Raw genomic sequence first — 50,774 nt, forward strand, 5'->3', positions numbered from 1 at the left:
CCGCGGCCTGCCTGCCGTCCGGCAGCAGCACCGCCACGCCGCGTCCGGGCGTCAGATCGGCCAGTCCGCACACCGGGACCCACTCGTCCCCTGCCATCTGCACTTCCACCTTCATCGCGGGCTGCTCCCCTCAAGCGTGCGGACGGGCAGCTCCGGCCCGGCCAGGATCGTCAGGTCGGGCTTCACCTGGTCGCGTTCGGGCACGAACTTGACCGTCGGGTCCGGCGCCCCGGGCGCGTTGACGAAGGACACGAAGCGCCGCAGCTTCTCCGGGTCGTTGATCGTCTCGGCCCATTCGTCGCGGTAGTTGGCGACGTGCGCCGCCATCAGCGCCTCCAGCTCGTCGCAGATGCCGAGCGAGTCGTGCACGACCACGTCCTTGACGTGGTCCAGGCCGCCCGGGATCCGCTCCAGCCACGTCGAGGTGCGCTCCAGCCGGTCGGCGGTGCGGATGTAGAACATCAGGAACCGGTCGATCAGCCTGACCAGTTCGGCGTCCGACAGGTCCTGCGCGAGCAGGTCCGCGTGGCGCGGCGTGGCGCCGCCGTTCCCGCCGACGTACAGGTTCCAGCCGTTGGCCGTGGCGATGACGCCGAAGTCCTTGCCCATCGCCTCCGCGCACTCGCGGGCGCAGCCGGACACCGCCGACTTCAGCTTGTGCGGCGACCGCAGGCCCCGGTAGCGCAGCTCCAGGTCGATCGCCATCCGCACGCTGTCCTGCACGCCGTACCGGCACCACGTGGAGCCCACGCAGGACTTCACCGTGCGCAGCGCCTTGCCGTACGCGTGGCCCGACTCGAAGCCCGCCTCCACCAGCCGGGCCCAGATCATCGGGAGCTGGTCGACCCGGGCGCCGAACAGGTCGATGCGCTGGCCGCCCGTGATCTTGGTGTAGAGACCGAAGTCCCGGGCCACCTCGCCGATCACGATCAGCTTCTCCGGGGTGATCTCACCGCCGGGGATGCGGGGAACGACCGAGTACGAGCCGTTCTTCTGCATGTTGGCGAGGAAGTGGTCGTTGGTGTCCTGCAACGCCGCCTGCTCGCCGTCCAGTACGTAGACGTCCGCGCCGATCGTCGGGGCGAGCGAGGCGAAGATCGAGCCCACCGCGGGCTTGCAGATCTCGCAGCCCTCGCCGCCGCGCGCCTCCGGGCGGCCGTGGTTGTCCAGCAGCTCCTGGTAGGAGTTGAGGCGCAGCGCCAGCACGATCTCGTACAGCTCCTGGCGGGTCTGCGAGAAGCAGCCGCACAGGCCGGTGTCGACGGTCACGCCGTTGGCGGTCAGCTCGTCGTTGACCAGCAGGCCCAGCGTCTTCACGCAACTGCCGCAGCCCGTACCGGCCTTGGTGCACTTCTTGACCTCGGGCACGGTGGTGCACTGATGGTCGGTGACCGCCGCGCGGATGCTGCCCTTGCTCACGTTGTGGCAGCTGCAGATGATCGCGTCGTCCGGCAGCGCGGACGGGCCGATCGCGGTGGCGGGCGCCAGCCCGGCCGGGAGTACCAACTGCTCGGGCGCGACCGGGGGAACGCTGCCGGTCAGCGGGCGCAGCAGCCCGTACGACTCGGCGTCACCGACCAGTACGCCGCCCAGCAGCGTGCCGTCCTTGCCGATGACCAGCTTCTTGTAGACGCCGGAGCGGGAGTCGGAGTACACGACGTCGAGGCAGCCCTCGGCCCGGCCGTGCGGGTCGCCGAACGACGCCACGTCCACGCCGAGCAGCTTCAGCTTGGTGGAGGTGTCCGCGCCGGTGAACGTCCTGGTGTCGGCCCGCGGTTCCCCGCCCTGTGCGATCACCCCGGCGGCGGCCACGGCCATGTCGTAGCCCGGCGCGACCAGCCCGTACACCACGCCGTCCGCGGCCCGCGCGCACTCCCCGATCGCGAAGACCGCCGGGTCGGAGGCCGACCGGCAGAACTCGTCCACGACGACGCCGCCGCGCTCCCCGGTCTCCAGGCCCGCGGCCCGGGCCAGCTCGTCCCTGGGCCGCACGCCGGCCGAGAAGATCACCAGGTCGGTGGCGACGGTCGAGCCGTCGGACAGGGCCATGCCGGTCACCGCGCCGTCCTCGCCCGCAGTGATCTCCTGGCCGCCGACGCCGGTGTGGACGATCAGCCCCATGTCCTCGACCGTGCGGCGCAGCGCGGCGCCGCCGCCCTCGTCCACCTGGATCGCCATCAGGCGCGGGTTGAACTCGACGATGTGCGTCTCCAGGCCGAGGCCCTTCAGCGCGCCGGCCGCCTCCAGCCCGAGGAGCCCGCCGCCGACGACCAGGCCGGAGCGGCAGTTCTTCGCGTACTCCTCGATGGCGAGCAGGTCCTCGATCGTCCGGTAGACGAAGCAGCCCGTGCTGTCCTTGCCGGGCACCGGCGGGACGAACGGGTAGGAGCCGGTGGCCAGGACGAGCGTGTCGTAGGTGAACGTCCGGCCGCTGCGCGCGGTCACCGTCCGGGTCGCGCGGTCGACGGCCGTCGCCGGGTCGCCGGTGTACAGCTCGATGCCGTGCTGCTCCATGAACCCCTCGGGGACCATGGACAGTTCGTCGGGCGAGCTGCCGGAGAAGTAGGAGGTGAGCTGCACTCGGTCGTAGGCCGGGCGCGGCTCCTCGCACAGCACGACGACGCGGGCCCGCTGGGTCACGCCCCGGTCCGCGAGCTCTTCGAGGAAGCGCTGGCCGACCATCCCGTGCCCGATCAGGACGATCGTCTCGGGTGCGGCCTCGGTGGCGGTGGACATGGGTCAGTACCCTCCGTCGTGGGTGAGCAGGTGGAGCAGGGGAGTGGCGGGAAGCGGCTCGTCGCCTTCCCAGGTGCGGGCGAGCGTCCCGACGCTGCCCAGGTCGCCGACGAGGATGCCGCCCAGCAACCGGTCGCCGCGGACGACGATCTTGCGGTAGGCGCCGCGCGTGGCGTCCGCCAGCTGCACGACGTCGTCGCCCGGCGCGGGTGTCGTCTCCCCGAACGCGGCCAGGTCCAGTGGCCCGTCGGACAGCGTCAGCCGGACGAGCGAGCGCGTTCCGGCGTAACCGGCCGCGTCGTCCTGGCCGTTGAGCATCCCGTTGATCATTCCGGCCAGTGCGTCGGCCTGTTCCTGGGCGGCGCCGGCGAGTCCGTACAGCACGCCGTCGTGCTCCGCGCAGTCCCCGATCGCGTACACGTCGGGGTCGGACGTCCGCAGCCGGTCGTCGACGGCGATGCCGCCGCGCTTGCCGAGTGCGAGCCCGGCTTCCCGGGCCAGACCGGTGCGGGGCCGGACGCCGCAGGCCAGGACGACCAGATCGGCGGCCAGCTCGTAGCCGTCCGCGAGTTCGACGCCGCGCACCCGGCCGTCCTCGGTCCGCAGACCGCGCACCCGGCACTCGGTGTGCACCTCCACGCCGGAGGCGGCCAGGTGCGAGTGGAGCAACTGCCCGGCACCCGCGTCGAGATGACGATCCATCAGGTACTCGCCCTGCTGGGTCACGACGACTCCGGCGCCGCGCGAGGCCAGCGCCCGCGCCGCCGAGACGCCCAGCAGGCCGCCCCCGATCACCACCGCCCGCGTTCCCTCGCCGACCGCCTCGCCCAGGGCCAGGCAGTCGTCCAGGGTGCGGAACGCGTGCACGCCGTCGGGCAGGCCCCCGATCAGCGCGCGCAGCGGCGGCAGCACCGGGCTCGACCCGGTGGCCAGCACCAGCACGTCGTACGGCGTCACCGAGCCGTCCTCGCACTCCACCTGCCGCGCGGCGCGGTCGATCCGCGCCACGCGCACCCCGCCGCGCCAGGTGACGCCGGCGGCCGGGCGCGGCAGCGCGATGACGTCGGCTGGATACCGGCCCGCCAGCACATCGGCCAGCAGCACCCGGTTGTAGGGTGCGTGCGGCTCCTCCGCCAGCACGGTGATCACGGTGTTCCCCGCCGTGCCGAGCTGCTGCGCGAGCCGGGCGCCGGCCATCCCGCCGCCGACGATCACGACACGCGTTATCGAACTCATGCACCTGAGAGTGCGGGGAACCTGTTACCCGTCCGCATCACATCCGTTTCTCATAGGCAACGCTGCGCTCAGCTCGCCCGTCCCCGGAGTGTGAGCCCGCTACGCTGCGGCCGTGCGGCACCTGACTTTCATCGTCGGTACGGGGCGGAGCGGCTCGACACTGCTGTCCCGCATCCTCAACCTCCACCCCGGCGTGCTCAGCCTCAACGAGCTGTTCGCCTCGCTCCAGCAACCCGAGCGGGCCCTGCCCGACGAGCCGGTGACCGGGGAGGCGTTCTGGCGGATCCTCTCCGACGTCAACCCCGTCTTCGACGCCATGATCCGCGCCGGGGTGCCGCTGCCGGAGTTCCTCCGCCCGCGCCCGGACAGCCCGGCCCTGTGCCTGATGGTGCTGCCGCACCTGACCGACGATCCGGACGCCGCACTGGACGACCTGGGCCGGGAGATTACCCGATGGCCGCGCCGTCCGGCGCCCGCGCACTACCGCGCCTTCTTCGGCCTGCTGTCCGCGCGGTTCGGCCGCGGCGAGGCGGTGATCGAGCGCTCCGGCTACTCGCTGCGCTGGATACCCCGGCTGCGCGCGGCGTTCCCCACCGCCCGCTTCGTCCACCTGCACCGGAACGGCCCCGACTGCGCGCTGTCGATGAGCCGCCACGTCGGGTACCGCGTCATCTCGCTGCTGCGCGACGCGCCGCCCGGCCCGGACGTGCCGTTCGACCCGGCGGCGGCCGTCGCGCGCGAGGTCCCGGTCACGCGCTTCGGGGACCTGTGGTCCGAGCTGATCACCGAGGGCGTCGGGTACCTCGACGCCGTGCCGCCCGCGGCGCGGATGTCGATGGCGTACGAGGACCTGCTCGCCGCCCCCGACCGCGAACTGGCCCGGCTCGCCGCCTTCGCGGGGGTGACCCCGAACGAGAGCTGGCTGGCCGCGGCCCGCCCGCTCCTCGACCCCGCCCGGCAGGGCGCGGCCCTGCGCCTGCCGCCGGACACCCTCGCACGGCTGCGGGCGAGCTGCGCCGCAGGCACCCGTGCCCTCGCGCACGCCCGTTGACCCGCAAGGATGGCAGGTATGACACCCATGACCGAGGTGCGTGTGGCCCACACCGCAGACCTGGACACCCCGGCGCTCACCGCCGCGCGGGCCCTGCTGGACGAGGCGTTCGAGGGTGACTTCTCCGATCACGACTGGGAACACGCGCTGGGCGGCATGCACGCGCTGATCTGGGACGGCGACGAGCTGATCGGCCACGCCTCGGTGGTGCAGCGCCGCCTGCTGCACGCGGGCCGCGCGCTGCGCGCCGGGTACATCGAGGGGGTGGCCGTCCGGGAGGACCGGCGGCGGCGCGGGCACGGCGCCTCGCTGATGACGGCGCTGGAGCGGGTGATACGCGGCGGCTACGACCTGGGCGCGCTGTCGTCGTCGGACGACGCCCTGCCGTTCTACGCGGCACGCGGCTGGCGCCTGTGGCAGGGCCCGACGTTCGCCCTGACCCCGCTGGGCATAGCGCGCACGGAGGAGGACGACGGCGCCGTGTACGTCCTCCCGGTGGCCGGGCGGCTGGACGTCACGGGCGAACTGGTCTGCGACTGGCGCGACGGCGACGTGTGGTGACCCCCGGCCCGGCGCCGGCCGAGCCCGGCGGCGACGCCCAGCGCCACGCCGCCCGCGGACAGGCCCGCGAGGGCCGGGTGCACCTGGCAGGTGAGCCGGAGGGGGAGACAGTCGCCGCGGTAGGAGTCGACCAGCGGCGCCGCTGTCCGCCACCGGCGTCCGCGCACTCCTCGAAGAGGTTCTCCTCCTCCAGGACCACCACATCGAGCGCACCCCGGAGGTGGACGGCGACGGCCGCGCAGCAGCAGGGGGCGGCGAGGTCCCGGCAGCGTTCCCGGGCTGTCTTCACCAGGGCGCCGCCGTGCGACGGACGAGACCACGTAGCCGATGAGGCCGATGACGGTCACGAGGCCGATCGGCACGAAAAACAGCAGGACCACGGGGTCTGCGTGAGGGCGTCAGGGGTCATCGCACATCGTGGCGCACGGGGGCGGTGCCCGGCCCCCTGAGCAGCGTTCGGGACGAGGCTGTGACGAATCCGGGGCGGACGCGGGTGCATGGTGCAGTTAGTTTGGGGCGGTCTTGATCGTTCGTCGTGGAGGGGGTGTCGGCGATGGCGCGGCCGTCCGACTGGAGTCCGGTGGACATGGACCGGGACCCGACGCCGGGGAACCCGGACGAGGTGCGTGAACTCGCCGAGAGTCTGCAGGACTTCGCGGACAACGTCGGTGAGGCGCTGGGCAGGATCCGGGCCATGGCCGGGGAACGCGCCGTGCTGGACTGGGCGGGTCTGTCGGCGGACGCGTTCCGCGCGGAGTTCGACGGGGTGCCGGACAACCTGACGAAGCTCCAGACGTCGTACGACATGGCGGCGGACGCGCTGGCGGCGTACTGGCCGCAGTTGCAGAACGCGCAGGGCATGGCCGACCGGGCGCTGGAGCGGGCGATCGCCGCGCAGGCCGATCTGCGGGCCGCCCAGGCGTCGTTGGCCGACGCGGAGGACTGGGTCGGCCGGGCCACCCGCGAGGCGGAACGGCTGGCGGACGACGAGGACGCGCCCGAGCCGCCGGACGAGGGCGAGGTGCGGCAGGCGGTCCGGGACCGGCAGGCGGCCGACGCGGCGGCGGGCACCGCGCGGTCGCGGGTGGACGACGCCGAGCAGCGCCTGTCCGCCGCCCGCGACCTGGCCGAGCAGGCCCGGGAGATGCGGGAGGAGGCGGCGCGGGTCTGTGCGGCGGGCATCGACGACGCCTCGGACGCGGGGATCCAGAACCGGAAGTGGTGGGAGAAGGCGTTCAAGTGGGTCCAGGACAACTGGGACACCATCGTGGAGGTCTGCAAGGTCATCGTCGCCGTCCTCGGCGTGGTGGTGATGATCATCGGCGGGCCGCTGGCCTGGGTGGTCCTCGCGGCGGCCCTGGTGGTGCTGGCGGACACCCTGGTCAAGTACGCCAGGGGCCGGGCGACACTGCTCGATGTCGCCTTCGCCGCGCTGGACTGCATCCCGGGCATGAAGGGCCTCACCACCGCCGGTGGACTCCTCGCCATGGGCCGGAACGTCGTCACCGGCGCCCGGCGCGGCCTGGGCGGCATGGCGGGCGGGGTCCGGGGCATGGCGGGCGCGATCCGCGGGTCGGCGCGCATGCCGGGCGGGATGGTCCCCTACCGGGCGCTGTCGCCGAAGGCGAGGAACCTGGTGCGCCGGCTGAACTCCGAGGGGCACATCCCCATCCGCCGGGGCGAGGTCAACGTCTCGCACATGGCCGAACTGCAGCGGTTCAGCGGCGTGGAGCACGCGATCATCCAGAACCCGGCCGGCGAACTGCGGCTGTTCCGGGGCACGGAGCGCACCTCCTCCATCCCCGGGGATCTGCGCGGGCAGGGCTACGACTTCATCGCCCACACGCACCCCGAGGACCGCATGCCGGGCCCCGCGCTCAACGACGTGGAGCGCGCCCTCAATCAGCCCAACAGCATGTCGCGCGACCTGGAGTACAAGGTCTCCGACCACACCGAGGTCGTGATCAGCCGCGACGGCCAGCTTCGTTTCTTCGACGGCAACGGCATTATGGAACTGCCGCCCGGTGTCCATCCGCCCAACGGGCCGGTGAACGACCTGGGTTTCATCGTGCCCGTTCCGCGTGTCGGCTGACTGGTAACCTGAGACAATTGACAGGAAAGGGTGCGGGGTCATGGGCGACAACAGCGCGTCATGCCGGATCTGCGGACAGTTCGTCCTTCAGGTTCCCGGCTGGACGAGCGTCATCCCGAGCTATTGGTCGATGCGCGCCACATGGCGTCCCGGGCACGAATTCTTCCACGGGCCCCTGCATTTCTCCTGCCTGACCGGCTGGGAGCACCGGGAACCGTTCCGGGAGGAGCTCACACAGATCCTGACCGGCCGCGGCCGGGAGGTCACCGTCGAGGCCGGGGGCGCCGAGCACACCGTGACCCAGCCCGGCCTGTATTTCAGCGAGTTGCTCTACGCGAACGACGACTGCTCGATCCACCGGAACACCTCGTACGACGAATGGCTGGTCCTGACCGCCCGCGGCCCCTGGTTCACCCTCGGCCCCAAGCACCTGAAGGCGCTGGGCGAGGGCCGGCCGGCGCGGGACGGCGGCGGTGGCGAGCGGGTGGTGCTGCCGGCCGACCCGGACCCCGGGATCGAGACCGCCGCGCTGCCGGATCTGCTGGACTCGCTGGGCGTCCGCTCCCGCTATCCGGGCGCCGTCGAACTGGGCGAGGCCGTCTTCGAATTCTGGGGCTACTACCCGAAGAAGCGGGTCCTCGAATACGGCGTGATCGCCGATCTCCCGCTTCCCGACACGGCGGTGGATTTCCTCGCCGAATACGCGCGCCACTACGAGCCGACCTCTTTCGAGGAACTGGAGGACGACCTCCAGCAATAGAGTCGGCGCCGCGCGGCGGGCGTCCGACGATTCCCGCCCGATCTCCGGTCAGGTCCGCGGTTCCGGCGGCCCCGGCGGGTCCAGGTCCAGCTGCAACAGGAGGGTGTCCAGCCAGCGCCCGTGCTTGTGGCCGACGGCGGTGAGGCGGCCCGCGTCCGTGAAGCCGAACTTCCGGTGCAGCGCGGGCGACGCGTCGTTGTCCCCGGCGTCCGCGATCACCGCGATCACCCGGCGGATCCCGGCCTCGGCGCAGCCCGCCAGCAGCGCTTCGAGCAGCGCGCGGCCGAGCCCCCGGCCGGTGTGGCCGGGGGCGAGGTAGATGCTGTCCTCGGCGGTGTACCGGTAGGCGGGCTGCGTCCGCCACGGGCTCGCGTACGCGAACCCCGCGACGCGGCCGTCGACGTCGGCGACGAGGAACGGCAGGCCCCGGCCGGTCAGGTCGGCGCGCTTGTGGCGCCACTCCCCGGGGGTGGGCGGGGTCTCCATGAAGGTGATCACCGTATGGCGCACGTAGTGCGCGAAGATCTCCGCGACGGCGCCGAGATCGGCGTCCGTCGCCCGGCGGACGCGGAACATCCGCACATCCTAGGCACCCGCCCGCCCCCCGGCCCGGCTCCGGACAGCGCGCCCTCGTTCGCGGCTCTCCCGCGCGCGCCTGCGTCTACGCTGAGCGGCATGGACGCACTGACCAGCCTCCTGGACGGCCCGCGCGCCCGGGGGGCGTTCCTCATGCGCACCGTTCTCACCCCGCCGTGGGCCGTCGAGGTGCGGGACGAGGCGCCGCTGACGCTGGTGTGCGCGGCGCGGGGCGGCGCGGTCATCCTCCGCGGGGGCGGTGAGACCTGGCTCGCGCCCGGCGACGTCGCGGTCGTCGGCGGGCCCGAGCCGTACGTCGTCGCGGACGACCCGGCCACCGAGCCGCAGGCCGTGGTCAGGCCGGGCGGGTGCAGCGTCGGGCGCGACGGCACCGACCTGTGCGAGGCGTTCGACCTCGGCGTGCGGACCTGGGGCACCGACCCCGACGGGCCGACCGAACTGCTCATCGGCACCTATCAGGTCCACCGCGAGGTCAGCGGGCGGCTGCTGCGGGCGCTGCCGCCCGTGCTCGTGCTGCGCGCGGACGACTGGGAGTGCCCGCTGGTGGCGCTGCTCCGCGCCGAGATGGTGCGCGACGAGCCGGGGCAGGAGGTCGTCCTCGACCGGGTGCTGGACCTGGTGCTGATATCCGTGCTGCGCGCCTGGTTCGCCCGGCCGGAGGCCGCCCCGCCCGCCTGGTACCGGGCGCACGGCGACCCGGTGGTGGGCCGGGCGCTGCGGCTGGTCCACGACCACCCGGCGCACCCGTGGACCGTGTCGTCGCTGGCCGCCAAGTGCGGGGTGTCCCGGGCCGCGCTGGGCCGGCGGTTCACCGCGCTGGTCGGGGAGCCGCCGATGACGTATCTGACCGGGTTGCGGCTGGAGATGGCGGCGGAGCTGCTGCGCGAGCCGTGCGCCACGGTCGAGGCGGTGGCGCGCCGGGTGGGGTACGGCAGCCCGTTCGCGCTGAGCACCGCGTTCAAACGGGAACGCGGCGTCAGCCCCAGCGAGTACCGCGACCGGGCCGGCGCGGGCGACCTGCCTCAGAGCAGCGCCGGACCCGGGTCCGGGCGGTAGACCGCGAGGGTGTCCCGCCGCTTGTCCAGCACCAGCGACGCGGGCGCGGGCGCGGCCTCGCCGTCGTACGCCAGCGTGCTGCCCTCGCCCAGCCCGGACAGCCGCAGCCGGGGCAGGCGGGCCGCCGTGTACACGCGGGAGCGGGCCAGGGTGCCGGTCAGCGCGGCGGCCACCACCCGGGTGCGGGCGAACCGCTTGTCGCCCGACACGGTGCGCACGTCCAGCAGCCCGTCGTCCAGGTGGGTGCGGTGGGAGGGCGCGAAACCCTCCGGCGAGTACAGGCCGTTGCCCGCGAACAGCAGCCACAGCCGGTGCGGGCGGCCGTTCAGCTCCACCTCCACCGGCCGGGCGGACCGCAGCACCCGCGCCAGCGACAGCGCCGCCAGCGGCCACTTGCCGATGCGCCGCTCCAGCGCCTCCCAGGACTCGCGCAGCCGCACCACCTCGGGGTAGATGCCGAGGCTGAAGGTGTTCAGGAAGTGCCGGGTGGGGCCGGTGGTGCCGCCCGCCGGGCGGATGCGGCCCAGGTCGACGGCGATCGCGTCGCCCGCCCGGACCGCCGCCGCCGTGTCCTCGAAGGTCTGGATGCCGGTGTCCAGCGCGAAGTGGTTGAGCGTGCCGCCGGGGAAGACCGCGAGCGGCACCCCGCGGTCGGCGGCCCGGGCCGCCGCCGCGTTGACCGAGCCGTCGCCGCCGCAGACGCCCAGCGCGCCGTCCCGCGCCGCGGCCCGCCCCGCGGCCTCGTCCAGCAGCGCGCCGAGGGTGTCCGCGCCGTTCGCGCCGGCCGGGCAGCTGACGATCTCGGCCTTCGGCAGCACCGCGCGCAGCCGGTCCGCCGACGCGTCGCCCGTGCCCGCGCTGTCGTTGACCACCACGAACAGCCCCTCGCCCTCCGGCAGCGCCGGCACCGGCACCCGGTGGTGCACCAGCTGCGCCGGCTGCGGACGGCGCGGCCACACCCGGCCGGTGGCCAGCGCCGCGCCGGTGCCCAGCAGGCAGCCGACGAGGACGTCCCCCGGGTAGTGGACACCGACGTAGATCCGGGAGAACGCGACGGCCGCGGCGACCGGCACGACCGCCGCGCCCAGCGTGCCGGACTCCATGGCGACGCCGGTGGCGAAGGCCGCCGCCGACGCCGAGTGCCCGGAGGGGAACGAGCTGGTCAGCGGCTGGCGGGCCAGGCGCCGGGCCAGCGGCACCGCGTCCAGCAGCGGGCGCTGCCTGCTCGCGGCGTACTTGATGACGGTGTTCGTGGTGAACGAGGCCAGCGCGAGCGCCGCGATGCCCCGCCCGGCCGCGCGCCGCCCGCTCCGGCCGCCGAGCACGGCCAGCGCCCCGGCCGTGCCCATCCACAGCCGCCCGTGGTCGGCGGCCCGGGTCAGCCGCGGCAGCACGAACTGGACGCCCGGCGGGTGCGCGGCGGCGACGCGTTCGAAAATCCGGCGGTCCAGGCGGCTGAGCCGTCCCATGGTGTCGTCCCCTCCCTCGGCGGCGGGTCCTTCGCGCCTGGCCGCCTACCCCGGAGCGCGGGCGGCACGCGCGCCGGGGGGCGCCGCCGGGGGACTACGCAGGGTTTCCGACGCGCCGGGTGTCGTATACGACGACCGGCTCGGGGGTCGCCGTGACCGAGGTGAGCACCACCACGGAGTCCAGCAGGGCGGCCAGCGAGTGCCGCGCCTGCGGCACCCGCATCACCTGCCCGGCCTCCAGCTCGACGGCCCCGGCGTCCGTGCGCAGCCGCACCCGGCCGCGCAGCACCTGGAGACTGGCGGCCGGGGGCGCGTTGTGCTCCTCCAGCTCGGCGCCCTCGGTCAGTGCGATGACGCTCTGCCGCAACGGCCCGTCGTGCAGGAAGAGATGGGCGCTGCGGCCGTGCTCGCCGCGGCGCGCCAGGGCCAGGTGCTCGTCCGCCAGGGCCGTCAGATTGTCCGTGAGATCCAGATCCATGCCTCCATGCTGCCGGGTCCCCGCCGCCCCGCAACTCGGCCGCCTCCCGGGCTACCCGGCGCCGCCCGTGGCCTCGTCCGCGCTCTCCGCCGCCGCGTCCGCCAGCTCGACGCGCACCGCGCACACCTTGAACTCCGGCATGCGGGACGTCGGGTCGAGCGCGGGGTTGGTCAGCGTGTTGGCCCGCCCCTCGCCCGGCCAGTGGAACGGCATGAACACCGTGTCCGGCCGGATGTCCCGGGTGATCCGGGCCGGCGCGACCGCCCGGCCGCGCCGCGAGACCACCGCCAGCCGGTCGCCCTCGGCGGCGCCGAGCCGCTCCGCGAGCCGCGGGTGGAGCTGCACGAACGGGCCCGGCTCGGCCGCGTTGAGCCGCGCGACGCGGCGCGTCTGCGCGCCCGACTGGTACTGGGCCAGCACCCGGCCCGTCGTCAGCAGCACCGGGTACTCCGGGGTCGGCTCCTCCGCCGAGGGCCGGTGCGTGACCGGGGCGAACCGCGCGCGGCCGTCGGGGGTGGCGAAGCGGTCCAGGAACATCCGGGGGGTGCCGGGGTGCGGCGGCGTGGAGTGGTCGTTGGACGGGTCGTCGTTCGCCGACTCCGAGCCCGGCGCCGGGCGGTCCGGGCACGGCCAGAACACGCCGTCCTCCTCCGCGATCCGGCGGTAGGTGATGCCGGAGTAGTCCGCCTTGCCGCCCGCCGAGGCGCGGCGCAGCTCGTCGAAGACCTCCTCCGGGTCGGTGGGGAAGCCCTTCTCCCAGCCGAGCCGGGCGGCCAGCGCGTTCAGCACCTCCAGGTCGCTGCGGCACCCGGCCGGCGGGTCGATCGCCTTGCGGCGCAGCAGCACCCGGCCCTCCAGGTTGGTGAGGGTGCCGCTTTCCTCCGCCCACTGCGTCACCGGCAGCACCACGTCGGCCAGGCGCGCGCTCTCGGAGAGCACGACGTCGCACACCGCCAGGAAGTCCAGCGACCGCATCCGCTCCTCGACGTGCCCGGCGCGCGGCGCCGAGACCACCGGGTTGGACGCCATCAGCAGCAGGGCCCGCACCCCGTCCGGGGTGTCGCGGCCGAGCGCGTCGAGCAGTTCGTACGCGCTGCGGCCGGGCGCGGGCAGCACGTCCGGGTCCACGCCCCACACCCGCGCCACGTGCTCGCGGGCGGCGGGGTCGGCCAGCATCCGGTAGCCCGGCAACTGGTCGGCCTTCAGGCCGTGTTCGCGCCCGCCCTGCCCGTTGCCCTGCCCGGTCAGGCAGCCGTAGCCGGACAGCGGGCGGCCCGCGCGGCCGGTGGCCAGGCACAGGTTGATCCAGGCGCCGACCGTGTCGGTGCCCTTGGCCTGCTGCTCGGGGCCGCGGGCGGTGAGCACCATCGCCGTGTCCGGCTCGCAGAACATCCGCACGGTCTCGCGCAGCTGCGGGACGGGCACCCCGGTGATCCGTTCCACCAGCTCCGGCCAGTGCGCCATCGCCGCCGCCCTGGCGTCCTCCCAGCCAGTGGTCCGGGCCGCGATGAACGCCTCGTCCGTGCGCCCCTCGGCCACCACCAGGTGCAGCAGGCCGAGGGCGAGGGCCAGGTCGGTGCCGGGCCGGGGCGCGAGGTGCAGGTCGGCCTGCTCGGCGGTCTTGGTCCGGCGCGGGTCGACGACGATGAGCGTGCCGCCGTTCTCCTTCAGCTCCGTGAAGTACCGCAGCGCGGGCGGCATGGTGTCGCCCAGGTTGGAGCCGACCAGGATGACGCAGCCGGTGCGCGGGATGTCCTCCATCGGGAACGGCAGGCCCCGGTCCACGCCGAACGCCTTCGTCCCGGCCGCCGCGGCCGACGACATGCAGAACCGGCCGTTGTAGTCGATCTGCGAGCTGCCCAGCACCAGGCGGGTGAACTTGCCCAGCGCGTACGCCTTCTCGTTGGTCAGCCCGCCGCCGCCGAAGACGCCGACCGCGTCCGGGCCGTAGCGGGCGCGGGTGCGGCCCAGCCCGGCCGCGATCCGGTCCAGGGCCTCCTCCCAGCCCGCCGGCTCAAGGTCGCCGCCGCGCACCCGGCGCACCAGCGGCTCGGTCAGGCGCACCGCGGAGGACAGCACCTCGTTGGCGGTCTGGCCCTTGCCGCACAGCGCGCCCCGGTTCACCGGGAACGCGGTGCGGGGCACCACCTCGAGGCCGCCGGCCGCGTCCCCGTTCGGGCGCAGCCGCATCCCGCACTGCAGGGCGCAGTACGGACAGTGGGTGTCCGTGCTCGTGCCGTCGCTCATGACCTCGCTCATGCTTCCGCATCATGCTTCGTCCGTGTTACACGGGAACGCTCGCCGCGTTACCCGGCCGGTGCGGCCGTCTCAGCACGTCACGGCACCGGCCGTGAGGAACGGTGCCGCCATTGGTGACACTTCGGCAACACGGGCGCAACGCGGCGGGCGCAGGCTGACGCCATGAGCGCAGCCAGCATCACGCCGACCGCACCGACCCTGGTCGCCGTCGCCCACGGATCGCCGGACCCCAGGGCCCGGCAGTCCGTCCTCGCGCTGATCCGGCTCCTGCGCGCCCTGCGCCCGGGGCTGCGCGTCGAGCTGGGCCACCTGGAGACCGACGAGCCGCTGCTGACGGACACCCTGGCCCGGCTGCGCGGCGACGCCGTGCTGGTGCCGCTCCTCTTCAGCCGCGGCTTCCACGTCAAGCACGACATCCCCTCGGTCCTGGCCGGCGCCCGGCACCTCGACGCCGTCACCGCCGGCTGCCTCGGCCCGCACCCGCTCCTGGCCGAGGCGCTGCACAGCCGGCTGGCCGAGGCCGGGTACCGGCGCGGCCAGGCCGTCGTGCTGGCCGCCGCCGGCTCGCTCGACCCGGAGTCGGCCGCCGGCACCGCGTACACCGCGAGCATGCTCTCCGCCCGGCTCGGCGGCGTGCCGGTGCTGCCCGCCTACGCCTCCGCCGCCCGCCCGACCGTGCCCGAGGCGATCGCGGCGCTGCGCGACCGGGGCCACGCGCCCGGCGACATAGCCGTCGCCTCCTGCTTCACCGCGCCCGGCCTGTTCGCCACCCGCTGCGCCGAGGCCGCGCCCGGCGTGGTGGCCGCCCCGCTCGGCAGCCACCCGGCGCTGGCGCGCCTGCTGCTGCACCGCTACGACCAGGCCCGGGGCGCCCGCGAGACGTCGGCCCCGCGCCCCGCGCTGGCCGCCACCGCCTGACCCGCGCCCGCGGGGGCTACGGTCGGGGGTATGCACGCCGCCGCCGGCTACGACGAAGCCGCCGCAGAACGTTTCGACCCCGAGCCCGACAAGCGGCCCGGCCGGACCGCGTTCCAGCGCGACCGGGCCCGGGTGCAGCACTCCGCCGCCCTGCGCAGGCTGGCCGGCAAGACCCAGGTCGTCACCCCCGACGCGACCCGTGTGGACGCCGCGCCCCGCACCCGCCTGACCCACTCCCTGGAGTGCGCCCAGGTCGGCCGCGACCTCGGCGCCGCCTTCGGCTGCGACCCGGACATCGTGGAGGCCGCCTGCCTCGCGCACGACCTCGGCCACCCGCCGTTCGGCCACAACGGCGAACGCGCCCTGGACCGCATCGCCGCCCCCTGCGGCGGCTTCGAGGCCAACGCCCAGTCCCTGCGGCTGCTCACCCGCCTGGAGCCCAAGCGGTTCGCGGCGGACGGCCGTTCCGTCGGGCTCAACCTCACCCGCGCCACCCTCGACGCCGCCACCAAGTACCCCTGGCCGCGCGGCGCGCACCCCACCGACCCGGCCTCCCCGAAGTTCGGCGTGTACGAGGACGACGGGCCCGTCTTCGCGTGGCTGCGCCGGGACGCCCCGGGCACCGGCCGCTGCTTCGAGGCACAGGTCATGGACTGGTCCGACGACGTGGCGTACTCCGTGCACGACCTGGAGGACGGCCTGCACGCCGGGCACCTCGACCCCCGGATGCTGCGCTCCGGGCCCGAGCGGCACGAGATCTTCGCCGTCGCCGTCAAGCGCTACGCCCCGCCCGGCACCGACCCCGGCGAGCCGGCCGAGGCCCTCGACCGGCTGCTGGGCCAGGAGTGGTGGCCGCACCGCTACGACGGCGGCGCCCTGGCCCAGGCCCGGCTGAAGGACGCCACCAGCCAGCTCATCGGCCGCTTCTGCCTGGCCGCCGAGCGCGCCACCCGGGAACGGTTCGGCCCCGGACCGCTGCGCCGGTACGCCGCCGCGCTGGTCGTGCCGCGCGCCACCCGCCTGGAGTGCGACGTGCTCAAGGCCGTCGCCGACGTCCATGTCATGCAGCGCCCCGAACAGGAGCGGCTGCGCGCCCGGCAGCGGGCCCTCCTCGCCGAGCTGGGCGAGGCGCTGCTGGACCGCGCCCCGGACGGCCTCGACCCGCAGTACCGCGCCCTGTTCGCCGCCGCGACGGGCGACGCCGGACGGCTGCGCGTCGTGGTCGACCAGATCGCCGCGCTCACCGACGCCTCCGCGCGTTCCCTGCACGCCCGGCTCGTCGGCGCCTGATCCGGGCGCGCCCCGGGTGACCTGCCCTCTTCCGGCCAAGCCCGGCGTCAGGCAGGCTCGTTGGAGCGTCGGACAGCGACGGCACCGATTCGGCCGAGCGACCGGAGGGTCACCAGTGGGCGAAACACACGACACGTTCGTCATCATCGGGGCGGGACTTGCGGGGGCCAAGGCCGCGCAGACGCTGCGCGAGGAGGGCTTCGCCGGCCGGGTCATCCTCATCGGGGACGAACACGAACAGCCCTACGAGCGACCGCCGTTGTCCAAGGGCTATCTCACCGGCACGTCCGGGCGCGACAGCCTCTTCGTGCACGAGCCCGCCTGGTACACCACGCACGGCGTCGAACTCCACCTCGGCCAGCCCGCCGTCGCCATCGACCGCGAGGCGCGCGAGGTCTCGCTCGGCGACGGCGCCCGCGTCCCCTACGACGCGCTGCTGCTGGCCACCGGCGCCGAGCCGCGGCGCCTCGGCGTGCCCGGCACCGACCTCGCCGGGGTGCACCACCTGCGGCGTCTGGCCCACTCGGACCACCTGCGCGGCGTGCTGACCAGCCGCGCGGACGGCGACGAGCCGCTGGTGATCGCGGGCGCCGGGTGGATCGGCCTCGAAGTGGCCGCCGCCGCGCGCACCCTGGGCAGCCGGGTGGTGGTGATCGAGCCCGGGCCGACGCCGCTGCACTCCGTGCTCGGGCCCGAGCTGGGCGGCGTCCTCGCCGACCTGCACCGCGAGCACGGCGTCGAGTTCCACTTCGGCACCCGGCCGACCGCCATCACCGGGCGGGACGGCATGGTCGCGGGCGTGGCCACCGAGGACGGCCGGGAGCTGCCGGCCCGCGCCGTGCTGGCCGCCATCGGCGCCGGGCCGCGCACCGCGCTGGCCAGGGCGGCCGGGCTCGCCCTGGCCGAGGGCGGCGGCATCGCCGTCGACTCCTCGCTGCGGACCAGCGACCCGCGGATCTTCGCCGCCGGGGACGTGGCCGCCCTGGCCGGCCGCCGTGTGGAGCACTGGGCCAACGCGCTCAACTCCGGACCGGCCGCCGCCCGCGCCATGCTGGGCCAGGAGGTGACGTACGACCGGGTGCCGTACTTCTTCTCCGACCAGTACGACGCGGGCATGGAGTACTCCGGGTGGGCGCCGGCCGGCTCGTACGACCGCGTGGTCTTCCGGGGCGACGTCGCCAAGCGGACGTTCATCGCGTTCTGGCTCCGGGAGAACCGGGTGCTCGCCGGGCTGAACATGAACGTCTGGGACGTCACCGACGCCATTCAGCGGCTGATCAGGGACGGCCGCCCGGTCGACCCCGACGCGCTGGCCGACACCGAGGTGCCGCTGGCGTCGCTGCTGGACGGGTGACCCGGCCGCCTCGCGCGCCGCCGGATCATCCGGCATGGTGAGAGAAAGGGCGGCGGGGGTGTGCGCGCGGAAGGAAGCCAGGTGCGGGTCGAGACTCCCGGTACGCGGAACGTGACCGCCCTCGCCGAGGCCGCCTCGGCGGCGCCCTCGCTGCACAACGCGCAGCCGTGGCGGTTCCACTACCTGCGCGGCACCGCCACGTTCCAGGTACGGGCCTCCCTGGACCGCACCCTGCCGCACTCCGACCCGCACGGCCGCGCCCTGCACATGGGCTGCGGCGCCGCGCTGTTCAACCTGCGCGTCGCCGCGGCCCACGAGGGGTGGCGGCCGGTCACCACCCTGCTGCCCGACCCGTACGACCCGCGGCTGCTGGCCACCGTCGAGCTGGCGCCGCCCGGTGGCGACCCCGGCGGCGGCCCCGGGCTCGCCGCGCTGGCCGCGCTGTACCCGGCGATCCGGCTCCGCCGCAGCAGCCGCCTGCCGTTCGACGAGGAGCGGGTGCCCGACCAGGTGCGGTCCGTGCTGCGCGAGGCCGCCGAGCTGGAGGGGGCGCAGCTGCACTTCCCGTCCGCCTGGCACCTGGCCACCGTGCTCGACCTGGTGCAGGACTCCGAGGGCCGCGACCTGGCCGTGCCCGGCCGGGTGGAGGAGCTGGCCCAGTGGTCCGGGACGGAGGGCGGCCCGCCGGGCCGCGACTTCGCCGGGCGGCTCGCCCCCGGCGACCACGCGCCCGCCACCGACCCGGGCCCGCCCCCGCAGCTCGCGCTGCTCGGCACCGCCGAGGACCGCACCTCCGACTGGGTGCGGGCCGGGCAGGCGCTGGAGCGCGTGCTGCTGGAGGCGACCCGGCACGGCCTGTCCACCGGGCTCAGCGCCGTCGCCATGGAGTGGGCCGACCTGCGGTGGACGGACCGCGATCCGCTGTCCGAGATGGGCCAGGTGCACGCCGTGGTCCGCATCGGCCACGGCCCGCCGGTCCCGCCCACCCCGCGCCGGCCGGTCTCCCAGGTACTGCGCGTCGAGGACGGCCCCGAGCCTCCCCGGCCCGGAACCCCGGCCGGGGGCTGACCCGGCGGGCACCACCCGGGACGACCTGGGGCGTCCCGTGCGGATCGTGGGGCACCTGCCGGCCCCCGGACCGGCGTCCGGGAGGGGGCGGCCCCATGGCCGGGGGAGCGTCCCGGCCCCGCGCGGAACCGCTGCCCGGCGACGACCGCCCGGCCCACACCGGTTCCGCGGCACGGCCTCGGCGCCCGCGCCCCCGAAGAGGGGTCCTAGGGTGGCGGGCATGGCCATCCGTACCGCCGTCGTGCCGCTGTCCGCGATATACGAGCTGCGCCGGGCCGTGCTGCGCCCCGGGCTGCCGCCGGAAAGCGCCGCGTTCGCCGAGGACGCGCTGCCGGGGACGCTGCACCTGGCGGCGTACGAGGGCGACGACCCCGAGGTGCTGGCCTGCGTGACCCTCTTCCCCGAACCGCTGCCCGGCGACGACCGCCCGGCCCACCGGTTCCGCGGCATGGCCTCGGCGCCCGCCGCCCGGGGCCGGGGCTACGGCGCCGCCGTGCTGGCCGGTGCCGCGCGGGAGGCCGCGGCGCGCGGCGCCGCGCTGCTGTGGTGCAACGGCCGCGCCGCGGCCCGCGGCTTCTACGAGCGGCACGGTTTCGGGATCGTGGGCGGGGAATTCGACATCGCGGGCGTCGGCCCGCACTTCGTCTTCGTCGCGGAGGTGGACAAGGCCGGGCGGGAGGGCTGAACCGGGCGAGAGCCCGCGTCCGGCGCGGTCGGCAGGCGCGTGCCCCGACGCGCCCGCGTGCGCCGGGTCGGTGCCCACCGCGGACCCCGGCGCGCGCGACGTGTGGGCCGCCCGCTGCCCGACGCCCGGCGGGCCGCCGCCGCGTGATCGGCTCGTCCGGCCCCGGCCCGGCCCCGGCCTCGGGCCGCTGGCCGCTGGGCGGCGCCGGAGGGCGGCGCGGAGGGCGCGGACCGTCGTCCGGAGCCGGTTCCCGGCATCGTTCGTGGCCGTTTTCTGTGGGAGATGTGGAGACGGGACGCCGGTTCTCTGGCAGCATGTCAACAAGTCGCGGACATGACATGCCGCCGTCCCGTGGGGTCCGCCGACACCCCCAGGAGGGGCACGTTGACGCACGTCATACCGCGGATCGTCTTCGCCCGGCCCACCGGCCCCGCCCGCGCGGACGGCGGCGTGATCCCGGCGATGATGCTCGGCGTCCGGCACGTGCCGCTGCCCACCGGCGACGTCCGCGACCTGCTCAAGTCCGCGACCGGCCTCGCCGAGGGCACCGGACCGCGGGTGGCGGCGGCGGCCGACGCCCGCGCGGCCGAGGACCCGGCCGCCGCCAACACCGAAGTCGCCGACGCGGCCTGGGAGTTCCTGCAACAGCACGTGGTGCGCCTGCCGCCGGGCGAGCGCACGGCCCGGCTCGCCACCGCCGCCGAGACCTCCCCGGGCAGCCACCTCTACGTCCACGTCTCCGCCGCCCCGCCCGCCGCCGTCCGCTCCGCCGCGGACACCAGGACCGCGCGGACCGTCCTCGGCGCCCTCGGCGGCGGCTCCGTCGAACTGCCGCCGCTCCCGCACTACCACCGCATCCTGGCCCGCCCGGACGCCGCCGGGGCGCTGGAGTACCTCGCGCGCCTGCTGCGCATCCAGGCCGGCGACGTCCTCGCCCACAACGCCCGCCGGTACCGCGACGACGAGCCGTTCGACGGCCTGGTCCACTGCGCCACCCACGGCGTCGCGGAGGTCACCGCGCACACCGTGCACGAGCGGTGGTGGGGCACCGCCCACGTCTGGCGCGCCGCCACCACCCCGTACCACGCGGCACCGGCCGCGGCGATCGGCTGCTTCCTCGACACCTCCCCCCGGCCCGGCGCCACCCGCCGCCTCCCGGAGGAGTCCCGGGGCCGGTTCCTGCTGCTGGCCGGTTTCGGCGGCCCGCCCGCCGCCGACCCCGCCGCCGTCGGCTGCGTCGCCCACCCGGCCCTGGCCCGCGCCTGCGCGACGCTGGACGCGATCGCGGACGGCGCGCTGTCCGCCGAGGCCGTGGCGCGCCTGCACCACGGCCCGCTGTACCACGCGGCCTCCGCCCGTATGCCGTGCGCCGCCCGCCTCAACGAGGGCGCCGCGCGGCTGCTCGACACCGTGACCTGCGGCCTCCTCGCGGAGCCGCGCGCCCCCGGACAGCCGGTCGTCAGCCCGTTCGACCGGCCCGGCGTCCCGGCCGTCGCCTACGAGCTGCCCGGCGCGGACCAGGCGGCCCGCCTGTCCGCCGTGCCCGCCGAACACGTCGAGCAGGCCCTCGTGGCGGCCTCTCCGGTCCCGCTCCCGGCCACCCCGCCCGGCCTGCTGACCCCCCTCGACCCGCTGGATCCGTCCCTGGCGAAGCACGTCGTCCCCGCCGCCCGGTGGGTCCCGGCCGCGGTGTCCGGCTGAGCCGCCGACAGGGGGCCGCCGCCCGGGGGCCGTGTCCGAACCGCGCCGTAGACTTCACGCGTGGCGGGCAGGATCAACGACGAGGACGTGAAGGCGGTCCGGGACGCGGTCCCGATCGACTCCGTCGTGTCCGAATACCTGCAGCTGCGCAGCGCCGGCGGGGGGAACCTGAAGGGGCTGTGCCCCTTCCACGACGAGAAGTCGCCCTCGTTCCACGTCAGTCCGAGCAAGGGCCTGTTCCACTGCTTCGGCTGCCAGGAGGGCGGGGACACGCTCGCCTTCGTCATGAAGATGGAGCACCTGTCGTTCTCCGAGGCCGTCGAGCGGCTCGCCGCCCAGGCGGGGATCACCCTGCGGTACGAGCAGGGGGGATACAGCCCCGGGCGGCAGCAGGGGGAGCGGACGCGGCTGGTCGAGGCGCACAAGGCCGCCGCGCGGTTCTACGCCGAGCAGCTCGCCTCGCCGGAGGCCGAGATCGGGCGGCGGTTCCTCGCGGAGCGCGGCTTCGACCAGGCCGCGGCGGAGCGGTTCGGCGTGGGATACGCGCCGGCCGGGTGGGATCATCTCGTCCGCTTCCTGCGCGGGCGCGGCTTCACCGACCGGGAGCTGCTGACGTCCGGCATCGCGCAGGACGGGCGGCGCGGGCCGATCGACCGGTTCCGGGGGCGGCTGATCTGGCCGATCCGGGACATCACCGGCGAGGTCGTCGGCTTCGGCGCGCGCAAGCTCCGCGACGACGACAACGGGCCCAAGTACCTGAACACGCCGGAGACTCCGATCTACCGCAAGTCCCAGGTGCTGTACGGGATCGACCTCGCCAAGCGCGACATCGCCAAGACCAACCGGGCGGTGGTGGTCGAGGGATACACCGACGTCATGGCCTGCCACCTCGCCGGGGTCACCACCGCGATCGCCACCTGCGGCACGGCCTTCGGCGGCGAGCACGTCAAGATCCTGCGGCGGGTGCTGATGGACAGCTCCAGCTCGCACAGCGCCGGGGAGGTGGTGTTCACCTTCGACGGCGACGCCGCCGGGCAGAAGGCCGCGCTGCGGGCGTTCGAGGACGACCAGAAGTTCGCCGCCCGGACCTCGATCGCGATCTCGCCCGGCGGGATGGACCCGTGCGAGTTGCGGATCGCCGAGGGCGACGAGGCCGTGCGGGACCTGATCGAATCGCGGTCGCCGCTCTTCGAGTTCGCCATCAGGTCCATCGTCCGGCAGCACAACCTCGACACGGCGGAGGGCCGTTCCGCCGCGCTGGACTTCGCCGCGCCCATCGTCGCGCAGATCAAGGACAGCGCGATCCAGCACGAGTACGCGGTGCGGCTCGCCGGGCTCGTCGGCATCCCGGACGAGGCGTTCGTGGTGCGGCGCGTCGGCCAGCTCGCCCGGTGGGGGCGGGAGCGGCAGCGCGCCGCGCCCCCGGCGGCGCGGCAGGCGCCCGCCGCCGAGCGGCCCGCCGCGCCCGCCGCCGTCCGCCCGGCGGGCCCCCCGCTGAACCTGCGCAGTCCGGCCGCGCTGGCCGAGCGGGAGCTGCTGAAGCTGGCCCTGCAGTACCCGGAGCTGGTCGCCCCGGTCTTCGACGCGTACGGCGAGGACGAGTTCACCGTGCCGCCGTACGCGGTCGTGCGGCGCGCCATCGCGGAGGCGGGCGGCGTGGCGGCGGCCGACGACGGCTATCTGGAGCGGGTCGGGGAGGCCGCGCCGGACGACTCGGTGCGGGTGCTGCTCACCGAGCTGACCGTCGAGCCGCTGGCCCTGCCGCGCCGCAGGCAGCGCGAAATCGACCTGTACGCCGGGCAGTTCCTGGTGAAGGTGCGGCTGGCGGCCGTCGAGCGGCGGATCCGCCAGCTCGAATCCACCGCGCTGCGCGCCGAGGCCCAGGGCGGCAACGCGCGGGCGGCGGACGACGTGCGCCAGGAGGTGTGGGCGCTGGGGCAGTACCGGACGGCGCTGAGGGAGCGCGGCGTCGAAGCCCTGTACGGCTGAGTTCCTTCCTCAACAGGATTGAAAGGGCTGGGAGTTGGGTAACCCGGGCGCTTTCGTCGCGCCCGTGCCAAAAAGTGCCCGCACGCATCTCGTGGCCGGTGCTCGCGGTCGGCCACACTGGGGGCGAAGCCGCTCCTCCACCCTCCGTTTCCCCGCCTGTCGCGAAAAACCTGGAGGCTCCCCCGTGCTGCAGACCCCGACCCTCCCCGACACCCTTCCGGCCGCCGGGCCGAGGGTGACCGCACGATCCGAGGGCAACGGCGCGTCCGGCGACCTCTTCCGGCAGTACCTGCGCGAGATCGGCCGCATCCCGCTGCTCACCGCGGCCGACGAGGTGGAGCTGTCCCGCAGGATCGAGGCGGGCCTGTTCGCCGAGGAGCGGCTGCTCAGCGGCGCGGCCCTGGACGAGGGACTGGCCCTGGACCTCGACCGGCTCGTGGTGCGCGGCCGGGTGGCGAAACGGCAGCTCATCGAGGCGAATCTGCGGCTGGTGGTGTCGGTCGCCAAGCGGTACATCGGGCGCGGCCTGACCATGCTGGACCTGGTCCAGGAGGGAAATCTCGGGCTGATCCGGGCGGTTGAGAAGTTCGACTACACCCGGGGCTTCAAGTTCTCGACGTACGCCACCTGGTGGATCAGACAGGCGATGTCGCGCGCGATCGCGGACCAGGCGCGCACCATCCGCGTCCCGGTGCACGTGGTGGAGCTGATCAACCGGGTCATCCGCGTCCAGCGCCACGTTCTCCAGGAGCGCGGCTACGAGCCGTCGTCCGAGGAGATAGCCGTCCTGCTCGGCATCACGGCGGCGCGGGTGAGCGAGATCCTGCGGCTGGCCCAGGATCCGGTCTCCCTCCAGGCGCCGATCGGCGACGAGGACGACGTGAACCTCGGCGACCTCATCGAGGACGCCGACATCCCGTCCCCGGCCGAGTCGGCCGCGTTCCTGCTCCTGCGCGAGCAGCTCGAATGCGTCCTGTCCACCCTGGCCGACCGCGAACGGCGTGTGGTGGAACTGCGCTACGGCCTGGTCGACGGCCGCCCCCGCACCCTGGAGGAGATCGGCCGCCTCTTCGGCGTCACCCGCGAACGCATCCGCCAGATCGAGCACAAGACCCTCGGCAAACTCCGCGACCACGCCTACGCCGAGCAGTTGCGCGGCTACCTCGACTGACCCCCGGGCCGGTCCAGGCCGTGCAGGTGGGTCATGAGCCGCTGGAAGCCGTCCCAGCCCACGTCCGCCAGCGGGTAGTACAGGCCGGGCCGGGACGCCGGGCCGAACGCGGCGGGGCCGACGGCGACCTGGGCGCGGCGCATGGCGTCCGGCCCCCCGAGGGCCCGCACCTCCGCCGCGCCGACGGCGAACGCGACCGGCTCCGGAGCCCCTTCCAGCCAGCCCGGAACGGTCAGGTCGCCCCGCGCCCGCCGCCACTGCGCCAGCAGCGACACCAGCCCATGCCGGACGCCCAACTCCTCGGCCAGCCCCGGCAGTCCGGACAGCGCTTCCTCCCACGCGCTGTCCGCTCCCGCCGCCCCCGCCGGGTGGCCGAGCGCGAGGGTGACGTCCTCCTCGACGCCGCCCGTGGTGCGCGTCACCCGCAGTGTCGCGATCGCCGGGCGGGGCCCGGGCCCGCCGACCACCACGAACCAGGTCGGCTCGGGCGCGCGGTCACGGGCCAGCGCGGTCAACTCCTCACGGGACCACGGCAGACCGGCCGGCTCCGCGGTGCCCCAGCCGGCGGGCGGCGCGCCGGTCAGCCGCCGCCAGGCCGTCTCCAGGCCGTCACCGAGCAGGAGGTCGCGGTCGGGGCGGTGCCGGGTGACGAAGGTGAGCAGAAGCTGCCGGTCGGCCGCCCCCTCCGCCCGCGCCGTCGCCTCGGCGAAGGCCAGGGCCGGGGCGCCGCCGTCGGCGGGCGCGAACGCGCCGTCCCGCCAGCGCAGTTCGGCTCCGGACAGCCCGTCGAAGTAGCCGCCGGCGCCGTCGCGCACCACCCACCGGTTCGGGAGCCCGCCCAGCGCGGTACGGGTGGGCAGCGAGAGCCGGGTACCGGCCGGGGTCACGATCTGCAGAGCGCGCCCGCCGGCCACGGCGGCGCGCAGCGCGTCCGACAGCCACGCCGTCATGGCGACCACGGGCCGGTCCTGGATGACGGCGGCGACCCGGTCGGTGAGCACATCCACGGCGGGCTGGGCCGCGGCCGGCGCGGAGGCCGTCGCCACGCCCGGCACCGGTGAAGAGCCGCCGTCCGGGGCGGCGGCCCCCGGCGGCCACACCGAGCCGCCCAGCCGGGTCGCGAGCCGGGTGGCGATGGTGCCGGCGAGCCGGTCGGCGCCCTCGGCGGCGGTCGCGGCCCGGACCTCCGTCCACCACACCGGGCCGTCGACCTCGGCGCCGAGCAGGCGGGCGACCTCGCCCGGCGTGTGGACCAGCATCGGTGCCTCGACCGAGGCCAGCGGCCGGCCGCGCTCGTCGCAGAGCTGGATCACCGCGCCGTCTCCCACCACCGCCACGGTGGTGTCCGGGCCGCCCGCCATGAGGCCCGTCACCAGGCTCCAGGCGTCCGGCATCCGCTCGGTGAGCGCGATCACGTCCGTCGTCATGCCCCGCCGTCCCCCTCGCTGTCGTCCCTGTCACCGAAGCCGATCCCGCCGGGGCCGCCCGCGTCCCCGTCCACCAGCGCCGTCTGGATCAGGCGGTGCGGCTCGCCGCGCCGGATGAACGTGCCGCGCCCGGCCGGGCGGGCCGCCGCGTACACGCCCGGGAAGAGCTGCCCCTCGGCCCGTTCGCCCGTCATCACCAGCGCGGATGTGCCGCTCTCCCGCAGGGCCGTGAGGAACGGCTCGTACATCGCGCGCGACGACCCGGCCACACGGCGCGTGACGACGAAGTGCAGCCCGATGTCCTGCGCCGACGCCACGTACGGCAGGAACGGGTCGAGCGGCTGCTGTCGGGCGGTGGTGAGGATGTCGTAGTCGTCGACGAGCACCACGATCCGGGGACCGGCCGGCGCCGCGGCGCCCGCCGCCAGCACCTCTGGCGGCACGCTGTCGTCCGGCATCCGCCTCTCCAGCACGCCCGCGATCCCGGCCGAAAGTGCCTGTGCCAGCCGCGCGTTGTGCGCGTACCCGCCCCGGTACGGCTCGGGCACCACGCTGTGCAGGCCGCGTCGGGGGTCCATGACGGCGAAGACCAGCTCCTCGTCGTCGTACCGCTCGGTGAGGCCGCGCGCGATCAGCTTCAGCAGGTTGGTCTTGCCGCACTCGCTGTCGCCGAGGATCAGCAGGTGCTGGTCGTGGCGGAAGAGGTCGAGCAGCACGGGCCGCAGCGCGTTCTGGTCCAGCCCGATCGGCACCCGCTTCGGCTCGGCGGCCCGGTCCGGCAGCCGGCGGCGGGTGAGCCGGGGCGGCAGGACGCGCACCGGCGGCGCCTGCGGCCCGGACCACGCGGCCCGGACCGCGCGCACGGCGGTCTCGACGGCGGTGCCGAGGTCGTCGGCGGTGGCGCGCCCGTCGATCCGGGGCAGGGCGGCGTGGGCGAACAGCTTCGTGCCGGTCAGCACCCGGCCCGGCTCGTCGGGGGAGAGGGTCTCCGCCAGCCGCCGGTCGACGCCGCTGTCGCCCGGGTCGTTCAGCCGCAGCTCCACGCGGGTGCCGAACGCGGACTGGGACGCGATGCGCACGTCGTTCCAGCGTGTCATCGCGGCCACCACGTGGATGCCGTAGCCGCCGCCGCGCCGCAGGAGGTCCGTCACTCCGTCGTCCAGCTCGTCGAAACCGTCCCGCAGTTCGCCGAAGCCGTCGATGACCAGCACGACATCGGTGGAGCCCAGCTCCGGCAGTCCGCCCCCGGCCCGCAGCCGCCGCAGGTGGTCGACGGAGTCGATGCCGTGCCGCCGGAACAGCTCCTCGCGGGTGGCGAGCATCGCGCGGATCTCCTCGACCGTGCGGGCGGCCCGCTCCCGGTCCGCCCGGCCCGCGACGCCGCCGACGTGGGGCAGCCCGGCCATCGCCGCCAGACCGCCGCCGACCAGGTCGAGGCAGTAGATGCCCGCCTCGCGCGGGGTGTGGGTGAGGGCCAGGGAGAGGATCAGGGTGCGCAGCAGGTTCGTCTTGCCGGACGCGGGGCCGCCGATGACCGCCGCGTGACCGCCCGCGACCGTCAGGTCCAGGACCCACTGGCCCTGCCACTGCCGGGCCGGGTCGTCCAGCAGCCCCAGCGCGACCCGCATCGGGCGGCCGGGGCCGGGCGCGCGCGTCAGCCGCACGCCGTTCCGGCCGGTCGTCTCCAGGGGCCCGGCCACCGTGTCCAGAGCCACGGCCCCGGGCAGCGGCGGCAGCCAGATCCGCGCCACGGGCGGTGCGGCGGCGGTCAGTTGCTCCACGACGGTGGACAGCAGCGTCGGACCGGCGGTCCGCCGGGCGGGCGCGGCGGCGGGCGCCGGGTCCGTTTCGCCGTCCGCCGGATCGTCGTCGCCCCCCAGGGAGTTGTACGCGGGATACGGCAGCGCGGTCGGCCTCCGGGCCGCCGCCTCGGCCTCGGGGCGCGCCGGGCCACGGTAGGGGCCGGACACGTAGCTCGCCTTGAACCGGTCGTAGGCGCTGGTGTCCACCTTCAGGTAACCGAAGCCGGGGATCGGCGGCAGGTGGAACGCGTCCGGGGTGTTGAGCACGGTCCGCGACTCCTCCGGGGAGAACGTGCGCAGGCCGAGCCGGTAGGACAGGTACGTGTCCAGGCCCTTGAGCCGGCCGCCCTCGATCCGCTGGCTGGACAGCAGCAGATGAACCCCGATCGAGCGGCCGATCCGGCCGATGGACAGCAGCAGGTCAATGAAGTCGGGCTTGGCGGTGAGCAGTTCACCGAACTCGTCGATGACGACGAACAGGTGTGGCAGCGGCGGCAGTTCAGGCCGCTCGGCGCGGGCGGTGGCATAGGTGGAGATGTCCGCGATGTTGCCCGCGTCCTTCAGCACCCGCTGCCGCCGCTTGACCTCCCCGGCAAGGCTGGTGTGCACGCGCTCCACCAGGCCCGCCCGGTTCTCCAGGTTGGTGATGACGCCCGCGACGTGCGGCAGCGACGCGAACGGCGCGAACGTCGCCCCGCCCTTGTAGTCCACCAGCACCATCGCCAGGTCCTCCGGCGGGTGCGTGGCCACCAGTCCCAGGACCAGGGTGCGCAGCAGCTCGCTCTTGCCCGAGCCGGTCGCGCCCACGCACAGCCCGTGCGGGCCCATGCCCAGCTCGGCGGGCTCCTTCAGGTCGAGCAGCACCGGCTGCCGGTCGTCGCCCAGCCCGATCGGCACGCGCAGGAACGACTGGTGCCCCCGGCGCGGCGCCCACAGCCGGTCCAGGTCCAGCGCCGCCGGGTCCTCGACGCCGAGCTGCTCGGCGAAGTCCACCGGACCGGACAGCGGGGCGCCGACCGCGACCGACTCCGGCGACAGGCGCAGCGGCGCCAGCATGCGCGCCAGCCCGGCCGCCCCGGCCGCCGTCACCTCGTCCAGCGCGCCGCGCAGCACCACCGGCGTCTCGCCCCGCACATCCTCGACGGTGAGCCCGTCACCGGCCACCGTGAGGCGCAACGACACCTGCCCCGGCTCGTGAACCCGCTCGGCCAGCAGATGCACGACGGTGACACCCATGTCCGGCAGCGGCACCGCCTCGTCGGGGCGCGGCAGTTCGGCCGCGGTCCGGCCGTACCCGTCGCTGATCACCAGCAGCCGCTTCGCCAGCCGCAGGGCCTCCCGCCCGGCCAGGCCACGCCGCACCTCCGCCGCGTACGCCGCCCGTTCCCGCAGCTCCGGGCCGAGTCCCCGGCCGAGGGCGGCGAGATCGGGCGCGATCCGGCGGGCGTTGACCGGACCGTCCCACGCCTCCGCGTCCAGCACGTGCGGCAGCCACTTCACCCACTCCCAGTCCGCGAGCCGGTCCTCGCCGCACGCCAGCGCGAACGCCACGTCCTCCGGCGCGTGCGCGACGGCCGCCTGCGTGGCCAGGGTCCGCACCACCCGCAGCACATCCGCCCGTTCACCGATCACGCTCACGTCGCCCGCCCGGTCCAGCGGCACCGTCAGCGGCATCTCCGGGGCGCTGGAGAAGCGTTCGCGCAGGCCGGCCGCCTCGTTGAGCATGAACCGGTCCGGCGGCGTCAGCACTGTGCTGCCCCGCTGCTCCAACGTCAGCACCCGGACCGGCACCTGGCCGGTGGCGACCCGCACCCGCAGGAAGTCCCGGTCCCCGCGCCGCCGCTCCCACCGCCGCGCAGGATCGTCCACCAGGTCGTACAGCGCCTCCGGCGCCGGGTCCAGCACCCGTGCGGCGGCACGTCGTTCGCGGTCCTCGGCGCTCAACTCCTCGCGCAGCTCCTCCAGATATTCCAGATACCGCTCGCGCTGGGTGCGGCGGGCACGCAGCGCGCGCCCGCGCTGCGAGAACAGCAGCCCCACGCCGCCGAGCACGGCCGCCACCAGCACCAGGGCGCCGATGGCGGCGAACTGGCTGCCGCGCAGCACCGTCATCATCACCACCGAACCCATCACCCCGGCCATCGGCAGCAGCGAGGCGGCGGCCGAACCACCGTTGCCCTCCGGCAGGTTCGGCGGCGGCTCGATGGCCCGCTCGGCGGGCGCGGGCAGCGGGCGGGTGGTCCGCGCCGGGCGGTGCACCTGCCGCGTGGTCACCGGGGGCCTCCCCGGGACGAGCCACGCGTCATCGCGCGGTCCATGGTCTCGGCCGCGATCAGGGCCGCCGCCTCCCGGGTGGCCCCGGCCAGCAGCGCGGTGCGGATCTCCCCGCCCGCGGCCAGGCTCCGGTCGTACGGGAGCGGGATCACCCGCGCCCCGCCCGCCCCCAGGTACTCGGCCGCCCGGCGGCCGTCCAGGCCCATGTCGGGCGCGGTGTGGACCAGGACCACCACGGTCGTGGGCAGCATGCTGCGGTGCAGGCCGCCCATCCAGTCCAGCACCGACCGGGTCGTGGCGGCCCCGGCCGTGGTCGCCGGGGCGACCAGCACCCGGGCCTGAGTCGTGGTCAGCGCCGTCCGGGCCACCTCGGCGGGCAGCGTCTCGCAGTCGACCACCGTGGTCCCGAACCAGCGGCGCAGCGACGTCATCACGATCCGGTAGGTCTCGACGTCGAGCCGGGCGCCGATCGTGCCCTGGCTGCCCGGCAGCAGCCACCCGCCGCCGGCGAACGGCAGCAGGTAACCGGTGACATCGGTGATCTGCATCGACGGATCGACGATGCCCGCCAGATCGCCGCAGGACCACCGGATCTCCGTCGCGCCGAGGCGGCGCGGCAGCGTGCCGAGCGCCGGATCGGCCTCCACCGCCAGCACCGGGTCGTGCCGGTGGTGCGCCAGCGTCAGCGCCAGCAGCGCCGCGACCGTGCTCTTGCCCGCGCCGCCACGGATGCTGGTGACGGCGATCTGGCGGCCGGTGGTGATCGGCTGCTGGATGGCCCGCGCGATCCGGGTCGCGGTCTCCGTCTGCCGGGCCGCCGACGACGTCAGCCCCCGGCGCAGGGCACGTCCGGCGCGGCGCGGCAACGGGTCGCCGTGCCGCGGTCCGGACCCGTCGAGCGCGGGCCCGACGACCGGCACCGACACCGGCGTCGGCGGCGGCAGCGGACGCCCGTGCCGGGCCGGCTCACCGGGGGCGGGCGGTGCGGGGGGCAACGCGGCGGGAGCCGCCGCCTCCTGGGCGGCCCCGGCGGACGCCGCGCCTCCCAGCTCGCGGAACACGTCGCGCTGCCAGTCCCCCGGGGCCCCTTGTGCCTGTGCGGACATGACTCCCTCGGTCCCTCGTTCGATCGTCGTCGGTCAGAACGTGTCGAGCAGCCGTCCGTAGACGCCGAACGCGCCCACCGCGACCGGGATCAGCGCCACCACGCCGACCGACTCGACCAGATTCGTCAACCGCCGCAGCCGCACCCGCACATGGTCGGGCGGCCGGACGGCGACCATCGCGAGCGGCAGCACCGCCAGCAGGCACAGCGCGGCCAGCGGCCCGGCCGCCGACTGCCCTGGCTGATCCGCCCACAGCACCAGCAGCCGCACCGCGAGCACCCCGCCGGCCGCCAGCAGCGCCACCACCTCGACGGCCAGGGGGAACGCCCGCGCCCGCGACAGCAGCACGACGCCCAGCAGCGCCGTCACCGCCACCGTCCACGCGTCGGCCTCCGTCACCGCCAGCCAGCCCGCCACCGCCGCCGAACCCGCCGTGACCACGGTGGCCAGCGCCAGCCCGCGATGTGTCGCGGCCAGCGCCGTGTCCACCCGGTACCGGCTCACCGAGGCCCCGCCCGACCGCCGGTCGTCCAGCGCGGTCAGCCCCGCGGCCGACAGCGCGAAACGCGGCAGGAACCCCAGCGCCACCACCGACGCCACGCCCAGCACCACGCCGGCCCGGTACGTCTCGTCCACCAGCGCCCCGCACGCCTCCCAGCCGCCGACGACCAGCGCCACCGCGGCGGCCCCGACCAGCGCGCCCCGCCCGGCCGTCGTGCACAGCCCGAGCAGCACCAGCGTCGCGAACGCCGCCACGCCCGCGGCGAGCGGCCGTTCGTCCTCCGTCACCGTCCACGCGCCGAACACGCCCAGCGCGCCGCCCAGCAGAATCAGCACGGCCCCGAGCCGCGGCCCGCGCAGCACGGAGGCCACCATCGCGCCCAGCGCGGCGGCGGCCACGGCCGCCCCCACCAGCCAGCCCCCGACCTCGTCCGCGCCCAGCCGTTCCCGCGCCTGCGCCGCCGCGACCAGCCCCAGCGCCAGCGTCGCCGCCCCGGCCGTCCACATCCGGGTCCGGTCGTCCCAGCGCCAGCCGCGCGCGTCGAGATCGTCGGCCGCCTCGTCGGTCACGTCGTGCACCACGGGCGCGGCGGGCGTCTCCGGCTCCCGTACCAGCCGCAGCACCGCACCGTCCGCGACGCCCGCCGAGGCCAGGGTGTCGTCCTGCGCCAGCACCGCGCCGCCCGGCGCGATCAACCGCCGCACCATGGGCGTGGCGGCCGGCCGTTCACCGAGCAGCCGCATCACGTCGGGCAGCAGTTCACCGATGGGCTCGTCCGACGGCAGCACGAGATCGACCCGCCGCCGGTCCCCCACGAGAGTCACCCGGCTCACCATGCCGCCGTCACCTCCGCCAGGCCCTGGTCGTCCTCCTCGGCCATGCGGTCCGAGACGAACGACCACCCCACGCAGCCGGCGCACAGCACGGCCGCCAGAGCGACCCCGCCGAGGATCTTCCCCACGTTCTCGTCGAACCCCCGGCGCGAGCGCTCGGCCCCGAACACCACGGCGTCCCGCAACCGCCGCCGCCGCACCGCGACCGACTCCAGCAACTGACTGTCGTAGTCCCGGGCCACCGGTACCGCCCCCGTTCCCGCATGTCCTTTGGGGAAGAACACTACGAATCTTTTCCCGCTCTTACCAGCGGCGATCGCTCCGGTACGACAGTCCGGGTGTGGCTGCCGTGAAGATCACCGAATTCGATTCCCCGATCACTCAGCCGCGGGCACCTGCCCCGCCCGGTCGGCCGCGAGATCATCCGCGGGATCATAAGGGAATTGATACGCGCGATTGTTTGCCTTCGCGCGTGGGACGCTGCTAAGAGTGGAGTAACTCGGCCGGCAGGGGGAGTCACGGTGGGCATGAAGTTCGACATGGGGAATCAGGCGCTGTCGAACCTGATCCAGCAGTCACAGACCTCAAGTACCGATCTCGGCACGCTGATCCAGCGCCTGGTCGCCGCGGCGGAGCCCCTGGAGGGCCGGTTCAACGGCGCCGGGCGGGCCGCGTTCGACTCGTTCAAGGCGCGGTCGGACGAGATCTCCGCATCCCTCAACGCGGCGCTGGGGCAGATCCTGGGCGGACAGTCCGGGATGGAGCGGGCGTTCGGCGAGGGCGAGCACGAGTCGGCGGACAACGCCCAGCGGGCCCAGGCGTCGGCGAACTTCGACGCGGCCCGCTTCTCGGGCCGGGCATAGACGTATCGGGCGTGGACGGAGAAGGGGGAGCGGGGCATGGGCGCGAACGACGACCGGCGCAGCTATGACACGGACGCCTCGGCCGAGGCGCAGTCCAACCTCCAGGGCGTGATCGCTCAGTTGGAAGGCGTGATCGCGGAGCGGGACCGGCAGGTGAAGGCCGCGATGGCGGACTTCCAGGCCGACGGCGTCTCCGATCAGTACCACGGGGTCGAGCAGCGGTGGAACCGTTCGGCGAACGAAGTACGGTCCATCATCGGGCTGTTGAAGTCGACGCTGGAGAGCAACGACGCGACCGCGCAGAACACGCTGACCCGCGCTCGGGGTGCGGTCGACGGCATCGGGTGAGCTGACACATGCCGGACTGGGACATCGATCCACTGGGTGTGCAACGGGTCCTGGGCGAGACGGTGGACGCCGCCGACGACCTGCAGGAATGGGGCACCGCCTACCAGGCGAGCCTGCGCAGCGCGGCCGAGTCGGCCGGGACGCTGGACATGGGCGGCGCCCAACGGGAGTCCGCGGCCGGGCTGGTGGGCGCGGCGCTGGCGGAGTTCGCGGAGAAGACGGCCGCGGATCTGCAGTACATCGCCGCGCGGGCCGGCGCCTCGCTCAACGGCGCGTCGCAGGCCACGGTGGAATACGTCAACGGTGACATGGCGATGGCCGAGGAGGCCCAGCGCAACGCGCTGCGCGAGCCCGACCTGGAGGAGCTGCCCACCGGCGAGGACGGGGGAGGGAACTAGCGGTGTCGGACGAGCCCGAGCGGGTCGATCCCACGGGGATCCCCGAATTCACCGGAAACCTCGAACAGTTGGAGCGGGATCACGCGGCCCTGACGTCGTCGGCCGGGTCGGTCCGGGACATCGGCGCGACGGTGCACAACCGTTTCCAGGGGCTGTCGGCGTTCTACGACACCCCCGAGGCGGAGCAGCTCTTCGCCACCACCGTTCCGGTCCGCGACCGCGCCGACACCTTCGCCGGTGATCTGGAATCCGTCGCCTCCACGCTCGCCACCTACGCCTCGGAGGTCCGCCCCCTGATCGACCGCCTGCGCTCGCTGAAGGCGGAAGCGACGGAGTTCGTGGCCGGTCTGGACGACGACTGGCGTTACGACGGTGACAAGGTCGACCGGAACAACGATCTGGTCCGTGACATCTCCGAGACGGTCGCCCGGTTCTGGGAGGCCGAACGCAGCGCGGCGAACGCGATCACCGCGCTGGTGGGCGGCACCCGGTGGACCACGGACGACGGGTCCGGTGGGGAGAACATGTACGGCCTGAGCGTGGAGGACATGCGCCAGGCCGGCGAGACCCCGTGGGGCCGGGCGGTGGAGGAGAAGCACCACGCCTGGGAGGTGTGGCACCACGTCAAGAGCTTCGTGTGGGACGGCGTCATCGTCGACGGCATCTGGGGCACGCTGACCGGGCTCGCCACGCTGGTCAACCCGTGGAGCGACAACTTCGGCGCCGCGTGGCGGGGGCTGGGCCAGCTCGCGACGGGCCTGGCGATCCTCTCCCTCGGCCCCGGAGCGATGGCGGCGACCCAGTTGCTGCCGGAGGGCAGCGGGATCCGCCAGTGGGTGGACGACAGCATGGCCACCACGGTCCAGGTCGGCAAGTCGCTGGTGGCCTGGGACGAATGGAGTGAGAACCCGGCCCGCGCGGCGGGCCTGGTGACGTTCAACGTCGTCACCACGGTCGCCACCCTCGGCACCGGCACGGCCGTCCGCGGCACGGGCACCGCCGCCCGCGCGGCCACCACCGTCGCCCGCGTGGGCAACGCCATCGACCCGATGACCTACATCAGCCGCGGCATCGCGGCCGGCGCCGGCGCCCTGCCCCGCCTCGGCAGCATCATCCCCGACCTGTCCAGCATCCGGGCCCTTGAACTGCCCGACGGCATGCTCCGCCTCCCCGACGGACAACTGGTGCCCCCCACCGGCCCGCTCCCGGAGAACATCACCACCCCGATCGGCCTCCCCGACGGCACGATCCGCTTCCCCGACGGCACCACCCTCCACCCCAGCGGCCAACTCGACCTCCCGGACGGCCAGCCCCTCCAGACCCCCGACCACATCCCGGTCGAACTCTCCGCGGCCCGCCAACCCGAACTGGCCACCATCGGCGCCCACACCAGCGGTGCTGGAAGCGCCTTGGGAGACAATCTGCTTGACGGCTCCCGCTTGGGCAGCGACTTGCCTCCCGCAGGCGGTGCTGATCACCTTGGCCGGGACCTGCTTCCGGCCGACAGGGACCCCTCGTTGGTGCCCGGAGACTCCGATGCTTTCGCCCCGGACTGGACCTCCGACACCAGCGGGCCTCAGGACGCGGCGGTCCATGCCGGAGCCGACGATCTGGGCGGTGACGTTATCGAGTCGGCCGACTCCGACGTGACATCCGGTGTGGATGAGCTCGGTTCTGCTGAGGGGGCAGATCTCGATTCGGAGCGTGCCGCATCGGGTGACGCGCCCGTGGACGGAGACAGCGCGGTCGCCGAGTGGTTCGACAAGAGAGGCAACACTCCGCCAAGGCCTCAGACATACCCTCTCGGGCCAGATCATCCGGGATTCTCCATGATGGCCGAGAGGGACCCGTTCTACCGGAACTCTCTGAGGGTGCAGCCACTGGAGGGCCATTACGATGTGGTCGCCCACGGAGACCCTCATCAGGCGTACATGCATGCGGCTGACGGCCGAAAGATCTCTCCTCGCGACCTGGCCAACATCCTGCGGAATCAGGCTGACTACACCCCGGGCACGCCAGTCCGGATGTTGGCCTGCAACACGGGTCACGCCGACGGAACCTTCGCACGGCGACTCGCGCAGCATCTCCAGGCTCCGGTCATCGCACCCGATGGGTACCTGTACAACAATCACCGGGGCTGGCTAGGAGTGGACCGCAACCTGTCGTACAGTGTGTCCCCCTCCCAGGTGCGCGAACTGCCGAACACCTTCCATCGGTACCATCCCGACGGCAGAGTCGAAGAGCTTGATCGATCCGAGTGGGCAGTTGACTAGAGAGGGTGGCTCACCATGAAGATGCTTCCGGTCTTCGCGGAAGTCAGAGGCGAGAGCTCTGAGCGTTTCGCCCAAGTGTCACTGTACGACCGGTTGGACCGGCTCGACCCCGAACTACGCGGCCTGCTTTCCGTGTATCTGTTGGAGTCCACTCCTCTCATCGCGACAGGGAATGTCCCGGACCCGTTGGATGAGAGCAGGGGGAACGTTGTCCCGTTCGGAATGGCCACGGACGGCGAATGGGTGTGGCCGCTCTGTTGGGGATACTTTGTTCGGGAGTACGGGGTGGAGGTGCCGGAGGAGTTCCTAGAGCACGTGCGAGCGGCGCATTTCCGTCCGGTGCAACTTTCGGACGACGACGCCGACCGTGCCGTTGACGAGTTCGAGCAGCTTTGCCTCTGATGAAGTGACAGCCGTTCAGGCAGGTTGTTTTTCGGAGATCGGTCCTCTGGTGGCGCGTCTGGATCAACTGCGCGTATGTGCTGGATGATGTCACAAGCACGAATGGCGGTTTCACGGGTGGCCGCCTGGTGGAGACAATTTCATTGCCCCCGTCATGGCGCCTACCAACAAGGTCGGTGTCTCGACGCCACTCAGAGCCCGGCAAACACCTTGCATCTTCGGGGTGGCTACTGGCGAACCTTCCTGCCGATCGCCCGGTAGCATGGCGCATATGAGTAGCGTGAGCATGAAAGTTGCTGGGTGCAATGATTGAGCTTTGGCCGCATGCCTTCGGCCCAGCGGCCGGATGTATCAGTGGATCTGGCGCGGTGATCTCTGATTCTACCTCCATGTTTACCGTATCGCCCTCCCTGATGAAGCTCTGGAGAAAGCGAGAGGGCTCGGCTACGGATGCCGACCCCTGGCAATGGGTGACTGGTCGAAATCGCCGAGCGCGTGCTGGACATTTTGCAGGGCGAAGTTGAAATTTTCCTTGGGCGATGGCATGCGACTGCCGTGCCGAAAATGTATTCGGGGCGATGTCGCCGTCTGTGAAGTGAAAAAGATCCGATATCCGCTCAGGGAGCGATCACGTGGCCACACGGGTAACCCGGCATGCTTTTCCCGCAGTGGGTGATGCGGCTTGCTTCCTCCGGCTTCTCGGCGAGAGTACCGTTGAAGACGTCGAGCGTCTTTCCGAATCGCCACGGTCATTCAGCCTGACCTTCGGCTCTGCTGTCAGCACAGCCATGGCGCATTGCCTCCATGATCCCGAAGCCGACAAGTTCGAGACATGGGACGCATGGGTGACGGCGATGCAGATCGGCTCGGCATTGTTCGCGTCGGCCGCCGCGACCGAGGGCACGGTGCAGTGCCGTATCGCCCACAAGACCCGGACGATCCCGGCCACGGGACCGCAGCACTATACGGATGCCGGGAACTGGCTGACGGCCTTCTGGCTCGCCGTCATCTGCCGTGATCAGCGCCGGATGACAGAGCTGAGTCGGGTTCCCCTCTCCCTGTTGCGCGCGTCCGGCGCGGAGTTCGATGAGTACATCTACGCCTGGGTGGATTCGCTCCAGACCTACTGGTTGGAACGCCCCGGACTGGGCGAGAAGCTGAAGGCGGCATTCGACGGAACCGACCCCGGTCAGCCGCATATCGTGCCCAGAGAGCTGATTCTGAAAATTCTGTACCCACCGCTCAACCTTTTCTACCGATTCCTCGCCCGCGACTACCAGCAGTTCCATACGGCGCTGGCCCAAGCCCTCGAACTGCACAAGGAATATTGGGACCTGAACGAGGACCGCAGGCTCGATACCGAGGGCGCCGTCGCCCTGGGCCCCCTCGCTGTCGCCTGCCTCGCCTTCGATGCCGGCTTCCCGATCGAAGTGGAATCCGAATACCTCCCCCGGCACTTGCTGCAGCGGAGCTGGCTTGGCGAATTCGAGACGTGATGGCGGAAACCGGAGAGCTGGCGGAGCACATGGGCAGCGAGAACCGCATGACGCCCCGGATGACGGAGGATCTGCGGCCGACGGTGGCCGGGGGGCCGGAGCACTACGCCCGCACCACCGAGCGGCTCGTTCGTTATGCCCGGGTGGCCGCCGAGGACGGCGGTGTCCTCGGATATCTGTGGTGGGCGGACGCCGACGCCGCCGCCGGGTATGTACCGCGCGCGGCCGGTGGGGACGACGCGTACAACGCTGGGGTCGCCTGGACCCGGCGCCTGCGCGCGTGCAAGGCGCGTGGGCTGGCCCCCTCTCAGGCCGTGGCCGAGTTGACGGCGGCGGGCGGCGGCACGCGCATCGGCCATGTCGTCGCCGGCTCGGAGAGCGAAACGACCGGCCTCGCGGCCCTGCGGGAGCTCGCCGCCGGGACCTGACCGTTCCGGAAAGGCCGCCGTCGTGCCGGACGAGTTCCTTCGGTCCGACACGTTCGCCGGCCAGACGGAATCGGTGGTCCCCACCCGGTCGTCCGTCACACCGCGGATCTCCCGGCCGCTCCGGGGAAACCGGAACGCTGCCCGGGACGGCGGAACCGGGCGGGCGGACGTACTCCGGAGTCGCCGATGGCCACGGTGCGCCCCGACTCGGGCTCCGGCCTGGGCCCTCCGCGGCGTGCGGACGCCGGGGCATGGGCTCACGGCCTACGGGTCAGCAGGCCCGGGGGCCGCCCGGGCATGATGAGAGTGATCGACGACACGGGGGAAGCCGGTGAAGTTCAGCATGTCGGGCGCCGGCCCGCGGTGGCCCGCCACCGAGGAGGAGGCGCTCGCCGTGCAGGAGCGGGTGCGGGCCGCGGCTGATCACGGGAGGGCCGGGCCCGGGGTCGGGGAGGTGCGGACTGTTGCCGGGGTGGATGTCACCTATGACGACGGCTCCGACCGGCTCGTCGCCGCGGCGGTCGTGCTGGACGCCGGGTCGCTGGAGGTGGTCGAGGAGGTCACCGTCGCCGGGCGGGCCGCGTTTCCCTATGTGCCGGGGCTGCTCGCCTTCCGGGAGGTGCCCTCCGTGCTGGCCGCGCTGGAGAAGCTGCGGACCACGCCCGACCTCCTGGTCTGCGACGGCTACGGCGTCGCCCACCCGCGGCGGGCCGGGCTCGCGGTGCACCTCGGGGTCGTGACCGGGCTGCCGTGCTTCGGCGTGGCCAAGTCGCCGTTCCTCTTCCGGTACGACGAGCCCGGCCCGGAGCGGGGGGCCGTCAGCCCGCTCACCGACGACGACGGCGACGTCGTCGGGCGCGCCGTGCGGACGCGGGCCGGGGTCAGGCCGGTGTTCGTGTCCGTCGGCGGCGGGGTCTCGCTGGACAACGCCTGCGCGCACACCCTCCGCCTCGCGCCCCGCTACCGGCTGCCCGAGACGACGCGCCGGGCCGATCACCTCAGCCGGGAGGTGCTGCGGCGCGGCTGAGCCGTCCGGCACAATGCCGCACATGATGAGCGAGGAGTACTACGCCCACACCACCGAGCGGCCCGTCCGCTATGTCCAGGTGGCCAACGACGACGGTGTCCTCGGCTATCTGTGGATCTCGGACGCCGACGACGCCGCCGGGTACCGGCCGCGGGAGGCCGGCGGGGACGAGGCGTACCACGCCGGGGTCTCCTGGGCCCGGCACCTGCGCGCGTGCAAGGCGCGCGGGCTGACCCCGTCGCAGGCCCTGATCGAGCTGACCGTGCACGCGGGCGGCAGGCGCATCGGCCATGTGGTGCCCGGTTCCGAGGCCGACGCGCCCAGCCTGGCGGTGCTGCGGGAGCAGGCCGCCGCCGACTAGAAGGTGATTGCCGCGCCCGTGCCCAGGTGCTCCGTGGCGTCCAGATCGGCGGCGACGGCCGCGAGCTTGCCGCGGATCGCGCCGAACGCGTCGTCGCCCAGGGCCAGGCGCAGCGGCGGGTTCGGCAGGTCGAGGGCGGCGAGCAGGGCCGCGGCGGCCTTGTCCGGGTCGCCGGGCTGCTTGCCGTGGCCCGCGTCCAGCGCGTCGCGCACCGCGCCGACCGTCGCGTCGTAGTCGGAGATCGACCGGGCCGTCTGCAGCGCCCCGTTGAACTCGGTGCGGAACGCGCCCGGTTCGACGATCAGCACCCTAATGCCCAGCGGTGCCGTCTCCGCCGCCAGCGCCTCGCTGGCCTGCTCCAGGGCGCCCTTCGCCGCGCAGTAGGTGCCGACACCGGCGAACGCCAGCAGCCCGCCCATGCTGGTCAGTTGCACGATGGTGCCGCTGCGGCGGCGGCGCATGGACGGCAGGACGAGCCGCGTCAGCCGCATCGCGCCGAAGAACATGACCTCCATCGCGTACCGGAGTTCGTCCTCGCCGGTCTCCTCCACGGCGCCGACCGTGCCGAACCCGGCGTTGTTGACGAGGACGTCGATCGGCCCGTGGGTCCGCTCCGCCGTGTCGACCGCCTGCCGGCACTGCTCGGGGTCGGTGACGTCGAGCCGGACGACGGTGAGCCGGTCCGGGTGTCCGGCGGCCAGGGCGGCCATGGTCTCCGGGCGGCGGACCGCCGCCACCACCACGTCGCCCGCCGCCAGCGCGGCCCGGGTGAAGGCGGCGCCGAATCCGCTGTTGGCACCCGTGATCAGCCAGCGGCGGGCGTCGGGGGCCGGGGCCGACGCGGGCGTCGGCGTGGGTGCTGCGTTCATGGTCCTCTTCCTCTTCCTCTTTCGCCTGCTCCGTCGGGCGCCCCCGGCGGGCCGCAACGACCATGCCCGGTGGGAGCCCGCCCGGCCCATGGCCCGAAGGTGGAACGACCGGCCGGTACCGCCTTGCGTCCGCGATCAACTCCGGCCTATAACGGCCAAATGGCCCTCGATCCGCGCTCTCCGCGACCGTTGCCCGCCGCACACGCCCTCGTCTCCGCGCCCGGCGCGCCGCGGCGGCTCCCCGGCGGCGAGCCGCTGCCGCCCGAGGACTACCGCCGGCTCTTCGGGGTGATGGAGGCGGTGGACCGGGCGCCCGACCTGCCCGCGTTCCGCGAACGGCTGCTGCGCGCGCTGGAGGAGTGGTTCGGGTACTCGACCATCGCCGTGCTGCACGGCCCGACGGTCGCCGCCGCGCTCTACGACGGGCGTGGCATCAAGAGCGGCTATTCCCGGGAGTTCCTCGCGGAGTACGCCGAGCGCTGGATCGCCGCCGACCCGTACATGTCGCCGCACGCCCACGACCTGCTCGCGGAGCGCGGCGTGGTCACCCTGCGCGAGCTGCACCCGGAGCTGGTGCCCACCCAACGCGCCTACGTGGAGCGGTTCCTGAAGCCGAACGGCATCCACGACAAGGTCGCGTTCCTCATCGACGCGGGAGCCGAGGGCGTCCTGTACGTCGGCGTCGTGGTCCGCGGCGCGCAGCAGGTGGCCGCGCGCGACGTCGCCGTGATGCGCGCCCTGCGCCGCCACTTGGAGCCGCTGGTGACCCGGCTGCTGGCGGACGACCGGGCCGCCGCCTCCGCCGCCGGCGAGCTGGGCCTGACGCCGCGCGAACGCGAGGTCGCCGGGCTGGCGGCGCAGGGGCTGACCAACCAGCAGATCGCGCAACGCCTGTTCGTCGGCGTCGGCACGGTGAAGAAGCACCTCACCCGGGTGCTGGCGAAGACGGGGGTCACGAGCCGGACGCAACTCGCCGTGCGCTGGCAGGCGTTCGACACGGCCCGCTCCGGGGCGGCGGCTCCGCCCGGGGCGGCTCCGCGCGCGGCGGTTCAGTCCGAGGCGTAGAGGGCCAGCACCACCCAGACCAGGGCGAGCGCGGCGATGTCCACGAGCACCAGCACCGCCGGGTCGTTGACCCGCAGGCGGCTGATGATCGCGCCGGTCATCAGGCCGGTGAGGCCGATGGCCGCGGCAAGGCCGACCAGGGGAACGGCCAGACCGGCCACCAGGCCGATCGCCCCGGCGCACTCGGCGATCCCGATCGCCGTCCACGCGGTGGGGGAGAGACCGAACCGGTCGCGTATGCGGCGCGATGCCGGATGTCTCAGGAGCTTTCCCCCGCCCGTGGCGAGGAAGAGGACGGCGAGTGCGGAGGCGAGTACGCCCAGGGCGGCGGTCATCTGTCGAAGGCTCCCGGATGGGTCTGGTCGCGGACTGCGGTGAACTGCCGGCGTACCGCCGTACCCACCGCGACCTCGTCGCCCGGGTCCAGGATCTCGCCGGGCGCCGACGGCCAGGGCGGCGGTGTGGTGTCGTCGAGCGTGCCGTCGGCCACGCCCTGCGCCCACGCCGCCTGCCGGGCGGCGCCGAGCGTGGTGTAGTCGGCGGGCGCGGGGATGACGACGCGGGCGCCGAGCAGCGCCGGTGCCAGCGCCTTGACGGCGGGCAGCCCGGCGGCCGGGCCCAGCAGGAAGACGCGCTCGATGCGCACCCCGCGCCCGCGCAGCACGTCGGCGGCGTCGGCCAGGCCGCACAGCATGCCCTCGAACGCCGCCCTGGCCAGGTGCTCCGGCTTCATGCTCTCGCGCCGCAGCCCGGCCAGCGTGCCGGCGGTGTGCGGGAGTTCCGGGGTGCGTTCGCCGGCCAGGTAGGGCAGGAACACCAGCCCGTGCGCGCCGGGCGTCGAGGCCAGGGCCAGCTCCGACAGACCGGCGAGGTCGCGCCCGAGCAGGTCGGCGGTGCCGCGCAGGACACGGGTGGCGTTGAGGGTCTGCACGACGGGCAGGTGGCGGCCGGTGGCGTCGGCGAGGCAGGTGATGGTGCCGCTGGGATCGGTCAGCGCCTCGTCGTGCACCGCGCACACCGAGCCGGAGGCGCCCAGGGAGACGACGGCGTCGCCCGGCCCGACGCCCAGGCCCAGGGCGGCGGCCATGGTCTCGCCGGTGCCGGCCGAGATGAGCAGGCCCTCGGGGGTGCGGCCGGCGGCCTCGGCCGGGCCGAGCACGTCGGGGAGGGCGACGGGGTGGCCGATGGCCAGCTCGGCCAGCTCGTAGCGCCACGCCTCCGCGACGGCCGACCAGTACCCGGTGCCGGAGGCGGCGCCGCGGTCGGTGGTCCAGCGGCTGGGGCGGCCCAGGAGCTGCCAGACCAGCCAGTCCTGCGCCTGGAGCACGGTGGTGGCGCGCTTGGCGGCCTCCGGCTCCTCGCGCATCAGGCGGCGGAGCTGCGCGACGGGCTGTCCCGGCTGCGGCACGGAGCCGACGGCCTCGGCCCACGCGGCCCGGCCGCCGAGCGCGTCCACCAGGCCGATCGCGGCGGCCTGCGCGCGGTCGTCGGCGGTGCCGGTCAGCGCCGGACGGACCGGGTGGCCGTCGGCGTCCAGGGCGACGACGCCCTGCGCCTGCGCGGTGACGCCGATCGCGGTGACCTCCTCCAGCACCCCCCCGTCCGCCGCCTCGCCGAGCGAGAGCAGCCATGCCTCGGGGGTTGCCTCCCCGGCGGGGTGCTCGGCGTGGCCGTGCCGGACGATCTGTCCGGTCTCCGCGTCGCACACGACGATGCGGCTGTAGGCGGCGGAGCTGTCGAGACCTGCGACCAATCCCATGAGGTCAGATGATGCCTCATTCTTTCGGACGAGCAGACCATAAGGTCACGGAATGACGATCCGCGATCGACACGGTGACGCCGTGACGCCCTGACGCCGCGACACTGTGATGCCGTGGCGGTGCGGCGGGGCCGCCCCGGACCCGTCTCAGGCGCCGGACTCCGCCGCCCGCACCTCGCCGACGATCTCCGCCGCGGCCGTCCGCCGTGACCTGCGGCGCTCCCGCAGCCGCCGCGCGACCGGCTCGGTCCAGCGGGTCGCGAACGGGCCCAGGATCACCAGGATCAGCACATACGCGGTGGCCACCGGGGCGATCCTGGGCTCGGTGGCCGAGGCCAGCCCCGCTATCACGATGGAGAACTCGCCGCGCGCCACCAGCGCGCCGCCCGCCCGGAACCGGCCGCGCGGACCGATCCCGGCCCGCCGCGCCGCGTACCAGCCGGTGGCGATCTTCGTGGCCGCCGTGACGACGGCCAGCGCCAGCGCGGGCACCAGCACCGGCGGGATCGCGCTCGGGTCGGTGGACAGGCCGAAGAAGACGAAGAACACCGCGGCGAACAGGTCGCGCAGCGGCGTGAACAGCCGCCGCGTGTTGTGCGCGACCTCGCCGGAGAGCGCGATGCCGACCAGGAACGCCCCGACCGCCGCGGACACCTGGAGCCGCTGCGCCACCCCGGCCACCAGGAGGGTCAGCCCGAGCACCACCAGCAGCAGCATCTCGGGGTTGTCCGAGGAGACCGCCTTGCTGATCACGCGGCCGTGCCGGAGCGCCACGAAGAGCGCGACCCCGGCCGTGCCCAGCGCGATCGCCAGGGTCAGGCTGCCGCTGGCCAGGCCCACCCCGGCCAGCACCGTGGACAGCACGGGCAGGTAGACGGCCATGGTGAGGTCCTCGATCACGAGGACGCCGAGGACGACCGGCGTCTCGCGGTTCCCGAGCCGGTTCAGATCGGTGAGGACCTTGGCGATCACCCCGGACGACGAGATGTAGGTGACACCGGCCAGCGCCAGCGCCCCGACCGGGCCCCAGCCCAGCAGCAGCGCGGCGACCGCGCCCGGCACGGCGTTGAGCACCAGGTCGACGATGCCCGAGGGGTACTGCGTCTTGAGGCTGTCCACCAGCTCGGTCGCCGTGTACTCCAGGCCGAGCATGAGCAGCAGCAGGATGACGCCTATCTCGGCGCCGACCTCGATGAAGTCCTCGGTCGTGGACAGCGGAACGATTCCGCCGTGGCCGAAGGCGAGCCCTATGAGCAGGTAGAGAGGGATGGGGGAGAGGCCGAGCCGTCCGGCCAGCCGTCCGACAAGGCCGAGGCCGAGCACGACGGCCCCGAGCTCGATCAGCATGGTCGTGGTGTCGTGCACGGTCACCGCGCCTTTCCGTTGGGCCCGTGGCGATGCGGGTCGTGTGGGGGGCGGGCGCGGCTCACGAGCCGGCGATGATGTCGGCCAGGTCGTCGACGCCCTCCCGGGTGCCGACGACCAGCAGCGTGTCACCTGCCTCAAGGCGGTAGTCGGGGCCCGGCGACGGGTGCGCTCCGGTCCTGCGGAGCACGGCGACGATCGAGGCCCCGGTCCGGGTACGGGCCTTGGTGTCGCCCATGGGACGGCCGCGGTAGGGGGAGTCCGGGCCGATGGGGATCCGCTCGGTCACCAGGTTGAGGTCGAACTCGGTGCCCGGCAGCGCCACTTCCGTACGGTCCGGGGCGATGATCGAGGCGAGCCGCGCGGCCTCCTCCGCCTCCAGGGGAACGGTGCCCTGGCAGGCGTCGGGGTCGTCGGGGTCGTAGAAGCCGAGGAAACGGCGGCCGTCCTCGTGGACCACCACCGAGATGTGCCGGCCGTCCTTGGTCGCGATGTCGTACTGGGTGCCGACGCCCGGGAGCGGGGTGCGTCGCGTCACCATGAGAACCCTCCTCCGACAGTGGTCCCGGCGTGTGTGCGCGTGTGGGGAACGCGGCGTGATCCGGGATCTTGTTCCATTCTCGCACGTCGCGCACACACCATCGCGAAGAATCCGCTGCAAAGGGACGGCTGCGAAGGAGCCTTTGCGAAGGCCCCCGGCGGTCCGGGGCGACCGCCATGACCGACCCGGCCACCGACTCCGCCCCCGCCTCGGCGCCGCCGGTTTCGTCGAGGCGGACACCGGGCGCGGTAACGCCCGCGAGCGCTGGTGGCGTTCGGCGCGCCGGACGGCCCGGCCCGGCGACCCGGATCCGCTTGCGCGTGAGCCGGAGGCGGCCCTGGGGTACGTGCGCTCGGTCGCCGCGGCGGGCGCACCGCGGGGCCGGCAGGCGCCGGACGGAGTGGAGACGATGCCGGGGCCGGGCGGGTGGTCATGACGGGCGTACCGCCGCTCCGGGGGCCGGTCCGTCGGACGCGTACGGGCGGTGGCCGACGGGGTGACGTCCCGGACGAGGAGGCGCCGGGGCTTGCTCACGACGTGCGTGACGTGGCACGCGCCCGTTGCCCGGCGGGTCGCGCTGGGGTAAGCAGCCAGTCATAGTCCACAGGGAGGTTGACCCGTGCCGTCCAAGAGCCCTGTCGCCATCGGTCAGGTGACCGTCCACGCCACCCCCGCCGAGGCCTACCGTGTCGTCAGCGACCCGCTGCTCATGGTCACCTTCGCCGAAGAGGCCGTCGAGGCCCGCTGGTTGCGCGGTGCCACCCACGCCGCCGTGGGCGCCCGCTTCCGGGGGGTGAACCGCAACGGACGCCGCCGCTGGTCCACCACGTGCACCATCACGGACGCCACCCGCAACCGCCGGTTCGCGTTCGACGTGCACGCGTTCCGCATCCCCGTCTCGCGCTGGCAGTACGACATCGACCCCGGTCCGGACGGCACCGGTTGCACCATCACCGAGACCAACTGGATCCGTCTCCCGGTGTGGTTCGCCCCCCTCACGCGCCTCCTCACCGGGGTCTCGGACCGGGCCGGGGCCAACAACGCGCACATCGAGGCCACTCTGGACCGTCTCAAGGCCCATCTGGAGTCGCGGCAACCGGCGTGACCGGCGTGGGCCGGGTGGCGCACCGGTACGCGGACCGGACCGTGGTGCCCGTTCCCTGATTACAGTCGGTACATGAGCCACTATCCACCGGCGCCCTGGCGGTTGCGGGGCGACATGTACGTCTCTGTCTGGCGGCTGCCCGTCCGGTCCCTCCCGGATTGGGAACTTCCGCCGGGCGTACGGCCGTTGACGGTGCGCGGGCGGTGTCTGCTGACGACCTTCTGGGTGGACTACCGGCCCGGCGGCGTGCTGGAGTACCGCGAGTTCCTCGTCTCCCTCCTCGTCCGCCGCGGGCGCGGCATCGCGTCCACCGCCGTGGCCGTCTGGGTGGACGACGGGCGGTCCCTGGCGGGCGGGCGCGAACTGTGGGGCATTCCCAAGGAGTTGGGCGAGTTCACCTTCGGGGCGGAGACCGGGGCCGGGGCCCCGTTCACGGCCGGGCTGGTCACCGGCCCCGGCGAGACCGTCACCACGGTCTACCGGGACCGGCTCCGCCTGCCCCGCGTCCCGCTGCCGGTGCGCGCCCGGCTGGTGCAGCGGAAGGCCGACGGCAGCGTCTGCGAGGTGCCGCTGCGTCTCTCGGGCGCCATGGCCGTGGGCCGCGAACGGCTGCGCGCCCCGGGCGCCGGTCCGCTGGCGTTCCTGGCCGGGCGCCGCCCGGACGTCACGGTCGCCGTGCGGGACTTCCGCTTCCTGGTGGGGGAGGCGGTCAGCGCGGCTCCCCAGGGGTGAGAAGAGGGAGGGGAGAGGCGCCGCAGAGGCTTTCGTGTCTGAAGAAAGTAACCGGGCCGACTGTCCTCTCCCGCGCGTAATGGGCAAGGAAATCCCTGGGCACCAGGGCCGCGACCTACACTTCCCCGTATGACAGCAGGTCCGGCACCGAGCAGCCCCGTGCCCACGCTCTTCCACCGCGTGGCGGCGGGGCCGGAGCCGACCGGGGTGGTCGCGGGTGACACCAGGGCGGCGATCTTCGCCGAGGTCCTCACGGCCGGACCCGCGTCGCGCACCGAGCTGGCCCGGCGCCTCGGTCTCTCCCAGTCCACGGTCACCCGGGCGGTCAACCCGCTCATCGAGACCGGGTACTTGAAGGAGATCGGCGCGCGCAGCTCCGGCGGCGGCCGACCGCAGCGGATCCTCGCCGTCGCCCGCGACCGGCATCTGGTGGTCGGGGTCAAGCTGGCCCCCAACAGCGTCACGGCGGTGCTCACCGACCTGGAGGCCACCGTCGTCGCCAGGAGCCGGCTGCCCGTGGCGGCCGGAGCCGCGCCCGGGGACGTCATGGCGCTCGCCGCGCAGGCCGTCGGCTATCTCCTCGCCGCGGAGGACCGTGCGGAGGAGCGCGTGCTCGGTGTCGGCGTGGGCCTGGGCGGCCACGTGGACGCGGGCGCGGGCCGCTGTGTGCGGTCCGGGATCATGGGCTGGGGCGACGTGGACGTCGCCGGGCCGCTGTCCGCGGCCCTCGGCCTGCCGGTCGTGGTGAACAACGATGCCAACGCCCTGCTGGTCGCCGAGCGCTGGTTCGGCGCCGGCCGGGACTGCCAGTCGCTCGCCGTGGTCACGGTGGGCGCGGGCATCGGCTGCGGACTGCTGCTGGCCGGTGGCCTGTTCACCGGCTCCTCCGGCCTGGCCGGCGAACTCGGCCATGTGCCGGTCCAGCCCGACGGAGCCCTCTGCTCGTGCGGCAACCGCGGCTGTCTGGAGGCGATGGCCTCGGACGCGGCCGTCCTGGCGGCCGTCTCCGGTGCCTCGGACGTGCCGTGCGCCTCGATCGCGGACGCCGTGACCCGGGCCGGGGCCGGGGACGACGCGGCGCGGGCCGCGTTCTCCGTGATGGGGCAGGCCCTGGGCCGCGCGCTCGCGACCCTGTGCAACCTGGTCAACCCGGAGAAGATCGTGCTGACGGGCGAGAGCGTCCGCGCCTACGAGTTCTTCGGCCCGTCCTGCCGGGAGGCGCTGGCGGCCCACGGCTTCTCCACCGCCGCGGCCGACTGCGAACTGGTGACGCACGTGGCCGACGACGACCTGTGGGCGCGCGGCGCGGCCTGCCTGGCGATCAGGGAAGCCGTGCAGGCCACGCGCTGAGCCCCGGCGCCGCGTGTCGCTCGTCGCGGCGCTTTGTTGTCCTTGTCAAGGAAGCCTCCCCCGCGCCGACCCCGAGAGGTGCGCGCGACCGGCGCCGTGACGTGTGCCGTGCTGCATCCGGCCGGGTGTCCGTCCACCTCCGGGCTCTCTGCGCCCCTCTTCCTCCCGGAATGCCCCGATATGAGGCATGCGCGTTTCCCGTCAACCCGGGGTTGTGTTTCGCAGGGGTTGACCCCAAGAAACTTCCACCGTACAAATAAGTGCGCCTCGCGCCGGAGTCAGGTGGCGCGACGCAAGAGAAGTGCCGATGCCGTACGCCGCACGTCCGTACGCCGCCTGTCGGCACACGAGCGATACGAGGTTCTCCCGTGCCCCCAGTTCGCGCGACCGCCGTCGAGCCGTGGTGGAAGTCCGCCGTCGTCTACCAGATCTATCCGCGCAGCTTCGCCGACTCGAACGGGGACGGCGTCGGGGATCTCCGGGGGATCACGGGCCGGCTGGACTATCTGGCCGAGCTGGGGGTGGACGCGCTGTGGCTGTCGCCGGTGTATCCGTCGCCGCAGGACGACAACGGATACGACATCAGCGATTACCAGGACATCGATCCGGTGTTCGGCACGCTGAAGGACTTCGACGAGCTGCTGGCGGCGGTCCACGACCGGGGCATGCGGCTGGTGATGGACCTGGTGGTCAACCACACCTCCGATGAGCACCCCTGGTTCGTCCAGTCGCGCGACGGCGGCCGGAACGGGCCCAGGCGCGACTGGTACTGGTGGCGCCCGGCCCGCGAGGGCATGGAACCGGGCACCCCCGGCGCCGAACCCACCAACTGGGAGTCGATCTTCTCCGGTCCGGCCTGGGAGTTCGACGAGGCGTCCGGGGAGTACTACCTGCACCTGTTCTCCCGCAAGCAGCCCGACCTCAACTGGGAGAACCCGCAGGTCCGTCAGGCCGTCCACGCGATGATGCGCTGGTGGCTGGACCGGGGCGTCGACGGCTTCCGCATGGACGTCATCAACCTCGTCTCCAAGGACCCGGCCCTGCACGACGGGCACGTCCGGCCCGGCAGCAAGTACGGGGACGGCAGCCCCTCCTATGTCTGCGGCCCCCGCATTCACGAGTTCCTGGCGGAGATGCACCGCGAGGTCTTCGCCGACCGCCCCGGACGCCTGCTGACGGTGGGCGAGATGCCCGGCGTCACCGTGGAGGAAGCCCGGCTCTTCACCGATCCGGCCCGCGCCGAGGTGGACATGGTCTTCCAGTTCGAACACGTCAACCTCGACTCGGGCCCCGGCGGGAAGTTCGACCCCCGCCCACTGCGCCTGACCGACCTCAAGGCCAGCCTCGGCCGCTGGCAGACCGGCCTCAACGACACCGGCTGGAACAGCCTGTACTGGAACAACCACGACCAGCCCCGCGTCGTCTCCCGCTACGGCGACGACAGCCCCGCACACCGCACCCGCTCCGCCACCCTCCTCGCCACCGTCCTCCACCTCCACCGCGGCACGCCCTACATCTACCAGGGCGAAGAACTCGGCATGACCAACTACCCCTTCCGCACCCTCGACGACTTCCGCGACATCGAATCCCTCAACCACTACGCCGAAGCCACCACCGCCGGCGAAGACCCCGAACGCGTCCTGGAAGCCCTACGCGCCCGCAGCCGCGACAACGCCCGCACCCCCATGCAGTGGAACACCACCCGGCACGCCGGATTCACCACCGGAACCCCCTGGATCCCCGTCCACCCCGACCACCACCACAACAACGCCGAAACCCAGCGGGCCGACCCCCACTCCGTCTTCCACCACTACCGCCGCCTGATCCACCTGCGCCACACCGAACCCGCCATCGCCCACGGCGACTTCCACATGCTCGCCCCCGACCACGAACACCTCTACGCCTTCACCCGCCACCACCAGGACACCGCCACCGAACTCCTCGTCCTGGCCAACTTCAGCAGCCACCCCCTCCCCC

43 protein-coding genes and 1 pseudogene are annotated in these 50,774 nt (G+C 74.0%); 27 read left to right on the forward strand and 17 right to left on the reverse strand.

Annotated features, from left to right (window positions below; all coding sequences use genetic code 11):
* From ACSNOC_RS08215 to ACSNOC_RS08225, 3 genes and pseudogenes are all read right to left on the reverse strand, one after another.
* Positions 1 to 115: pseudogene (locus tag ACSNOC_RS08215) on the reverse strand (nitrite reductase small subunit NirD); the annotation flags it as partial.
* On the reverse strand, positions 112 to 2,736 hold the full coding sequence (gene nirB / locus ACSNOC_RS08220) for a nitrite reductase large subunit NirB (protein WP_436746613.1): 2,625 nt from the start codon (positions 2,734 to 2,736) through the stop codon (positions 112 to 114). The pseudogene ACSNOC_RS08215 and the gene nirB, both read right to left, overlap by 4 nt.
* Before the next feature lie 3 nt (positions 2,737 to 2,739).
* Positions 2,740 to 3,972, reverse strand: coding sequence for an NAD(P)/FAD-dependent oxidoreductase (locus ACSNOC_RS08225; protein ID WP_436746614.1), 1,233 nt, complete (start codon positions 3,970 to 3,972; stop codon positions 2,740 to 2,742).
* A gap of 112 nt (positions 3,973 to 4,084) precedes the next feature.
* Between ACSNOC_RS08225 and ACSNOC_RS08230 the strand changes: the two genes are divergently transcribed.
* From ACSNOC_RS08230 to ACSNOC_RS08245, 4 genes are all read left to right on the forward strand, one after another.
* Positions 4,085 to 5,023: a sulfotransferase family protein gene (locus ACSNOC_RS08230; protein WP_436746615.1), complete on the forward strand. Its 939-nt coding sequence runs from the start codon at positions 4,085 to 4,087 to the stop codon at positions 5,021 to 5,023.
* 18 nt (positions 5,024 to 5,041) lie between these two features.
* Complete coding sequence (locus ACSNOC_RS08235) at positions 5,042 to 5,584, forward strand: GNAT family N-acetyltransferase (protein ID WP_436746616.1); 543 nt, start codon at positions 5,042 to 5,044, stop codon at positions 5,582 to 5,584.
* 553 nt (positions 5,585 to 6,137) lie between these two features.
* Positions 6,138 to 7,676 carry a putative T7SS-secreted protein gene (locus ACSNOC_RS08240; protein ID WP_436746617.1) on the forward strand — a complete coding sequence of 513 codons (1,539 nt, stop codon included), beginning with the start codon at positions 6,138 to 6,140 and terminating at the stop codon, positions 7,674 to 7,676.
* Between the two features lie 40 nt (positions 7,677 to 7,716).
* A complete protein-coding gene (locus ACSNOC_RS08245) occupies positions 7,717 to 8,436 on the forward strand; it encodes a hypothetical protein (RefSeq protein ID WP_436746618.1) in 720 nt (239 codons plus the stop codon).
* 48 nt (positions 8,437 to 8,484) lie between these two features.
* Here ACSNOC_RS08245 and ACSNOC_RS08250 read toward each other — a convergent pair whose 3' ends face one another.
* On the reverse strand, positions 8,485 to 9,012 hold the full coding sequence (locus tag ACSNOC_RS08250; RefSeq protein ID WP_436746619.1) for an N-acetyltransferase family protein: 528 nt from the start codon (positions 9,010 to 9,012) through the stop codon (positions 8,485 to 8,487).
* Between the two features lie 99 nt (positions 9,013 to 9,111).
* Between ACSNOC_RS08250 and ACSNOC_RS08255 the strand changes: the two genes are divergently transcribed.
* A complete protein-coding gene (locus ACSNOC_RS08255; RefSeq protein ID WP_436746620.1) occupies positions 9,112 to 10,089 on the forward strand; it encodes a cupin domain-containing protein in 978 nt (325 codons plus the stop codon).
* Here ACSNOC_RS08255 and ACSNOC_RS08260 read toward each other — a convergent pair.
* The 3 genes from ACSNOC_RS08260 to ACSNOC_RS08270 form a co-directional block, all read right to left on the reverse strand.
* Positions 10,056 to 11,558, reverse strand: a complete 1,503-nt coding sequence (locus tag ACSNOC_RS08260; RefSeq protein WP_436746621.1) for a bifunctional phosphatase PAP2/diacylglycerol kinase family protein — start codon at positions 11,556 to 11,558, stop codon at positions 10,056 to 10,058. The genes ACSNOC_RS08255 and ACSNOC_RS08260 overlap by 34 nt on opposite strands.
* 94 nt (positions 11,559 to 11,652) lie before the next feature.
* Positions 11,653 to 12,036 (reverse strand): cupin, encoded by a 384-nt coding sequence (locus ACSNOC_RS08265; RefSeq protein WP_436746622.1) that lies wholly within the window; start codon positions 12,034 to 12,036, stop codon positions 11,653 to 11,655.
* Between the two features lie 51 nt (positions 12,037 to 12,087).
* On the reverse strand, positions 12,088 to 14,295 hold the full coding sequence (locus tag ACSNOC_RS08270; RefSeq protein WP_436746623.1) for a molybdopterin oxidoreductase family protein: 2,208 nt from the start codon (positions 14,293 to 14,295) through the stop codon (positions 12,088 to 12,090).
* A 162-nt stretch (positions 14,296 to 14,457) separates the two neighbouring features.
* Between ACSNOC_RS08270 and ACSNOC_RS08275 the strand changes: the two genes are divergently transcribed.
* The 8 genes from ACSNOC_RS08275 (at position 14,458) to ACSNOC_RS08310 (ending at position 24,471) form a co-directional block, all read left to right on the forward strand.
* On the forward strand, positions 14,458 to 15,213 hold the full coding sequence (locus ACSNOC_RS08275) for a sirohydrochlorin chelatase (protein WP_436746624.1): 756 nt from the start codon (positions 14,458 to 14,460) through the stop codon (positions 15,211 to 15,213).
* A gap of 30 nt (positions 15,214 to 15,243) precedes the next feature.
* The gene (locus tag ACSNOC_RS08280) at positions 15,244 to 16,503 is read left to right on the forward strand and encodes a deoxyguanosinetriphosphate triphosphohydrolase (protein WP_436746625.1); all 1,260 of its coding nucleotides are present in this window, start codon (positions 15,244 to 15,246) and stop codon (positions 16,501 to 16,503) included.
* A 115-nt stretch (positions 16,504 to 16,618) separates the two neighbouring features.
* The gene (locus ACSNOC_RS08285; protein ID WP_436746626.1) at positions 16,619 to 17,857 is read left to right on the forward strand and encodes an NAD(P)/FAD-dependent oxidoreductase; all 1,239 of its coding nucleotides are present in this window, start codon (positions 16,619 to 16,621) and stop codon (positions 17,855 to 17,857) included.
* A gap of 81 nt (positions 17,858 to 17,938) precedes the next feature.
* Positions 17,939 to 18,925, forward strand: a complete 987-nt coding sequence (locus tag ACSNOC_RS08290) for an Acg family FMN-binding oxidoreductase (protein ID WP_436746627.1) — start codon at positions 17,939 to 17,941, stop codon at positions 18,923 to 18,925.
* Positions 18,926 to 19,145: 220 nt separating this feature from the next.
* Positions 19,146 to 19,610: a GNAT family N-acetyltransferase gene (locus ACSNOC_RS08295; protein WP_436746628.1), complete on the forward strand. Its 465-nt coding sequence runs from the start codon at positions 19,146 to 19,148 to the stop codon at positions 19,608 to 19,610.
* A gap of 384 nt (positions 19,611 to 19,994) precedes the next feature.
* Entirely contained in the window at positions 19,995 to 21,311 is a 1,317-nt protein-coding gene (locus ACSNOC_RS08300; RefSeq protein WP_436746629.1) for a hypothetical protein, read from the forward strand.
* Between the two features lie 60 nt (positions 21,312 to 21,371).
* Positions 21,372 to 23,300 (forward strand): DNA primase, encoded by a 1,929-nt coding sequence (gene dnaG, locus ACSNOC_RS08305; RefSeq protein WP_436746630.1) that lies wholly within the window; start codon positions 21,372 to 21,374, stop codon positions 23,298 to 23,300.
* A gap of 34 nt (positions 23,301 to 23,334) precedes the next feature.
* The gene (locus tag ACSNOC_RS08310) at positions 23,335 to 24,471 is read left to right on the forward strand and encodes an RNA polymerase sigma factor (protein ID WP_436746631.1); all 1,137 of its coding nucleotides are present in this window, start codon (positions 23,335 to 23,337) and stop codon (positions 24,469 to 24,471) included.
* Here ACSNOC_RS08310 and ACSNOC_RS08315 read toward each other — a convergent pair.
* The 5 genes from ACSNOC_RS08315 to ACSNOC_RS08335 are packed head-to-tail and all read right to left on the reverse strand — an operon-like array spanning position 24,459 to position 32,657.
* The gene (locus ACSNOC_RS08315) at positions 24,459 to 25,898 is read right to left on the reverse strand and encodes a DUF6177 family protein (protein ID WP_436746632.1); all 1,440 of its coding nucleotides are present in this window, start codon (positions 25,896 to 25,898) and stop codon (positions 24,459 to 24,461) included. The genes ACSNOC_RS08310 and ACSNOC_RS08315 overlap by 13 nt on opposite strands.
* Positions 25,895 to 29,974, reverse strand: a complete 4,080-nt coding sequence (gene eccCa, locus ACSNOC_RS08320; RefSeq protein WP_436746633.1) for a type VII secretion protein EccCa — start codon at positions 29,972 to 29,974, stop codon at positions 25,895 to 25,897. The genes ACSNOC_RS08315 and eccCa overlap by 4 nt, the downstream gene beginning before the upstream one ends.
* Positions 29,971 to 31,080, reverse strand: coding sequence for a MinD/ParA family ATP-binding protein (locus ACSNOC_RS08325; RefSeq protein ID WP_436746634.1), 1,110 nt, complete (start codon positions 31,078 to 31,080; stop codon positions 29,971 to 29,973). The genes eccCa and ACSNOC_RS08325 overlap by 4 nt, the downstream gene beginning before the upstream one ends.
* 33 nt (positions 31,081 to 31,113) lie before the next feature.
* Positions 31,114 to 32,418 carry a type VII secretion integral membrane protein EccD gene (eccD, locus tag ACSNOC_RS08330; protein WP_436746635.1) on the reverse strand — a complete coding sequence of 435 codons (1,305 nt, stop codon included), beginning with the start codon at positions 32,416 to 32,418 and terminating at the stop codon, positions 31,114 to 31,116.
* On the reverse strand, positions 32,412 to 32,657 hold the full coding sequence (locus tag ACSNOC_RS08335) for a hypothetical protein (RefSeq protein ID WP_436746636.1): 246 nt from the start codon (positions 32,655 to 32,657) through the stop codon (positions 32,412 to 32,414). The genes eccD and ACSNOC_RS08335 overlap by 7 nt, the downstream gene beginning before the upstream one ends.
* A 285-nt stretch (positions 32,658 to 32,942) precedes the next feature.
* On the opposite strand from ACSNOC_RS08335, the gene ACSNOC_RS08340 reads away from it, so the two are divergent.
* The 9 genes from ACSNOC_RS08340 to ACSNOC_RS08380 all read left to right on the forward strand — a co-directional run bounded on the left by ACSNOC_RS08340 (position 32,943) and on the right by ACSNOC_RS08380 (position 40,011).
* Complete coding sequence (locus tag ACSNOC_RS08340) at positions 32,943 to 33,278, forward strand: hypothetical protein (protein ID WP_436746637.1); 336 nt, start codon at positions 32,943 to 32,945, stop codon at positions 33,276 to 33,278.
* A 36-nt stretch (positions 33,279 to 33,314) separates the two neighbouring features.
* Positions 33,315 to 33,626: a pore-forming ESAT-6 family protein gene (locus tag ACSNOC_RS08345; protein ID WP_436746638.1), complete on the forward strand. Its 312-nt coding sequence runs from the start codon at positions 33,315 to 33,317 to the stop codon at positions 33,624 to 33,626.
* Between the two features lie 8 nt (positions 33,627 to 33,634).
* Positions 33,635 to 34,024 carry a DUF6507 family protein gene (locus tag ACSNOC_RS08350; RefSeq protein WP_436746639.1) on the forward strand — a complete coding sequence of 130 codons (390 nt, stop codon included), beginning with the start codon at positions 33,635 to 33,637 and terminating at the stop codon, positions 34,022 to 34,024.
* A gap of 2 nt (positions 34,025 to 34,026) precedes the next feature.
* Entirely contained in the window at positions 34,027 to 36,297 is a 2,271-nt protein-coding gene (locus ACSNOC_RS08355) for a hypothetical protein (RefSeq protein ID WP_436746640.1), read from the forward strand.
* Between the two features lie 15 nt (positions 36,298 to 36,312).
* Complete coding sequence (locus ACSNOC_RS08360; protein ID WP_436746641.1) at positions 36,313 to 36,699, forward strand: hypothetical protein; 387 nt, start codon at positions 36,313 to 36,315, stop codon at positions 36,697 to 36,699.
* A gap of 632 nt (positions 36,700 to 37,331) precedes the next feature.
* A complete protein-coding gene (locus ACSNOC_RS08365; protein WP_436746642.1) occupies positions 37,332 to 38,195 on the forward strand; it encodes an immunity 49 family protein in 864 nt (287 codons plus the stop codon).
* Positions 38,195 to 38,623 (forward strand): hypothetical protein, encoded by a 429-nt coding sequence (locus ACSNOC_RS08370; protein ID WP_436746643.1) that lies wholly within the window; start codon positions 38,195 to 38,197, stop codon positions 38,621 to 38,623. The genes ACSNOC_RS08365 and ACSNOC_RS08370 overlap by 1 nt, the downstream gene beginning before the upstream one ends.
* Before the next feature lie 343 nt (positions 38,624 to 38,966).
* Positions 38,967 to 39,650 carry an endonuclease V gene (locus ACSNOC_RS08375; protein ID WP_436746654.1) on the forward strand — a complete coding sequence of 228 codons (684 nt, stop codon included), beginning with the start codon at positions 38,967 to 38,969 and terminating at the stop codon, positions 39,648 to 39,650.
* Positions 39,651 to 39,672: 22 nt separating this feature from the next.
* Positions 39,673 to 40,011: a hypothetical protein gene (locus ACSNOC_RS08380; RefSeq protein ID WP_436746644.1), complete on the forward strand. Its 339-nt coding sequence runs from the start codon at positions 39,673 to 39,675 to the stop codon at positions 40,009 to 40,011.
* Here the strand turns inward: ACSNOC_RS08380 and ACSNOC_RS08385 are convergent.
* Positions 40,008 to 40,880 (reverse strand): oxidoreductase, encoded by an 873-nt coding sequence (locus ACSNOC_RS08385; RefSeq protein ID WP_436746645.1) that lies wholly within the window; start codon positions 40,878 to 40,880, stop codon positions 40,008 to 40,010. The two genes, ACSNOC_RS08380 and ACSNOC_RS08385, sit on opposite strands and share 4 nt — an antisense overlap.
* Before the next feature lie 159 nt (positions 40,881 to 41,039).
* Here ACSNOC_RS08385 and ACSNOC_RS08390 point away from each other — a divergent pair, with 159 nt between their 5' ends.
* Positions 41,040 to 41,945, forward strand: coding sequence for a helix-turn-helix transcriptional regulator (locus ACSNOC_RS08390; protein WP_436746646.1), 906 nt, complete (start codon positions 41,040 to 41,042; stop codon positions 41,943 to 41,945).
* On the opposite strand, the gene ACSNOC_RS08395 is transcribed toward ACSNOC_RS08390, so the two are convergent.
* The 4 genes from ACSNOC_RS08395 to ACSNOC_RS08410 form a co-directional block, all read right to left on the reverse strand.
* Positions 41,930 to 42,280 (reverse strand): DoxX family protein, encoded by a 351-nt coding sequence (locus ACSNOC_RS08395; protein WP_436746647.1) that lies wholly within the window; start codon positions 42,278 to 42,280, stop codon positions 41,930 to 41,932. The genes ACSNOC_RS08390 and ACSNOC_RS08395 overlap by 16 nt on opposite strands.
* Positions 42,277 to 43,704 (reverse strand): xylulokinase, encoded by a 1,428-nt coding sequence (locus ACSNOC_RS08400; protein ID WP_436746648.1) that lies wholly within the window; start codon positions 43,702 to 43,704, stop codon positions 42,277 to 42,279. The genes ACSNOC_RS08395 and ACSNOC_RS08400 overlap by 4 nt, the downstream gene beginning before the upstream one ends.
* A gap of 147 nt (positions 43,705 to 43,851) precedes the next feature.
* A complete protein-coding gene (locus ACSNOC_RS08405; RefSeq protein ID WP_436746655.1) occupies positions 43,852 to 45,069 on the reverse strand; it encodes a cation:proton antiporter in 1,218 nt (405 codons plus the stop codon).
* Positions 45,070 to 45,130: 61 nt separating this feature from the next.
* Positions 45,131 to 45,610, reverse strand: a complete 480-nt coding sequence (locus ACSNOC_RS08410; protein WP_436746649.1) for a cation:proton antiporter regulatory subunit — start codon at positions 45,608 to 45,610, stop codon at positions 45,131 to 45,133.
* 619 nt (positions 45,611 to 46,229) lie between these two features.
* Between ACSNOC_RS08410 and ACSNOC_RS08415 the strand changes: the two genes are divergently transcribed.
* The 4 genes from ACSNOC_RS08415 to ACSNOC_RS08430 all read left to right on the forward strand — a co-directional run.
* Complete coding sequence (locus tag ACSNOC_RS08415; RefSeq protein WP_436746650.1) at positions 46,230 to 46,715, forward strand: SRPBCC family protein; 486 nt, start codon at positions 46,230 to 46,232, stop codon at positions 46,713 to 46,715.
* A 72-nt stretch (positions 46,716 to 46,787) separates the two neighbouring features.
* Complete coding sequence (locus ACSNOC_RS08420) at positions 46,788 to 47,447, forward strand: acetoacetate decarboxylase family protein (RefSeq protein ID WP_436746651.1); 660 nt, start codon at positions 46,788 to 46,790, stop codon at positions 47,445 to 47,447.
* Between the two features lie 129 nt (positions 47,448 to 47,576).
* Positions 47,577 to 48,797 (forward strand): ROK family protein, encoded by a 1,221-nt coding sequence (locus ACSNOC_RS08425; protein WP_436746652.1) that lies wholly within the window; start codon positions 47,577 to 47,579, stop codon positions 48,795 to 48,797.
* A gap of 368 nt (positions 48,798 to 49,165) precedes the next feature.
* Positions 49,166 to 50,774 (forward strand): alpha,alpha-phosphotrehalase (locus ACSNOC_RS08430; RefSeq protein ID WP_436746653.1); only part of this gene is annotated, 1,609 nt, incomplete at its 3' end.

The sequence above is a fragment of the Streptomyces sp. URMC 129 genome (assembly GCF_051386415.1).
GTDB lineage: Bacteria > Actinomycetota > Actinomycetes > Streptomycetales > Streptomycetaceae > Streptomyces.

What these genes read in the sequence shown, in the direction of transcription:
- nirB (WP_436746613.1), bottom strand. Translation starts at nt 2,736, where the DNA reads ATGTCCACCGCCACCGAGGCCGCACCCGAGACGATCGTCCTGATCGGG.
- ACSNOC_RS08225 (WP_436746614.1), bottom strand. Translation starts at nt 3,972, where the DNA reads ATGAGTTCGATAACGCGTGTCGTGATCGTCGGCGGCGGGATGGCCGGC.
- ACSNOC_RS08235 (WP_436746616.1), top strand. Translation starts at nt 5,042, where the DNA reads ATGACACCCATGACCGAGGTGCGTGTGGCCCACACCGCAGACCTGGAC.
- ACSNOC_RS08240 (WP_436746617.1), top strand. Translation starts at nt 6,138, where the DNA reads ATGGCGCGGCCGTCCGACTGGAGTCCGGTGGACATGGACCGGGACCCG.
- ACSNOC_RS08245 (WP_436746618.1), top strand. Translation starts at nt 7,717, where the DNA reads ATGGGCGACAACAGCGCGTCATGCCGGATCTGCGGACAGTTCGTCCTT.
- ACSNOC_RS08250 (WP_436746619.1), bottom strand. Translation starts at nt 9,012, where the DNA reads ATGTTCCGCGTCCGCCGGGCGACGGACGCCGATCTCGGCGCCGTCGCG.
- ACSNOC_RS08255 (WP_436746620.1), top strand. Translation starts at nt 9,112, where the DNA reads ATGGACGCACTGACCAGCCTCCTGGACGGCCCGCGCGCCCGGGGGGCG.
- ACSNOC_RS08260 (WP_436746621.1), bottom strand. Translation starts at nt 11,558, where the DNA reads ATGGGACGGCTCAGCCGCCTGGACCGCCGGATTTTCGAACGCGTCGCC.
- ACSNOC_RS08265 (WP_436746622.1), bottom strand. Translation starts at nt 12,036, where the DNA reads ATGGATCTGGATCTCACGGACAATCTGACGGCCCTGGCGGACGAGCAC.
- ACSNOC_RS08270 (WP_436746623.1), bottom strand. Translation starts at nt 14,295, where the DNA reads ATGAGCGAGGTCATGAGCGACGGCACGAGCACGGACACCCACTGTCCG.
- ACSNOC_RS08275 (WP_436746624.1), top strand. Translation starts at nt 14,458, where the DNA reads ATGAGCGCAGCCAGCATCACGCCGACCGCACCGACCCTGGTCGCCGTC.
- ACSNOC_RS08280 (WP_436746625.1), top strand. Translation starts at nt 15,244, where the DNA reads ATGCACGCCGCCGCCGGCTACGACGAAGCCGCCGCAGAACGTTTCGAC.
- ACSNOC_RS08295 (WP_436746628.1), top strand. Translation starts at nt 19,146, where the DNA reads ATGGCCATCCGTACCGCCGTCGTGCCGCTGTCCGCGATATACGAGCTG.
- ACSNOC_RS08315 (WP_436746632.1), bottom strand. Translation starts at nt 25,898, where the DNA reads ATGACGACGGACGTGATCGCGCTCACCGAGCGGATGCCGGACGCCTGG.
- ACSNOC_RS08325 (WP_436746634.1), bottom strand. Translation starts at nt 31,080, where the DNA reads ATGTCCGCACAGGCACAAGGGGCCCCGGGGGACTGGCAGCGCGACGTG.
- eccD (WP_436746635.1), bottom strand. Translation starts at nt 32,418, where the DNA reads ATGGTGAGCCGGGTGACTCTCGTGGGGGACCGGCGGCGGGTCGATCTC.
- ACSNOC_RS08340 (WP_436746637.1), top strand. Translation starts at nt 32,943, where the DNA reads ATGAAGTTCGACATGGGGAATCAGGCGCTGTCGAACCTGATCCAGCAG.
- ACSNOC_RS08345 (WP_436746638.1), top strand. Translation starts at nt 33,315, where the DNA reads ATGGGCGCGAACGACGACCGGCGCAGCTATGACACGGACGCCTCGGCC.
- ACSNOC_RS08350 (WP_436746639.1), top strand. Translation starts at nt 33,635, where the DNA reads ATGCCGGACTGGGACATCGATCCACTGGGTGTGCAACGGGTCCTGGGC.
- ACSNOC_RS08360 (WP_436746641.1), top strand. Translation starts at nt 36,313, where the DNA reads ATGAAGATGCTTCCGGTCTTCGCGGAAGTCAGAGGCGAGAGCTCTGAG.
- ACSNOC_RS08370 (WP_436746643.1), top strand. Translation starts at nt 38,195, where the DNA reads ATGGCGGAAACCGGAGAGCTGGCGGAGCACATGGGCAGCGAGAACCGC.
- ACSNOC_RS08375 (WP_436746654.1), top strand. Translation starts at nt 38,967, where the DNA reads ATGTCGGGCGCCGGCCCGCGGTGGCCCGCCACCGAGGAGGAGGCGCTC.
- ACSNOC_RS08380 (WP_436746644.1), top strand. Translation starts at nt 39,673, where the DNA reads ATGATGAGCGAGGAGTACTACGCCCACACCACCGAGCGGCCCGTCCGC.
- ACSNOC_RS08385 (WP_436746645.1), bottom strand. Translation starts at nt 40,880, where the DNA reads ATGAACGCAGCACCCACGCCGACGCCCGCGTCGGCCCCGGCCCCCGAC.
- ACSNOC_RS08390 (WP_436746646.1), top strand. Translation starts at nt 41,040, where the DNA reads ATGGCCCTCGATCCGCGCTCTCCGCGACCGTTGCCCGCCGCACACGCC.
- ACSNOC_RS08395 (WP_436746647.1), bottom strand. Translation starts at nt 42,280, where the DNA reads ATGACCGCCGCCCTGGGCGTACTCGCCTCCGCACTCGCCGTCCTCTTC.
- ACSNOC_RS08400 (WP_436746648.1), bottom strand. Translation starts at nt 43,704, where the DNA reads ATGGGATTGGTCGCAGGTCTCGACAGCTCCGCCGCCTACAGCCGCATC.
- ACSNOC_RS08410 (WP_436746649.1), bottom strand. Translation starts at nt 45,610, where the DNA reads ATGGTGACGCGACGCACCCCGCTCCCGGGCGTCGGCACCCAGTACGAC.
- ACSNOC_RS08420 (WP_436746651.1), top strand. Translation starts at nt 46,788, where the DNA reads ATGAGCCACTATCCACCGGCGCCCTGGCGGTTGCGGGGCGACATGTAC.
- ACSNOC_RS08425 (WP_436746652.1), top strand. Translation starts at nt 47,577, where the DNA reads ATGACAGCAGGTCCGGCACCGAGCAGCCCCGTGCCCACGCTCTTCCAC.